This is a genomic window from Brevibacterium aurantiacum (assembly GCF_007558825.1).
Lineage (GTDB): Bacteria > Actinomycetota > Actinomycetes > Actinomycetales > Brevibacteriaceae > Brevibacterium > Brevibacterium aurantiacum_A.
In genome coordinates this window covers 173,015-230,269 of record NZ_VLTK01000007.1, presented here as the reverse complement: position 1 = coordinate 230,269, position 57,255 = coordinate 173,015, and the positions used below count along the sequence as shown (strand labels likewise).

The 57,255-nt window shown below is 63.6% G+C and carries 52 protein-coding genes (1 of these 52 running past the window's edge); 18 read left to right on the top strand and 34 right to left on the bottom strand.

All coding sequences use genetic code 11. The features are described 5' to 3' along the window. From FO013_RS13660 to fabG, 3 genes are all read left to right on the top strand, one after another. Positions 1–1,138 carry the 3' portion of a CaiB/BaiF CoA transferase family protein gene (locus tag FO013_RS13660; RefSeq protein ID WP_143923115.1) on the top strand. The gene continues 143 nt to the left of window position 1, outside the view, so the window shows 1,138 of its 1,281 coding nt (coding positions 144–1,281); the start codon falls outside the window, past its left edge; its stop codon occupies positions 1,136–1,138. Positions 1,139–1,235: 97 nt separating this feature from the next. Continuing rightward, positions 1,236–2,399, top strand: a complete 1,164-nt coding sequence (locus FO013_RS13655; RefSeq protein WP_143923114.1) for an acyl-CoA dehydrogenase family protein — start codon at positions 1,236–1,238, stop codon at positions 2,397–2,399. Between the two features lie 51 nt (positions 2,400–2,450). Continuing rightward, positions 2,451–3,248 (top strand): 3-oxoacyl-ACP reductase FabG, encoded by a 798-nt coding sequence (fabG, locus tag FO013_RS13650; protein WP_143923113.1) that lies wholly within the window; start codon positions 2,451–2,453, stop codon positions 3,246–3,248. 129 nt (positions 3,249–3,377) lie between these two features. Here the strand turns inward: fabG and FO013_RS13645 are convergent, their stop codons facing one another. Together FO013_RS13645 and FO013_RS13640 are read right to left on the bottom strand one after the other, a co-directional pair. After that, positions 3,378–4,691 (bottom strand): acyltransferase family protein, encoded by a 1,314-nt coding sequence (locus tag FO013_RS13645; protein ID WP_143923112.1) that lies wholly within the window; start codon positions 4,689–4,691, stop codon positions 3,378–3,380. A gap of 112 nt (positions 4,692–4,803) precedes the next feature. Further along, on the bottom strand, positions 4,804–6,720 hold the full coding sequence (locus tag FO013_RS13640) for an amidohydrolase (RefSeq protein ID WP_186293111.1): 1,917 nt from the start codon (positions 6,718–6,720) through the stop codon (positions 4,804–4,806). A 103-nt stretch (positions 6,721–6,823) separates the two neighbouring features. On the opposite strand from FO013_RS13640, the gene FO013_RS13635 reads away from it, so the two are divergent. Further along, positions 6,824–7,318, top strand: a complete 495-nt coding sequence (locus tag FO013_RS13635) for a hypothetical protein (RefSeq protein ID WP_143923111.1) — start codon at positions 6,824–6,826, stop codon at positions 7,316–7,318. Positions 7,319–7,356: 38 nt separating this feature from the next. On the opposite strand, the gene FO013_RS13630 is transcribed toward FO013_RS13635, so the two are convergent. From FO013_RS13630 to FO013_RS13555, 16 genes are all read right to left on the bottom strand, one after another. Beyond that, positions 7,357–7,950 (bottom strand): ATP-binding cassette domain-containing protein, encoded by a 594-nt coding sequence (locus FO013_RS13630; RefSeq protein WP_186293110.1) that lies wholly within the window; start codon positions 7,948–7,950, stop codon positions 7,357–7,359. Then, positions 7,937–9,070 (bottom strand): ATP-binding cassette domain-containing protein, encoded by a 1,134-nt coding sequence (locus tag FO013_RS13625; RefSeq protein WP_143923109.1) that lies wholly within the window; start codon positions 9,068–9,070, stop codon positions 7,937–7,939. The genes FO013_RS13630 and FO013_RS13625 overlap by 14 nt, the downstream gene beginning before the upstream one ends. Beyond that, a complete protein-coding gene (locus FO013_RS13620; protein ID WP_143923108.1) occupies positions 8,971–9,750 on the bottom strand; it encodes an ABC transporter permease in 780 nt (259 codons plus the stop codon). Before FO013_RS13620 ends, FO013_RS13625 begins: the two co-directional genes overlap by 100 nt. Beyond that, positions 9,747–10,706 (bottom strand): ABC transporter permease subunit, encoded by a 960-nt coding sequence (locus FO013_RS13615; RefSeq protein WP_143923107.1) that lies wholly within the window; start codon positions 10,704–10,706, stop codon positions 9,747–9,749. The genes FO013_RS13620 and FO013_RS13615 overlap by 4 nt, the downstream gene beginning before the upstream one ends. Further along, positions 10,673–12,265 carry an ABC transporter substrate-binding protein gene (locus FO013_RS13610; RefSeq protein WP_143923106.1) on the bottom strand — a complete coding sequence of 531 codons (1,593 nt, stop codon included), beginning with the start codon at positions 12,263–12,265 and terminating at the stop codon, positions 10,673–10,675. Before FO013_RS13610 ends, FO013_RS13615 begins: the two co-directional genes overlap by 34 nt. Positions 12,266–12,279: 14 nt before the next feature. Next, entirely contained in the window at positions 12,280–13,011 is a 732-nt protein-coding gene (gene ureG, locus FO013_RS13605; RefSeq protein ID WP_143923105.1) for an urease accessory protein UreG, read from the bottom strand. A gap of 61 nt (positions 13,012–13,072) precedes the next feature. Next, positions 13,073–13,966, bottom strand: coding sequence for an urease accessory protein UreD (locus FO013_RS13600; RefSeq protein WP_143923104.1), 894 nt, complete (start codon positions 13,964–13,966; stop codon positions 13,073–13,075). Continuing rightward, positions 13,944–14,675, bottom strand: a complete 732-nt coding sequence (locus FO013_RS13595; RefSeq protein WP_143923103.1) for an urease accessory protein UreF — start codon at positions 14,673–14,675, stop codon at positions 13,944–13,946. Before FO013_RS13595 ends, FO013_RS13600 begins: the two co-directional genes overlap by 23 nt. A gap of 8 nt (positions 14,676–14,683) precedes the next feature. Continuing rightward, the gene (locus tag FO013_RS13590) at positions 14,684–16,393 is read right to left on the bottom strand and encodes an urease subunit alpha (protein WP_143923102.1); all 1,710 of its coding nucleotides are present in this window, start codon (positions 16,391–16,393) and stop codon (positions 14,684–14,686) included. Further along, positions 16,386–17,003, bottom strand: a complete 618-nt coding sequence (locus tag FO013_RS23425) for an urease subunit beta (RefSeq protein ID WP_260848146.1) — start codon at positions 17,001–17,003, stop codon at positions 16,386–16,388. Before FO013_RS23425 ends, FO013_RS13590 begins: the two co-directional genes overlap by 8 nt. Next, positions 17,000–17,302, bottom strand: a complete 303-nt coding sequence (locus FO013_RS13580) for an urease subunit gamma (protein WP_092104410.1) — start codon at positions 17,300–17,302, stop codon at positions 17,000–17,002. The genes FO013_RS23425 and FO013_RS13580 overlap by 4 nt, the downstream gene beginning before the upstream one ends. Before the next feature lie 298 nt (positions 17,303–17,600). Beyond that, entirely contained in the window at positions 17,601–18,383 is a 783-nt protein-coding gene (locus tag FO013_RS13575) for a gamma-glutamyl-gamma-aminobutyrate hydrolase family protein (protein ID WP_260848145.1), read from the bottom strand. A gap of 98 nt (positions 18,384–18,481) precedes the next feature. Continuing rightward, positions 18,482–19,210 carry a gamma-glutamyl-gamma-aminobutyrate hydrolase family protein gene (locus tag FO013_RS13570; RefSeq protein WP_143923100.1) on the bottom strand — a complete coding sequence of 243 codons (729 nt, stop codon included), beginning with the start codon at positions 19,208–19,210 and terminating at the stop codon, positions 18,482–18,484. After that, the gene (locus FO013_RS13565) at positions 19,207–19,932 is read right to left on the bottom strand and encodes an ABC transporter substrate-binding protein (protein ID WP_143923099.1); all 726 of its coding nucleotides are present in this window, start codon (positions 19,930–19,932) and stop codon (positions 19,207–19,209) included. The genes FO013_RS13570 and FO013_RS13565 overlap by 4 nt, the downstream gene beginning before the upstream one ends. Beyond that, complete coding sequence (locus FO013_RS13560; RefSeq protein WP_143923098.1) at positions 19,929–21,419, bottom strand: glutamine synthetase family protein; 1,491 nt, start codon at positions 21,417–21,419, stop codon at positions 19,929–19,931. The genes FO013_RS13565 and FO013_RS13560 overlap by 4 nt, the downstream gene beginning before the upstream one ends. Positions 21,420–21,539: 120 nt before the next feature. Then, positions 21,540–22,748 carry a cytochrome P450 gene (locus FO013_RS13555; RefSeq protein WP_143923097.1) on the bottom strand — a complete coding sequence of 403 codons (1,209 nt, stop codon included), beginning with the start codon at positions 22,746–22,748 and terminating at the stop codon, positions 21,540–21,542. A gap of 303 nt (positions 22,749–23,051) precedes the next feature. Here FO013_RS13555 and FO013_RS13550 point away from each other — a divergent pair, with 303 nt between their 5' ends. From FO013_RS13550 to FO013_RS13535, 4 genes are all read left to right on the top strand, one after another. Continuing rightward, positions 23,052–24,335 carry an FAD-dependent oxidoreductase gene (locus FO013_RS13550; RefSeq protein ID WP_143923096.1) on the top strand — a complete coding sequence of 428 codons (1,284 nt, stop codon included), beginning with the start codon at positions 23,052–23,054 and terminating at the stop codon, positions 24,333–24,335. Positions 24,336–24,413: 78 nt separating this feature from the next. Next, on the top strand, positions 24,414–24,869 hold the full coding sequence (locus tag FO013_RS13545; RefSeq protein WP_143923095.1) for a flavodoxin domain-containing protein: 456 nt from the start codon (positions 24,414–24,416) through the stop codon (positions 24,867–24,869). 76 nt (positions 24,870–24,945) lie between these two features. Beyond that, a complete protein-coding gene (locus FO013_RS13540) occupies positions 24,946–25,710 on the top strand; it encodes a FadR/GntR family transcriptional regulator (RefSeq protein WP_186293109.1) in 765 nt (254 codons plus the stop codon). Positions 25,711–25,732: 22 nt separating this feature from the next. After that, positions 25,733–26,449, top strand: a complete 717-nt coding sequence (locus FO013_RS13535) for a cache domain-containing protein (protein ID WP_143923093.1) — start codon at positions 25,733–25,735, stop codon at positions 26,447–26,449. A gap of 93 nt (positions 26,450–26,542) precedes the next feature. On the opposite strand, the gene FO013_RS13530 is transcribed toward FO013_RS13535, so the two are convergent. The 7 genes from FO013_RS13530 to FO013_RS22395 all read right to left on the bottom strand — a co-directional run bounded on the left by FO013_RS13530 (position 26,543) and on the right by FO013_RS22395 (position 33,967). Beyond that, positions 26,543–28,051 (bottom strand): APC family permease, encoded by a 1,509-nt coding sequence (locus tag FO013_RS13530; protein WP_143923092.1) that lies wholly within the window; start codon positions 28,049–28,051, stop codon positions 26,543–26,545. 360 nt (positions 28,052–28,411) lie between these two features. After that, on the bottom strand, positions 28,412–29,167 hold the full coding sequence (locus FO013_RS13525; RefSeq protein ID WP_143923091.1) for an iron ABC transporter ATP-binding protein: 756 nt from the start codon (positions 29,165–29,167) through the stop codon (positions 28,412–28,414). Beyond that, complete coding sequence (locus tag FO013_RS13520; protein WP_143923090.1) at positions 29,164–30,228, bottom strand: iron chelate uptake ABC transporter family permease subunit; 1,065 nt, start codon at positions 30,226–30,228, stop codon at positions 29,164–29,166. The genes FO013_RS13525 and FO013_RS13520 overlap by 4 nt, the downstream gene beginning before the upstream one ends. A gap of 8 nt (positions 30,229–30,236) precedes the next feature. Beyond that, positions 30,237–31,250 (bottom strand): ABC transporter permease, encoded by a 1,014-nt coding sequence (locus FO013_RS13515; RefSeq protein WP_143923089.1) that lies wholly within the window; start codon positions 31,248–31,250, stop codon positions 30,237–30,239. Between the two features lie 30 nt (positions 31,251–31,280). Then, positions 31,281–32,273: a siderophore ABC transporter substrate-binding protein gene (locus FO013_RS13510; protein ID WP_143923088.1), complete on the bottom strand. Its 993-nt coding sequence runs from the start codon at positions 32,271–32,273 to the stop codon at positions 31,281–31,283. A gap of 132 nt (positions 32,274–32,405) precedes the next feature. Beyond that, the gene (locus tag FO013_RS13505) at positions 32,406–33,368 is read right to left on the bottom strand and encodes an inositol monophosphatase family protein (RefSeq protein WP_143923087.1); all 963 of its coding nucleotides are present in this window, start codon (positions 33,366–33,368) and stop codon (positions 32,406–32,408) included. A 443-nt stretch (positions 33,369–33,811) separates the two neighbouring features. After that, the gene (locus FO013_RS22395) at positions 33,812–33,967 is read right to left on the bottom strand and encodes a hypothetical protein (protein ID WP_186293108.1); all 156 of its coding nucleotides are present in this window, start codon (positions 33,965–33,967) and stop codon (positions 33,812–33,814) included. 415 nt (positions 33,968–34,382) lie between these two features. Here FO013_RS22395 and FO013_RS13500 point away from each other — a divergent pair, with 415 nt between their 5' ends. Then, positions 34,383–37,295, top strand: coding sequence for an FAD-binding and (Fe-S)-binding domain-containing protein (locus FO013_RS13500; protein WP_143923177.1), 2,913 nt, complete (start codon positions 34,383–34,385; stop codon positions 37,293–37,295). A 76-nt stretch (positions 37,296–37,371) separates the two neighbouring features. Here the strand turns inward: FO013_RS13500 and FO013_RS13495 are convergent, their stop codons facing one another. Together FO013_RS13495 and FO013_RS13490 are read right to left on the bottom strand one after the other, a co-directional pair. After that, positions 37,372–37,761: a universal stress protein gene (locus FO013_RS13495; protein WP_143923086.1), complete on the bottom strand. Its 390-nt coding sequence runs from the start codon at positions 37,759–37,761 to the stop codon at positions 37,372–37,374. 110 nt (positions 37,762–37,871) lie between these two features. Then, complete coding sequence (locus FO013_RS13490) at positions 37,872–38,846, bottom strand: helix-turn-helix transcriptional regulator (protein ID WP_143923085.1); 975 nt, start codon at positions 38,844–38,846, stop codon at positions 37,872–37,874. Between the two features lie 86 nt (positions 38,847–38,932). Here FO013_RS13490 and FO013_RS13485 point away from each other — a divergent pair, with 86 nt between their 5' ends. Continuing rightward, positions 38,933–39,529 carry a mycothiol transferase gene (locus FO013_RS13485; protein ID WP_143923084.1) on the top strand — a complete coding sequence of 199 codons (597 nt, stop codon included), beginning with the start codon at positions 38,933–38,935 and terminating at the stop codon, positions 39,527–39,529. 163 nt (positions 39,530–39,692) lie between these two features. On the opposite strand, the gene aceB is transcribed toward FO013_RS13485, so the two are convergent. After that, positions 39,693–41,297, bottom strand: a complete 1,605-nt coding sequence (aceB, locus tag FO013_RS13480) for a malate synthase A (protein WP_143923083.1) — start codon at positions 41,295–41,297, stop codon at positions 39,693–39,695. A gap of 274 nt (positions 41,298–41,571) precedes the next feature. After that, on the bottom strand, positions 41,572–42,882 hold the full coding sequence (gene aceA, locus FO013_RS13475) for an isocitrate lyase (RefSeq protein ID WP_143923082.1): 1,311 nt from the start codon (positions 42,880–42,882) through the stop codon (positions 41,572–41,574). Positions 42,883–43,059: 177 nt separating this feature from the next. On the opposite strand from aceA, the gene FO013_RS13470 reads away from it, so the two are divergent. Further along, a complete protein-coding gene (locus FO013_RS13470) occupies positions 43,060–44,511 on the top strand; it encodes a helix-turn-helix transcriptional regulator (protein WP_143923081.1) in 1,452 nt (483 codons plus the stop codon). 49 nt (positions 44,512–44,560) lie between these two features. Here the strand turns inward: FO013_RS13470 and FO013_RS13465 are convergent, their stop codons facing one another. Then, the gene (locus FO013_RS13465) at positions 44,561–46,156 is read right to left on the bottom strand and encodes an FAD-dependent oxidoreductase (RefSeq protein ID WP_260848143.1); all 1,596 of its coding nucleotides are present in this window, start codon (positions 46,154–46,156) and stop codon (positions 44,561–44,563) included. A 37-nt stretch (positions 46,157–46,193) separates the two neighbouring features. On the opposite strand from FO013_RS13465, the gene FO013_RS13460 reads away from it, so the two are divergent. From FO013_RS13460 to FO013_RS13450, 3 genes are all read left to right on the top strand, one after another. Continuing rightward, complete coding sequence (locus FO013_RS13460) at positions 46,194–47,414, top strand: site-specific DNA-methyltransferase (protein ID WP_143923080.1); 1,221 nt, start codon at positions 46,194–46,196, stop codon at positions 47,412–47,414. A 92-nt stretch (positions 47,415–47,506) separates the two neighbouring features. Beyond that, the gene (locus FO013_RS13455) at positions 47,507–47,713 is read left to right on the top strand and encodes an FmdB family zinc ribbon protein (protein ID WP_143923079.1); all 207 of its coding nucleotides are present in this window, start codon (positions 47,507–47,509) and stop codon (positions 47,711–47,713) included. A gap of 146 nt (positions 47,714–47,859) precedes the next feature. After that, positions 47,860–48,156, top strand: coding sequence for an antibiotic biosynthesis monooxygenase family protein (locus tag FO013_RS13450; protein ID WP_143923078.1), 297 nt, complete (start codon positions 47,860–47,862; stop codon positions 48,154–48,156). Between the two features lie 32 nt (positions 48,157–48,188). On the opposite strand, the gene FO013_RS13445 is transcribed toward FO013_RS13450, so the two are convergent. Together FO013_RS13445 and FO013_RS13440 are read right to left on the bottom strand one after the other, a co-directional pair. Next, entirely contained in the window at positions 48,189–48,923 is a 735-nt protein-coding gene (locus FO013_RS13445; RefSeq protein WP_143923077.1) for a potassium channel family protein, read from the bottom strand. A 40-nt stretch (positions 48,924–48,963) separates the two neighbouring features. After that, the gene (locus tag FO013_RS13440) at positions 48,964–50,298 is read right to left on the bottom strand and encodes a TrkH family potassium uptake protein (protein ID WP_143923076.1); all 1,335 of its coding nucleotides are present in this window, start codon (positions 50,296–50,298) and stop codon (positions 48,964–48,966) included. A gap of 253 nt (positions 50,299–50,551) precedes the next feature. On the opposite strand from FO013_RS13440, the gene FO013_RS13435 reads away from it, so the two are divergent. Next, positions 50,552–52,006 carry an APC family permease gene (locus tag FO013_RS13435; protein ID WP_143923075.1) on the top strand — a complete coding sequence of 485 codons (1,455 nt, stop codon included), beginning with the start codon at positions 50,552–50,554 and terminating at the stop codon, positions 52,004–52,006. Positions 52,007–52,470: 464 nt separating this feature from the next. On the opposite strand, the gene FO013_RS13430 is transcribed toward FO013_RS13435, so the two are convergent. Then, entirely contained in the window at positions 52,471–53,775 is a 1,305-nt protein-coding gene (locus tag FO013_RS13430; RefSeq protein ID WP_186293107.1) for an aminomethyl transferase family protein, read from the bottom strand. 156 nt (positions 53,776–53,931) lie between these two features. Between FO013_RS13430 and FO013_RS13425 the strand changes: the two genes are divergently transcribed. From FO013_RS13425 to FO013_RS13415, 3 genes are all read left to right on the top strand, one after another. Further along, positions 53,932–54,792: a methylenetetrahydrofolate reductase gene (locus FO013_RS13425; RefSeq protein ID WP_143923074.1), complete on the top strand. Its 861-nt coding sequence runs from the start codon at positions 53,932–53,934 to the stop codon at positions 54,790–54,792. A 145-nt stretch (positions 54,793–54,937) separates the two neighbouring features. After that, the gene (locus FO013_RS13420; RefSeq protein WP_143923073.1) at positions 54,938–55,438 is read left to right on the top strand and encodes a carboxymuconolactone decarboxylase family protein; all 501 of its coding nucleotides are present in this window, start codon (positions 54,938–54,940) and stop codon (positions 55,436–55,438) included. Between the two features lie 14 nt (positions 55,439–55,452). After that, the gene (locus tag FO013_RS13415) at positions 55,453–56,358 is read left to right on the top strand and encodes a sigma-70 family RNA polymerase sigma factor (protein ID WP_260848142.1); all 906 of its coding nucleotides are present in this window, start codon (positions 55,453–55,455) and stop codon (positions 56,356–56,358) included. Positions 56,359–56,463: 105 nt separating this feature from the next. On the opposite strand, the gene FO013_RS13410 is transcribed toward FO013_RS13415, so the two are convergent. Next, entirely contained in the window at positions 56,464–57,213 is a 750-nt protein-coding gene (locus FO013_RS13410) for an IclR family transcriptional regulator (protein WP_143923072.1), read from the bottom strand. Positions 57,214–57,255: the final 42 nt, after the last annotated feature.

Sequence of the window (57,255 nt, the reverse complement as noted above, 5' to 3'; positions counted from 1 at the left end):
CGCTGGCAACGGTCCTCTCTCGGGCCAAATCGTCGTTGATTTCTCCCGTGTCCTCGCCGGCCCCTATTCCACGATGATGCTCGCCGACCTCGGCGCCACGGTCATCAAGGTCGAAGGCCCGGGCGGTGACGACACGAGGAACTGGAGCCCACCGGTCCGCGATGACGATGCCACCTACTATCTGTCGATCAATCGGAACAAGTTCGACATCGTGCTCGACTTCTCCGATGCCGATGACCTCGAGATCGCCCAGAAGCTCGCTGCCAGAGCCGACATCGTCGTCGAGAACTTCAAACCGGGCGGCTTGAAGAAGTTCGGCCTCGACTACGACTCGGTCAAGGACGCCAACGCTGAAGTCATCTATGCCTCTGTCACGGGCTTCGGCGCGCACAATGCGCTGCCCGGCTACGATCTGCTCGTCCAGGCCATGTCCGGGTTCATGAGCGTCACCGGCAGTCCCGACGGTTCCCCCTACCGTGCCGGCGTCGCGGTCTTCGACGTCATCACCGGTCTGCACACAACGATCGGGATCATGGCCGCAATCCAGCACAAGAACCTCACCGGTGAGGGTCAGCTGGTCGAAACCAACCTCATGTCCTCAGCGATGTCGGGCCTGGCGAACCAGTCCGGAGCCTATGCCGCCGCAGGGGTGACACCGACGCGCATGGGCAACGCCCACCCCAGCCTCTACCCGTACCAGCCGATGGCCACGAAGGACGGCGAACTCATCGTTGCCGCGGCCAACGACGGTCAGTTCGCCGCCCTCGCCAAGGCCCTCGGGCGGCCAGACTGGGCCGAGGACGAACGCTTCGCAAAGGCCAAGACCCGCAACGCCAACCGCGACGAGCTCGAACCCGAACTACTCGTTGCCCTGCAGCAACATACGGCTCAGGAATGGTTTGAGAAGCTCACGGCCGTGGGTCTGCCCTGCGCCCCGATCAACTCGATCTCCCAGGGTGTCGAGCGCGCCCGGGACCTCGGCCTCGACCCGATCGTCGAGACCGGTCAAGGCGAGCGCATCATTCCCACGATCCGCAACCCGATCCGACTGGCGAAGTCCGAGGTCTCCTACGACCTTGCACCACCGGAACTCGGGGCCGACTCCGATCAGGTCCGCGCCTGGATCGACAGCCTCTAGCCCCATCTCGGCGACAAAGGGCACCGCTCCCACCTCGGCGACAGCAACACCACCGACAACTTCACAGCACCACCTCACCACACAAGGAGAGCGAAGCATGGATACTTCGGAACTGGATGACGTCCTCTCGATCGTGCGCGAATTCGTCCGCGAGAAGGTCGTCCCCATCGAACTCGATATCGAGGCAGACGACGCCATCCCGGAGGCGATCATCAAGAAATCCGCCGACATGGGGCTCTTCGGCTGGGCGCTGCCCGAGGAGTACGGCGGGCTGGGCATGAATGCCGAACAGGATGCGCAGTTGGCAATGGAGCTCGGCTATACGACACCGGCGTTCCGGTCCGTCTTCGGCACGAACAACGGCATCGCCGGGCAGGTTCTGGTCAACTACGGCACCGACGAGCAGAAGAGCGAATGGCTGCCGCGGCTGACCTCGGGCGATGTCGTCGCCTCCTTCGCTCTGACCGAATCCGAGGCCGGATCCGACCCCTCGGGCATGCGCACCAGAGCCGTGCGCGAGGGCGAGGACTACATCATCAACGGCAGCAAGCGCTTCATCACCAATGCCGAGTCCTCCGACGTGCTCATGGTATTCGCCCGCACCGACCCGAACGCGCGGGGATCGAAGGGCATCTCCGTCTTCCTCGTCCCGACGAAGACGCCCGGCGTCACGGTCGGAACCCATGACAACAAGATGGGCCAGGCCGGCGCCTGGACCTCGGAGATCTTCTTCGACGACGTCCGTGTGCCCGCCGCCAACCTCATCGGCGGTGAGGAAGAGAAGGGCTTCTACGCCGCGATGGCCTCGCTGAACAAGGGCCGCCTGCACATCGCCGCGATCTGCGTCGGCCAGGCCACCCGCATCCTCGACGAGTCCGTGAATTATGCCGCCGAGGCGAAACAGGGTGGAGAGTCCATCGCCCGGTTCCAGCTGGTCCAGGCCATGCTCGCCGATATCTACACCGAGGTCGCCGCCGCCAAGGCTCTCGTACTCGCCGCTGCGAAACGCTGGGATGCCGATGAGGATCGGAAGCTCGGTCCCAGCTCTGCAAAGCTCTTCGCCTCAGAGGCTCTGGGTCGCATCGCCGACAAGGGCGTGCAGATCCAAGGCGGAACGGGCTACATGCGTGAGTCCGCCGTCGAACGCTTCTACCGCCATGCTCGCCTGTTCCGCATCTATGAGGGCACCTCGGAAGTCCAGCGCGTCGTCGTTGCCCGGCAGCTGCTCAAGGGCGCCCACAAACCACAGTTCAACCTGTAGCTCGCCTGCACACTGAGAAGACACATCCACACGCAAAGAAAGTAGGACCTGATGACCGACGCACCAGCCACCGCTGCCCCCACTGCCCAAGGCATCTCCGAGATCCCCGGCCTGCTCACCGGCAAGGTCGCCGTGGTCACCGGCGGCGCCCAGGGACTCGGCCTGGCAATGGCCCGAAGCCTCGTCAACTCCGGAGCCAAGGTCGTCCTCGGCGATATGAACGAGGAGAGCCTGCAGTCGGCCGTCGCTGAACTCGGCGGACCCGACTCTGCCGCCGGGGTAGTGTGCAATGTGGCCTCTCTGGAGAACACACAGAAGCTCGCCGATGCGGCAACGACGACCTTCGGCGGCGTCGATATCTGGGTCAACAATGCCGGAATCACCCGCGACGCGACGATTCGCAAGATGAGCGAGAAGGAGTTCGACGACGTCATCTCCGTCCACCTGCGCGGCACCTGGAACGGACTCAAGGTCGCCACCGGTGTCATGCGCGAACAGGACCGCGGAGGGGCGATCGTCAACGTCTCCTCCATCAGCGGCAAGGTCGGCATGCTCGGTCAATCGAACTACTCGGCGGCGAAGGCCGGCATCGTCGGCATGACCAAAGCCGTGGCCAAGGAGGTCGCATTCAAGGGCATCCGCATCAATGCGATCCAGCCCGGCTTCATCAACACCGCGATGACCGCGGCAATGCCCCAGCACGCGATCGATTCGAAGCTCGCCGAGATCCCGCTGGGCCGTCCCGGAGAACCCGAAGAGGTTGCTTCAGTGGTGCTGTTCCTCGCCTCCGGCCTGTCCAGCTACCTCACCGGCACAGTCACCGAGATCTCCGGCGGACGCCACATCTGATCTCGCCGACGCCGCCCGTTCTCACCTGAGGCAGAATGCTGCCTGCACCTTCGCCGAGGTGACCCGACGTCCCCGCGGGGACGTCGGGTCTTCTTGTTGTGGAGTCAGCTTCGGCGAGGATCTGCGTGGTCAGTCTCGGTAGGAGCGCCTACGCGGGAGTTTGACCACGCCGAAGACGATCATGCCCACCAGCGGCAGCAGCGGCCAGATCCAGGTCACCCCGGATGCATTGACCATACCCACATCGGCCATGATCGCCAGTCCCGCGCAGATCGCTGCCGCGGCGAGGATCGGCATCCACACCGGCGGTGCAGGGCGATCGTCGGACTGCGCAGATTCGAATCGGCCGAAGATCACTACGAGGATGCCGGTGATCGCGAGCAGCGCCAGGCACCACAGGGGGCGGGTCAGCCACCACACACCGGTCAGCGGGGTGGGCAGCAGCGCCTCGGCATCGAGTGCGAGGAGCACATGGGCCAGCGCCGTCAGAGCGGTGAGATGCCACAGGAACCAGGTCATGATCCTCTGGTTCACAAGGACGGTGAGCATCCACAGTCCCGGGCTTCGCAACAGCGCCGCCAGCGGTCGCTGAAGCATGAGCACGATTCCCGCTTGGGCCATTCCGAGGAAGGCCATGGTCACCCGGGTCGGGGCCGAGTTGGAGATCGCATCGGTGCCTGCGGTGATCATCGAGACCGGGTACGGGCCGAGGCCGACGAGGAGTCCGAGCTCGAGGGCGCCGATGGCGAAGAGCAGCAGGCAGCGCTTCAGGCTCGAGAGCCTGCCGTCGAGCCACGCATAGCCGAACTGGTGGAAGCTGGCCCACACGAGCAGGTAGTTGGGGTAGCCGGCCAGGATGTTCCCGGTGGTGATGCTGATGACGTCGATGATCCCTGCCGCGGCGATGCCGAGGACGATCGACCACCAGCCCCAGTTCTCCCACAGCACCAAGCAGGGCGGAGCGACGATCGCGACCAACAGGTAGGCGGCGAGGAACCAGGTGGGCACCAGGGCCATCTGCGATGCCAGCTGCACCGCGGCCGGTTCGGCGCCGAAGCTCAACGCGATGATGCAGGTGAGCAGCCAGACGAGCAGAAGCGGTATGAGGGGCAGTCCCAGGCGGCGCAGGCGAGCGCGCAGCCATTCGGCGTAGCCGACGTTCTTCCGTCTCGCCGAACGCCAGGACAGAGCGTTGGAATAGCCGCCGACGAGGAAGAAGATCGGCATCACTTGGAACACCCAACTCAGCGGGTGCGTCCATCGAGCCTCGTCAAGCAGGCCGTGCGGCTCGATGCCTCCGGTGGAGCTCACCGCGATGATCGTCCAATGTCCCAGCACGACGACGGTGATCGCTGCCGCGCGGAGGAAGTCGACTTCTCGGTTGCGGGAGTCGGGGGTGGCGGCATCGATCTTCCGTGCCTGGGCCATGTACGAGCGAAGCATATGTGAGGATCCTTTTCGGCAGGATGGGACTTCAGGTATGTGGCAGGACGGCGACGGCAGGACTTCGTGGCAGGACAGCGGTGATTGAGCCGCGAGTTAGCGGTGGTGCCGGTCAGGCTTGGTATTTCACCTGTCCGCCGACCACAGTCAGCGCGACCGTGGTGTCACGGATCGCCTCGGCGTGGGCGAAGAGCGCCTCTTCGGATTCATAGCCGAGCAGACCATCATGATCGAGCGGCCCCTCCTGCACACTCGCGGCCGAAGCGCCGTGCCCACCGGTGCCGCCTGTATCCGCAGGCACGGTCAACCCCTCTGCCACATACGGATCGGTGTCGACGACGATGAAGTCGGCGTCCATGCCCGGGGCCAGATAACCTCGTCGATCGTCAAGTCCTGCCGCATAGGCCGGGCCTTGGGTGTGCTGCCGAATTGCCTCAGCGGCAGAGAGCCGCCGTCGAGGTTGGAAGCTCGTGGCCGCGTCTCCGGAGATGTGAGCCCTGGTCATCGCCGCATAGATCGCCGCGAAGGGATTCGCGGGCTCCACCGGCCCGTCGGAGCCGAAGGCCACGTGTGCCCCGGCGGCCAACAGGTCCGGCCAGGCGTAGGCGGCAAGTTGCGCGGATTCGTCGATGAGGTGAAGCAGGTGCAGGTCAGAGATGCAGTGACGAGGCTGCATGGAGGCGATGACGTCGAGTTCGGCGAATCGGGCGACGTCGGCAGGCTGAATGAACTGTGCGTGTTCGACCCGATGGCGCAGAGGGCGTTCGAAGCGCTCCTGCGCCTCCTTCGTGGTCTGGCGCAGACGTTCGAAGACGTTGAGCACATGGTGGTTGGCCTGGTCGCCGATGGCATGGATGGCAACGGAGATACCGGCCTCGGTGGCCCGGCGTGCGTTCTCGAACAGGTCGTCCTCTGACATCTGGGCGATCCCGTAGTTGGCGTCCTCCGGCGCACTGCTCAAGGCGTCCTCGGGCACGGTGCCGGGGTAGGTGTAGGACTCCTGCTCGGCGCCTGCCTCGTCGGGGGTCACAGTCTCTTCGTGAACGTGCGGCTCGGGAAACGGTGAGGACATGTGGCAGGTGTGCGAGCCCAGGGCTCCATCGGAGAACAGCTTCAGGCCACCTCGGCGCAGCCAGTCATCGCCGTCGCCGGTATGCCACCCGGTCTCGATGGCCCAGGGCACCTCTGGGCCGCGCAGGTACTTCGTCACACGGATGTGCTGTCGGTCGGCTTCGCGCAGGTCGTACCACCCCAACGTCGAGGCGATGGAGTCGAAGTCGTGGATCCCGGTCAGCCCCTGGGAGAGGAACAGCTTCTGGGTGCGATCGAGTCGCTCGACCTGTTCTGCGCGGGTGGGTTCGGGAATGAATCTGGCCACCAGGTCGGTGGCATCCTCACGGACCAGCCCGGTCAGCGAGCCCTCGTCATCGCGAACGAATTCTCCGCCGAAGGGGTCCGCGGTGAGATCATCGATGCCGGCGATCTCCAGGCCGTGGCCATTCGTCCAGAGGGTGTGGAGATCGACCGACCACATCGCCACCGGGTGGTCGGGCACGGCTTGGTCGAGGAGTTCGCGATCGGGGTAGCGCGGGTCATCCCACTTGTTGATGTCCCACCCGGAACCGACCACCCATTCGCCGAACGGCATCTGGCTGGCGCGTTCTCGGATGGCGTCGACCGCCTCGGTCAAGGATCGGACATCGGAGAGATCGAGGTCGGTCAGGGAGTCCGCGTAGTGGATCGAGTGCATGTGCGCGTCTACGAGGCCGGGCAGGATGACCTGGCCGGCGCAGTCGATCTCTTCGATTTCGAGGCCCGGAATCACCGTGGTGGCTCCGATTCCTCCCGCCGAGGCCAGCGCTGCCGTCGTCGAGGATTCGGAGGCTGCGATGTCGAGAAGTTCGACTCTGGTGCCCACGGCTACGATCGTCTCCCCGTCGACGAGGATCGAGTCGGGTGCGACCGCTGAGGTGGCATCAGGGGCGGCAGGTGCAAAACTTCGCACGACGGCATTGGAGAACAGACGCATGAGCACCAGTCTAGAGCGCAAGTGCACGCGTTCCGGGCTGGGGTGCGGGGTGGTTTCTGAGCGACTATACCGCAGCTCTTCTACCGGGAGTAGAATCCGAGGCATGGCCCATGCCTTCAGTTCTCAGGACACCCGTCTCGCCGCGGGTGCTCGCATCGTTCTTCCTGCTATCTGGCTCGGCCTCATCATCGGCATCTCCCTCATCGAGGCGCCGCTGAAGTTCATCGCTCCGGGCATCACGATCCCGCTGGGGCTGGGCATCGGCCGTCTGGTCTTCACCGCCATGAACTGGGTCGAGATCGTCATTGCCGTGCTCCTGCTGTGGTCGGTGTTCAAGTCAGCCGTCGGAGCCGGGTACCGGCAGCTGACATCTGCGGTGACGGTCGTCCTCATCGCCAAGGTCGCCGTGATCCGACCCCTGCTCAACAAACGCACCGATGCCGTGCTCGCCGGTGTCGACGACGGCGGGTCGAGCCTGCACCTGTTCTATATCGCCGCCGACGGTCTGCTCATCGTCGGACTCACCACCATGCTCATCGTCGCGGCCCGCCGCTGGGTCACAGTGCAACCTGCGATCAAGGGCGCCCCGCGGAGCTGACCTCAGCGGATGTGGCGCTCACCGCGTGCGGCTGAGGCTCAACGCCACCGGTCCAGGGACACGATTCTGCTGTTCGCGTTGGTCGCCATGACCAGTGGCAGATCGTGTGTGGCCCAGATGATCGTGTGCCCTGCCTCTGCCAAGGCGCTGAGCAGACGGGCGAACCTTGCTGCGTTCGATGCATCGAGTGCCGCAGTCGGCTCGTCGCAGACGATCGTGTCGACTCCGCTGGCCAAGGCCCGGGCCAGGCACACCCTGGCTGCCTGACCTCCGGAGAGCTCACCGCACTTGTGCTCGAGCAGTTCCTGTCCCAGCAGTGCGCGGGCCACGATGTCGGTTCGCTCTTCGGCCTCCAGCTTGCGTCCGAGGATGCGAGCGGTCCGGTCGATCACCTCGGCGACGGTGTGCCTGGGGTTGAGCCATTCGCGTGGGTTCTGCGGCACCAGCACGCCCGGCTCACCGCGGATGCGCCCGCTGGTGGGGGTGAGGAATCCGGTCATGGCCAGGCACAAGGTGGTCTTGCCCCTGCCCGAACCGCCTCGCAGAACGGTGACCTTCCCGGCGGGGAAATCGGCACTGACCGGGCCGATCAGGGTGGTCCCGTAGTCGATCTCGAGCTCATGCAGCTCCATCGGCGTCACCCCGAATCTGCTGTGCCCGATCATCGCTGGCATGAATGACGTCGCCGCCGGGGATGATGTCGCTGCCGGGGATGATGTCGCTGCCGGGGATGGGTGCCCCGTCCAAGCGGCGCAGTTCATCGCCGACACGATATTCCCGTCCGCCGAGGTGGCCCGGAGTCAGCGGCAGCGGGTGGGCTCCCGCGTCCGGTGCGGCTGCGGCAAGGGCCCGACTGTAGGCATTGTCGGCGTCTCTTGCCAAGAAGTTCTCGACGGTGCAGGTGTCGACGATGTGTCCGTTGAAGAGGACGGCGACAGGGTCATCACCTCGGGCGTTCCTGGCCATGCCGGAGAGGTCGTGGGTGACGGCGAGTACGGCGGCTCCATTGGTACGGGCGCAGTCGTCGAGTATGGCGACCATGGAATCGGCCTGCCGGGGATCGAGTCCGGCGGTGGGTTCGTCACAGACGAGCAGCCTCGGCGTGTGTGACAGGGCCGCGGCCAGGGAGACTCGGGAGATCTGTCCTCCCGAGAGCTCGTGGGGGTATCGCTGCAGCAGCGTGTTCTCCAGACCGAAGGGGCGAAGGTCCGGATCATCGATTCCCGCGCGGTGGAACCACTGCCGCAGACGCAGTCGCGGTGGGAACGTATCCATCGCGTTCTGCGGGGCCCACGCGAGTTCGCCGCGCCCGCGCAGCTCAGCGAGCAGCTTCCTACCCCGCCGGGTGCCCAGGTCGATCCGCTGGGTGCCCGATCCGGTACGGCGGGCTCCCGTATCGATCCGGCGGGCACCCGGGGCGATCCGATCACTGTCCAAGTCACCATGCTCGGCACCGAAGTCGAGATGACCGGTGACATCGGCACGGGCAGGAATCAGCCCGGCCAACAGATTGCAGAGTGTGGATTTCCCGGCCCCGGACTCCCCTACCAGCCAGGTGATGTGCCCCAGCGGCAGAGTCACAGACAGATCGGAGAGGATGTGGGCTCTTGCCGACGGCAGTCGCAGAGAACACCGGCTCAGGGCAATGGCATTCACAGTGATCGCGGCCTTTCTCCGAGTCGGCGGGACATGATCGTCGGCGGCAGGAGCAGCAGCATGAGTGCCAGCGTCGGGACGAGCAGTGTCCACCATGCTCCCACGGTCATGTCGTTGCGACCCCAGGCGATGAGCGGACCCAGGGACACCGCGGCAGGGTCGACTCCGATGCCCAGAAACGAGGTGGTGGCCTCGTGGACGACGGCTGAGGGGAAGGTGATCGCCATGGCCGCGGCCACTCGCCCCCAGACGGCCGGGAGCAGATGCCAGGTCAGGATCTGACGGCGGGTGGCGCCGAGGCGGCGGTCGAAGCGCACCCACCCGGAGTTCCATTCTTCGCTGAGCTTCGGCCCGATGAGCTGGGCCGCGATCGGCCAGTGCGTGAGTGCCACCGTGACCATGATCGCTTCTCGTCCCCCGCCGAGGATGCCCACGACGATGAAGGTCAGCAGCATCGAGGGCACGGTGACGGTGGCGATGAGCAGGGCGGTCGACATCTTCGACAATGCCCGCGACAGGGTGGACACGACTCCGATGGCGGCCCCGATGAGAGTTGTCGCCGAGGCTGTGATGAGTGCGGCAAGAGCCGATCCCCCGGCCGCGGTCCAGGTGGTTCGGAAGACGCTGCGCCCGTAATGATCGGTTCCAGCCAGTCCACCGTCTCCGGGTGGCAGCAGGGAGTTCGCGAAATCAGTGGTCTGCGTCGGCAGGAAGCGGCCGAAGATGAGCGCCACCAGAACAACTGCGATGGCGACGATCGGCAGTCGAGTTCTCATGACCGATCACCACGGGCCGTCGCGGTGTGCACCAGCAGCACGAGTCCTGTCGTCATTCCCGCCGCGATCGAGGTGACGGTGGCCAGCAGCGGAAGATCGGCTCCGGCGGCGGCTTGGACGAGTGCGTTGCCCAGCCCCGGATAGGCCAGCACCGCTTCGACGGCGGCCTCGCCGAGGACGATGGTGGGCAGATAGACCAGTGCTGGGCTGCGCACGGCGCCGAGCACGGTGGGCAGAACCGTGCGGATCCGGGCGCTGTGGCCAAATCCCCGGCCGATCAGTGCACGGGCCCACGGCGTCGACCACACCTCGGCGGCAGCAGAACGGGCCGCGGCGATGAGCGGGGCGGCCCAGGCGAGCGCGATCGTGATCGCCACCCCGGGGGTCAGGGTGATCGGGGCACTGGTGGCGGGGTTGGGCAGTGAAGCGCCCCACACCACGACGATGATCAACGCGATGAGGAACGAGGGCACTGCCAGCCAGGCGCCGAGGACGCCCGAGGCGCTCGAACTCTGTGCCAGTCCCGGGAAGCGGGCCAGCGCGATCGCCACCGCACCCACCACGATCACAGTGATGGCGGCGGCGCAGACGCTGGCGGCGATGGTGTTGAGTCCGCGGGAAGCCACGATCTCTGCGACCGGAGCGTGGAGGATCCGGGAATAGCCCAGGTCACCCGTGGTCACCGCCGTGATCAGCCACTGCCACCAAGCGGAGAGCCACCCACCGGAGTGGTAGGCGGCTTCGAGGTCGGCTCGTGCCTGCTCGGAGGCGAACTCCCAGCTGCCGACGGTGTGGGCCAGAGGGTTCGTCGGTGAGGCCGCGGCCAAAGCGAACACGCCCGCACCAGCGGCCAGGACTGCAAGGAGCATCCCGCCGCAGATGATCGCGCAGCGACGCACGACGCGCCTGGCCACGGCGCCCCTCAGCTCTTCGTCCAGTCCGCCAGATTCCACCATGGACCCCAGTCGGAGCCGTGGACGTGGGGTTCGAACGTGGCATCCGGAACGTCCCAGCCGTCGGTGTCGGCGACATAGGTGTGTTCGAGGAAGGCGACGATGAGGTAGCTGGGGTCGTCCATGTAGAGGTCCTGGACCCGGCGGTAGTCCGCGTTCGCCTTCGCCTCATCGGTCTCCTCGGCGGCACGGTCGAGGAGTTCATCAGCTCCGGGAATTTCCACGTCGGAGGGATTGTCAAAGACCCCGGAGGTGCTTGTGTGGGTATGCAGCGCCGCCCTGATCTGGTGATCGATGTTGTAGGGCTGTTCCCCACCGGCGTAGACGATCGCCTGCCTGGTCATGGACTTCTCGATCTCGTCCCATTCGCCGGCTTCGACCTCGACGGTGATACCCAAGGGTTTGAGCTGGGCGGCGACCTCGGCGGCGATGTCCCCGCGCACGGAGTCACCGGCGGGATAGGTGAACGGGATGTTCGCGCTCTGACCGTTCTTGGAACGAAGGCCGTCGTCACCCTTCTTCCATCCGGCTTCGTCGAGCATTCTCTGCGCTGCCTTGACGTCGAGTTCGAAGTTGGCCGAGGGTTCGTAGGCATCGCCGTAGAACTCTCCGACCGGGGTCGAGGCCGGTGTGCCGTGGCCGGCGAGGACCTCATCGACGATCTTGTTCCGGTCGATGGCGATGTTGAGTGCCTTGCGCACGGTCGTCGAAGCGGTGAACGGGTTGTCGGAGGGCAGGGTCAGTCCGCGCCAGTCGGCGGTTCTCGCGGTGACGATCTCATGGTCCTCCCCCGCGATCTTGTCGACCGAGCGCGGTGGCACGGCTGCCCCGGAGACCTTGCCGTCTGAGACTGCTGCCGCCAGCGCGGAGGAATCCGCGAAAGCCTGGATCGTCACCGATTTCAGTTCAGGAGTGGTGCGCCAATAGTCGTCCCTGGCCTTGAGCACGGCGGTGTCCGAGGTCAGGGATTCCAGGACGTAGGCACCGGTGCCGACGGGTTCGCTGTTGACGCTCCAGTCGGCGGCCGGCGTGCCCTTCTCGATGGCCTCGCTGGGCAGGATCCCAAGGGTCAGCCGTGAGACGAACGTGGGCGTCGGCTCACTCAATCGGAAGACGACGGTGGACTCATCCGGTGTCTCGATGTCCTCGATCGTCCGGAAGGCATCGACGACTTCCGAGGCGGAATCTGGGTCGATGATGGCCCGATAGGTGGCGGCCACGTCCTGCGCATCGAAAGCGGAGCCATCGGAGAACGTCACGCCCTCACGCAGTTTCACCGTCCATGCGCTCGAGTCCTCATTCGCCTTCGGTTCCGCGGCTGCCAGCGCCGGTGTCAGGTCCGGCATCTGTCCAGTTCCCGGGTCCTCCTGCAGGCGCAGCAGGCCGTCGTAGAAGGGGGAGTTTCCGTCGACGGAATAGCCGTTGACGGGGTTGTATCCGCCGAGGTCCTCGGTGCCGATGACCAGCTGCGAGTCGCCGCCGTCGGGAGCCTCGCATGCAGAGAGTGCGAGTGCGAGCGCCCCCACAGAGGCCACCAGCGCCGAGGCGGTCCTTCGTTTCATATGGTCGACTCAGTTCAGTGCTGGTGGGCTTCTCCACCTTCGGCATGGGTGTGCATATAGCCTTCGCCTTCTTCCTCGGCGTGGAAGTGCGGGGCCATCGGACCAGGGTCGATCGGGGTGTGATCGCCCTTGTCGAAACGGGCGTGGACCTCGCGGACCCAGTCGGCCAGTGCGTCAACGGTTTCGGGGACCTTGCGAGAGACTCCGAGCACCGGCCCGCCCTCGCGAGCCTTCTTCGCGTCCTCGAGCATGAGGTCGACGTCGACATCGACGTGCGGGCCGAGGTCGATCTTGTTGATGATCAGGAGGTCGGCGCGACCGATTCCCGGTCCGCCCTTGCGTGCCACGTCACCGCCGCCGGCGACATCGAGGACGAAGAGCTGGGCGTCGACGAGTGCTGGTGAGAATGTGGCGGTGAGGTTGTCGCCGCCGGATTCGATGAGGACGATGTCGAGGGGGTCGAAGTCCTCTTCGAGGGCCTCGACGGCCAGCAGGTTCATGCTCACGTCGTCACGGATGGCGGTGTGCGGGCAGGCGCCGGTCTCGACGGCGCGGATGCGTTCTTCGGGCAGGACTCCTGCGGCCTTGAGGAAGCGTGCGTCCTCATCGGTGTAGATGTCATTCGTGATGACGCCGATGCGGAACTCCTGCGCGAGCGCGGTGCAGATATTGGCGATCGAGGAGCTCTTGCCGGTGCCGACAGGCCCGGCGATGCCCAAGCGAAGTGCTCGTTTTCCAGTGGTCATTGTCTCTCCTTCTCTTCGTGATGGCTCTTGTAGGTTGTGGATGTCAGGTCAGTCGTGGGGGTCATCGTGGAACTGCGGACCAGGTCTGTTCGCGGCCCCAGGGTTCGCCGATGTGCGTGAGTGCGGCGTCGAGGCGTTTGCGCAGCGCCAGACCGTCAGACCCGACCGCAGTGATCTGCACGCAGGTGTCGTCGACGGGCAGGATCGCGGTCTGCGGGTCGATGACCACGGTCTCTTTCGGCAGTCCGCCCTCGGGGTCGACGATGACGATGGAACCGACGCCCAGTCCTCGTCCTGCCACGGCGGGTGAGTCGAAGCCGGGGCTGTTCGGTCCCAGGTCGAAGCGTTGAACGCTCAGCGGAGCACCGCCTCGGCGGACGGTCAAGGCGGAGCTGAGGTCTCCAGGGTCTTCGCCGTGACGGCCGAGGACGAGCTCTTCGCGGTAGAAGAGTCGCGCGTCGGCCGCGAGGTCGATGTCGACGGTGTGCGTGTGGCGGCACCCCTTCGCCGCGATCACCGGCTCCGGCACCCACACCAGGGTCGCTGCCTCGCCGACGTGGGCGCGTGATTCCAACAATGAGGGGTGACCGTGGACGCCAGGAAGCACGAGGGTGGCCGAGACTTCACGGATGAGCAGGCTCGAACCCTCGCCGACGCTTACGTCGAAACGGTAGTGGTCCCCGCCGAGTGGCCCGGCTGCTCCCGAGGTCAGGGCGATGCGGGCGGCATTCGGATCTCGATCGATATAGGGTTCGTGGCCGCTGGCGCCGGTGGGTCGCGGCACCAGTGGGGCTTGGGCGCGCAGGCCCGACACGCGTGTTCCCGGCCGGCCGGGCTCGCTCAGCTCGGTCGCCACAGAGGCCCGGCACGTCATGCCGCTGGGGCCATTGGGTTTCACCTCGGCAGAGTACACGGTGCCGGGAGTCCTGCTCTCAGGATGCGAATAGTCGAACATGGTCCTTCACGTGCATCTCGGCGGCGAAATCTGACAGGGGCGAACTCAGTGCGGGCAGGTCCCGGGCCGGGGTGAGTTCGTAGTCGGCGGCTGCTTCCGCGGCGACGTCGAGCTCCTCGCCCAGGGACAGGATTGCTCCGTGGGCTTGGAAGGGGTCGATGCTCATGAGCTTGACCGCAGCGGTGGCCGGTCCTGTGACTGCTTCGTGGAGCACGACGGCCGCCGTCTCCGCAGCCCCCAGCTCCAAGGCTCGACCGACTGCCCCGTACACGAGCGGCTGCTGCAGTCCCTTCGGCAGGTACTCAAGCAGCGGATGCGGATGGATTCGCTGCATCGACCGCAGCATCAGCGTCCCCAACCACTCCCCCGTCGTGCGCAGGGCCGGGGCGGGTGTGCGGGCACAGAACTCCGCATCGAGAATGGCGAGCGACTCCGCAGTCTCGTCCACGGTCGTATCCGCGGGACGGTCCCCCGCCTCGGAGAGGGACCGGTGATCACCGACGATATGTCGAGCCGAAACCGCGAAGGCGGCGTTCATCAGCCCGGTCGTGTGCAGGCGTCCGCGCAGGAAGTCCTTCAGGTCGGACACATCGGTGACCCAACCTTGCCGGATGGCCTGTTCGAGCCCACCGGAGTGCGCGTACCCGCCCGAGGGAAGTCGCCCGTCGCCGAGCATCAGGAGGGTCGCGCGTGAGGTGCTTCGTGTCATTCCTGTTCTCAGAACAGGAAATAGCGTTGGGCCATGGGCACGAACTTCGCGGGTTCGTGTTCGATGAGTTCATCATCGATGGTGACCGCGTAGGTGTCGGAGTCGACCTCGATCTTCGGGCGGGCCGAGTTGTGGATCATGTCGTCCTTCGTGACTCCGCGTGTCGAGGTGATCGGCACGAAGGGCCTGTCGACGTTGACCTTGTCCGCGATGCCGTCAGCGATCGCGTGTTCCGATACGAACGCCATGCTCGTCGCTGCCGCCGCGGACGACCGGAAGTTGAAGCCCATCCGCTCGGACACAGACTGCGGGGTCGGAATCGAGGCGTTCGGGTCGCCCAAGGCGGCCACGGCCGCCATGCCGCCCTTGAACACGGTGTGCGGACGAACCGCGAACATCGAGGGTTGCCAGAGCACGAAGTCAGCGAGCTTGCCGACCTCGATCGAGCCGACGTGGGCGTCGATGCCGTGAGCGATGGCCGGGTTGATCGTGTACTTCGCGACATAGCGCATGGCGCGGTTGTTATCGGCTCGATCATCGCCTGCCAATGGTCCGCGCAGGCGTTTCATCTGGTGAGCGGTCTGCCAGGTGCGCATGGCGACCTCACCGATGCGACCCATGGCCTGAGCGTCGGAGGACATGATCGACAGTGCTCCCATGTCCTGGAGAACATCCTCGGCGGCAATGGTTCCCGCCCGCACTCGGCTCTCGGCGAACGCAAGGTCATTGGGCACCTGCGGGTTGAGGTGGTGGGCGACCATGACCATGTCGAGGTGTTCGTCGACGGTGTTGGTCGTAAACGGCCGCGTCGGGTTGGTCGAGGCCGGGAGAACATTGAGCTCCGAGGCGATCGTGATGATGTCGGGTGCGTGGCCGCCGCCGGCACCCTCGGTGTGGAAGGCGTGGAAGGTGCGCCCCTTGACCGCGGCGAGCATGTCTTCGACGAAGCCGGCCTCGTTGAGGGTGTCGGAGTGGATGGCGACCTGGACTCCGGTGTCATCGGCCACGCGCAGGGCGTTGTCGATGACGGCGGGTGTTGCGCCCCAGTCCTCGTGGATCTTGAAGCCGCCGGCACCGCCGCGCACCTGTTCGAGCAGGGCTTCGTCGTTCATGGTGTTGCCGCGCCCCAGGAACAGGACGTTGACCGGCCAGGGGTCCATGCTTTCGAACATGCGAGCCAGCCACCAGGGGCCGGGGGTGGCCAGTGTGGCCTTCGAGCCTTCCGTTGGCCCCGTTCCGCCGCCGACCATTGTCGTAGTTCCGGCCATGAGTCCGACCTGGAACATGTCGGGTCCGACGAAGTGGACGTGCGTGTCGACGGTGCCGGCGGTCATGATGAGTCCGTTGCCGCTGGCGATCTCCGTGTTCGGGCCGATGACCAGATTGGGGTCGACGCCGTTCATGGTGTCGGGGTTGCCTGAGCGTCCGATGCCGACGAACCGGCCGTCGCGGATGCCCACATCGGCCTTGATGACTCCCCAGTGGTCGAGGATGATCACGCCGGTGATGACGAGGTCGGGAGTGCCTTCGGCGCGGGTCCGTGATGATTGGGCCATGGATTCGCGAGCGGACTTTCCGCCGCCGAAGACGACCTCGTTGCCGCCGACGCAGTAGTCTTTGTCGATCTCGATGACGATGTCCGTGTCGGCCAGTCGGACTCGGTCACCGACGGTGGGGCCGAACGATGCCACGTATTCGGACCTCGATATGTCAACCATCCAACTCTCCTCTGCATTCGCCTCGGAACCCGAGCGCGATGCGTGCGCCCTGTATGGGAACGAGTTCGACTTCTTCATCGGCCCCCGGCTCGAAGCGCATCGCGCCGCCGGAGAGCACATTCAGTCTCTTGCCCCAGGACCGTCCGCGGTCGAATTCCAAGCCGGGATTGACCTCAGCGAAGTGGAAGTGCGAACCGACCTGGATCGGACGATCGGAGACGTTGGCGACGCGCAGGGTCGTCACGGCCAAGCCGACGTTGATCTCGACGGGTTCATCGCGGAGGAAGATCTGGCCGGGGATGACCTTATCTGCAGCCGTGACCGGTGCTGCGGACTCCTCGCGTGGGCCCTGGCGGGATCCCGCTCCGGGCCGCCTCGGCTCGCTGGGGCCGCTGGGGCCCGATGAGGGGTGCCGCTCACGTTCGTCGATGCCCGGTTCCTGGATCACGGTGGCTTCGACGTCGTCGTAGTCACGGCCCGGATCATCGCTGGGATGCTCGGCATCGATGTCGCGATGCTCGGGCTTGAGTTCTTCGTTCTCGAACGGGTTGGTGCCCTGCTTCTCGTCGTCGGGTCCCGTTCCTGCCGGTCCGTGTTCGTTGCTCATCATTGGAGCGGTCCTGTCACAGTCACGAGCTTGGTCCCATCGGCGAACGTCGCCTCGACCTGAACCTGGGTGAGCATTTCCGGTACCCCTTCCATGACGTCATCTCTGCTGAGCACGTGTCGGCCCGATTCCATCAGGTCGGCAACGCTGTTTCCGTCTCTGGCACCTTCCAGGAGATAGGAGGTGATGACGGCTGTCGCTTCGGGCAGGTTGAGTTTGAGGCCGCGGTCTTTGCGCTCCAGGGCCAATTTTCCGGCCGTGTAGATCATCAGACGCTCTTGCTCATACAAACTGAGAAACACTTTTCCCCCGGTGCGCTCGAAAGGTATGTATCAATTCGCAAAGGTGATGCGGAGGCTGCTTGTCACTCCGGGTGCTCGAGTCCCGGGCAGGGCACGTCGAATGACACCCTGAAGCAGCGTCTCACCCGCGAGAATACGCTCATAGATGCAACCTTACCCATCGCTTTTGGGCAGTCAAGTCCACGACGGAGGTCGTCTGCGGCGGGTGGCGGAGGTCGTCTGCGGACGGGGTGCCGCGCGGGGTCAGCGCGGGGTCAGCGCGGGGTCAGGGCAGCGTCGGCTTAGGGTCAGCTTCGGGTCAGTCCTGCGCAATCGCCGTTTCTCGGGAGCGGGTCCGAGCCCGCGCTTGCTCTAGAAAGGCAGAGAAGAGAATGTCCCTGTCGGCCTTGCTCGCACCAGCTTCCTCCGGGTGCCACTGCACACCGAGGATCCAGGTGTTGTCCACGCGTTCCGTTGCTTCGACGATTCCGTCGGCGGCACGAGCGGCCACGGACAGACCAGTGCCGACCCGACCGACGGCCTGATGATGTCCGTTGCGGACAGTGAACTTCTCGACCTGATAGAGCTCGTGGATGATATGCCCTGGTTCGAGTCGAACCTCTTCGTCGAGGAAGAGCGGCTCCCCTGGGGCCCCTTTGTGGAGGTGGTAGGGGTCGAGATCGGGGATCAAGGTGCCCCCGCAGACCACATTGAGCAGCTGGGATCCACGACACAGGTGCAGCATGATCGAATCCTCACCGATCCCGCGGGCGATGATCTCGATCTCACGCTCATCGGCTCGCCGGTCCTTGCCATATTCGTTGGGCACGATCTCGGTGTGACCGTATATCGTCGCGTCAACGTCTCCCCCACCGAGGACGAGGATCCCGTCAGCGGCTGCGATCGCCTCATAGTCCGGTTCGCCGGCATCGCTCACATCGTGGATGACGGCCCTTCCGCCGAGCTCATGGATCGAATCGACCGCGGTGATCGTCAGCTGTTTCTGCAGCGCGGTCGAGGCTGAGGTCTGCCCCGGCGTATTCAGCCCCACGATCACCGCGATCTCGACGACCGCTTCGGCGGTGGGAGATGTTGTGAGCACATCTGCTGGAACAAGGTCATGCACGGTCACTGCGATTCGCTTTCGTTGGCTGTGGTTGTTCGGCTGCGCACTGGTCGCACGAGGTCGGCGTCGGCTGTTCAGCTGCGGTTCTGGCGGTGTTCTGCCGCCCGGGTGACGATCCATTCGAACAGCGCCCGGTCCACGGGCTCTGAATCCGCCCGGTCCTCGGGGTGCCACTGCACCGCAAGGATCGTGTGTTCGTCGTCTTCGACGGCCTCGACACAGCCATCGGCTCCTCGCGAAGTCACCCGCAGTCCCCGACCGAGCTCGTCGATCGCCTGATGATGATAGCTCGACACCTGGACATCCTCACTGGTCTCCAAGGCCCGAGCTAAGAGCGAACCCGTTTCAACGCTGACCGGATGGACCTGGCCGACATGGTCGACGTCGCCGGCCGGCCAGTGCTGGAACAGGGTCCCCCCACGTTCCACATTCCACAGCTGCAGGCCGCGGCAGATGAAGAGAGCGGGGATGCCGAGGTTTTCAGCCGCGGAGATGGCCGCAGCGTCAGCGTCATCCTGAGACGGCAGGTCGGTGCCGGCATAGGACTCGTCAGGCTCTTGCCCATAGCGCTTCGGATCGATGTCCGACCCTCCGGGCAGGACGACGCCGTCGACACGAGAGTACAGGCCGCTGTCGATCACCGGGGGTACGATGACCGGTTCCCCGCCGGCGGCGGCGATCGACCTGAGCACAGCATCTGCGACGACGCTGCCCGAGTGCCGCAGCCCCTGCACCTGCCCGGACGACATGGCGGGGACGGCGATGAGCGGCCGCGATGAGGCGGTGCCCGAAGCAGTGGTCATGAGGGTCGTCCCGCGGACAGGGTTTCGGCGGGGAAGGGCAGATGCGGCATCCACCGCGCCCACACCTCGGCGAGCCGACCATCGGTGATGACCTGCGCCAAGGCAGTGTCTAGGAGATCGAGCATCGGAGCGTTGTCCTTCGCCACTCCCACTCCCCACGGGTTGCGGGTCTGAGCCGTGAAAGCGAGATCGAACTCGGGTTCATCACCGAGCGGAACGGTGACGACATCGTCGTCGACCATGGCGTCGACACTGCCATCACGGACCGCCTGGATCATGTCGGCGAAGACATCGTCTGTGGGGCCGAAGGACACAAGCTGTGCACCGGGGAACGTCTCTGCCAGGACCATGTTGGCACTGCCCTCGATAGCCGCAACCTTGTACCCGCCGAGGTGGTCCGGTGAGGTGGCCGGATCACCGGCACGGACGAGGACGGATTCGTTGAAGACCGCGTAGGGGCGGGTGAAGTCCACCTGCGCCCGCCGCGAGGGAATGATCCCCTGTCCACACCACACAGCGTCGGCGTCACCACGGAGCACCGCCGGAATCATGTCGTCCCAGGCCACGATGACCCACTCGAGCTCACGGCCGAGGACCTCGGCGACGAGCTGAGCAGCTTCGGGTTCGTACCCGGTTCGGGTGATGCCGCCGTCTTTCGACTTGTCGAACAGCGGCGCGGCCTCTGAGTCGATGCAGGCGAAGCGGATGCTCGTTTCGGTCATGGGATCGCCTGCCAGTACTGGTCGAACTCCCACTGGGTGAGCACACCGCAGTACTGTGCCCATTCGTTCTCCTTCATCTCCATGAAGGTATCGGCGAGTTCGGGTGGAAGTGCTGTCCGAACGAATTCGTCATTGCGGAAGGCTTCGACGGCTTCGCCGAGGGTTCGAGGCAGCTCGATGCCCTGGCTTCCGGCTTCCGGGGGTTCGACCTGATTGCCGATCCCGTCGGCCACGGCCGCAGTGAGCAGCGCATGGGACAGATACGGGTTGACGGATGCGTCGGGGACGCGCACCTCGGCGCGTCCGTTCGAGGAGATCCGGATCATCGAAGCGCGGTCGTCGAGTCCCCAGTCGGCACGAGCCGGGGCGAACTGGCCCGGATCCCAGAACCGCTTATAGGAGTTCACGGTCGAGGCGAAGATGAGCATCATCGCCGGAGAGTTCTTGATGATTCCGCCAACTGCCCAGCGTCCCAGCTGGGACAGGTGCAGCTCCTTGACGCCTTCGTCTTCGAAGGTGTTGACTCCGGATTCGTCCCACAGTGAGATGTTGTGATGGCAGCCGGCGCCCATCTCTCCGATGAAGGGCTTGGGCATGAAGGAGGCTTCGACTCCGAACTCGCGAGCGACCTGGGAGCAGATCTGACGGTAGGTGACCAGCCGGTCGGTGGTGTTCTCGATGTCGTCGAAGTTCCAGTTGAGCTCGATCTGCCCGCGGTCCTCATAATCGCCTTCGATCATGTCGAAACCGAGTGCATCGGCGTATTCATGGATGCGCTTGTAGATGGGACGCATTCCTTCGAGGTATTCCACCTGATAGGCAGGGTTGTAACCGGGAATGGTCTTCGGCGTGATGGACTCGCCGACCCACACCATCTCGGGCTCTGTGCCGGACTTCATCGTCAGTCCGAAGACGTCCTTGAGCAGCGAATGCGTCCGCTTCATGTGCGCACGAGAGTCATGGACGTTGGGTCGTCCGGCAATGCCGCCGAGGTGGTCTGGCTCGTAGGTCGAGCAGAAGATCCGTCCGACTTCCCCGTCCCAGGGCAGCGGGTTGAAGGAATCGGCCTCCGGCATCGCCACGAACTCCTTTGAGTTGATGTTGGCACCGATGGGGTTGCCGTGGACATCGTTCTGGAAGTCCATGAGGGCGTTGCGGGTGAAGTTCACGCCCTTCTCGAGGTTGCGCACGAAGTGCTTGGCCGGGACCACTTTGGCCACTGTGCGCGAGCGCAGGGTGGGCACCATGTAGTACATGTATTCCACGCCCGAGCGTTCGATCTTCTCTTTGAGCGCTTCAACGGTGTCGTTGTCGGTGTTCGCTTCCCGGTGACGCTCGAGGGCGCTGTTGTCTTCGAGTTCTGAGGCGATGCACGAGCGGAACACCTCGGCGAGGTTGGTTCCGTGGGAGGCGGTCCGGCGGCGAATCGCCTCGACAGCGGGATCGGCCTGCGCAGCCTGGGCGGTGAGCGGGTCAGTGATCGTCATTGTTCATTTTCCTCTGTTCGCGGTCCAGCAGCTCTGCCGAACGGTCGATCCGGGAATACCCGGAAGTGATGCGGTCAGTTGTGGGAGTGAATGGCCGGTCGTGGGTGTCAGCCGTCGGTCTCAGCTGCGAGAGTCGAAGGTCAACGGCAGTCCGATGGGGCCGGTGTTCCCGGAGTCGGGTAGCCAGGTGTCGCCGCCCGGGCAGTCGAGGTTCGTGATGCGGGAGGCGAGGATCGGCAGGGCCTGGCTCATGTCTGCCCGCGCAATGTAATGACCGAGGCAATGGTGGATGCCGCCGCCGAATGTGAAGTGCGGTTTGCGATCGTCGAGGGTGATGTCGACCTCGGGGTTCGGGAAGGCACGCTCGTCCGAGCCCGAGGTGTGGGTGAACAGGTGCACCGTGGTGCCGGCGGTGAATTCGATACCGCCATACTCGAAGTCCTCGATGACCTCTCGTGTCACCCAGCGAGTCGTGGGATTGACGCGCAGCACCTCTTCGAGAGCAGACTTCGCCAACTCCGGGCGCTGCGCGAGGATCTCCCACTGTTCCGGGTTCCGGATGAAGGTCTGAATTGCCAGGCCGAGCTGGTTGCGGGTCGTGTCCATGCCGCCGAAGAGCATGAGCACCAGCGCATTGCGCAGCTCCTCGGCATCGAGCTTATCCCCGGACTCGCTGAAATGAACAAGGCGGGAGACCACGTCCTGACCGGGATCTGCCCGTCGTTCCTCGATGAGACCTTCGACGAATTCGTAGAGTTCGCGGACCGCTTCGTCGACCTCGTCGATCTTCTCCTGGATCGACACCGACAGCGCATAGCCGACGGTGTTGGCGCGGGAGGCGATGAATGGCCAGTGCTTGTGGTCGAGGCCCATCATGGCGCACAGTGCGCGGGTGGCGAACGGTTCGGCGAAGTCGCGCACGAAATCGCATTCCCCTTTGTCCGCGAAGGAGTCGAGGAGTTCAGTGGCGATCTCTGCGAACTCGGGTTCGAGCTTGCGCGCCATCGACGGGGAGAATGCCGGATTGAGCAGCCGCCTGATCCGATGGTGTTCATCGGATTCGAGCACCAGGAGGTTCTTTCGCCACCATTCGTGGAACGCTCCGGAGTGGACTCCATGGTGGTCTGGCCAACGAGCGCTGCCCTGGGAGAGGCTCTGGTTCTTCAGCAGTGCTGCAACCTCGTCGTATCTGAGGACGGCGTATCCGTAGTTGGTCCGGGCGATCCAGGATCGCTCGCGGGCATCGCGAACCTCTTCGGATGCCATGGCGAAACCCGGCGCAGAGATGTCGAGATAGGGAAGTTCTGTCGTGTCGATGGTTGTGCTCATCAGCGTCACTCTCCAGCCAATCGTCTTTGATCAACGCTTACAGTGAATCAAACATTCACTTATGCATGAATCAAACCATATGTGACTCATGGCACGCAAGCCCCTTCCTGCCGGCAATTTATCGGTTCGATGAGCAAGAACGCAGGATTCCCCTCGCAGCACTTGCCGAAGTGTTCGCGATCCGCAATGATTGAGAAACAGATGTTATGGTCGTGAGGCTGCCAGTTCCTCGGCGATCATTGCGACCGGCGGGCCTCGGCTCGGAGTTCAACGGAGAATTCGTCGACAGATGGAGGTCGAACCATGAATGCTCGTACACCCAGACATATTGCGGTCATCGGCAGCGGTCCTGCCGGCTGCTTCACGGGGCAGGCCCTGCGCCGTCACTGGAAAGATGCAGAGATCACTATCTTCGATCGCCTCGCTGCCCCCTACGGACTCATCAGGTACGGTGTCGCGGCTGACCATCAGCATACGAAGGCTGTGACTCGACAGTTCGACCGCAACTTCTCCTCCGGCGACTTCAGATTCGCCGGCAATGTCGAAGTCGGCACCGACATCGACCTCGATTCCATCCGCGCAGAGTTCGACATCGTCGTCCTGGCCACGGGACGGTGGCGTGATCGGACATTGACGGTTCCGGGAGCCCACCTCGACGGAGTGCTCGTCTCCGGCGACATCGTCAACGCGCTCAATACCGTGCCTCGCCCCAACATCCCGATGCCCGCGATCGGCCAAAACGTCGTCGTCATCGGAGCGGGCAATGTCGCCCTCGACATGGTGCGCTTCCTCATCAAGACGGCCGCCGACTACATGGACAGCGATGTGAGCCCGGAAGCACTCGACTCCTATCTCAGCTCTCCGGCCACACACGTCACCGTCCTCAGCCGATCCCCCATCGCCTCGGCGAAGGCTGATGTGGCGATGATCCGAGAGCTGGGCAAGGTTCCCGGAGTCCGCATCACCGTTGCGAACTCGAGCCCTGCCACCGAGGACAACACCCTTGGACGCAAGCGCGAAGCCGCCTTTGCAGAGCTCGCCTCGCAAGAGGTCGTTGAGGCGCGCGCGCACGTCCACTTCGTCTTCGGTGCAACTCCTTCGCGGATCGGCGGTACCCAACACGTGGAGACCGTCCACCTGTCTGCGGCTCCGGCAGGAGAGGCGAGCGTGATCCCTGCTGACACCGTCATCTCTGCGATCGGCTTCGACGTCAACGCACAGGGGCACTGGCATTACGCCGAAGAATACGACTTCACCCCTTCGGACGACCTCGGTCGCATCGGCCCCGGACTCTACCGCTCGGGGTGGCTCAAACGCGGGCCGGTGGGCGCAATACCTGCAAACCGCTCCGATGCCCACCAGGTCGCCAAGGAGATCATCGCCGATTTCGAGTCGGCTGACTCTCCGTCGACGACAACCGGCGGCTACGAGGCTCTCCCCCGAGCACTGAGAAACCAAGCGGTGGACTTCGCCGACTGGAGGCGCATCGATGCCGCGGAGCTCGCGAACGCAGACGAGTCACGGATCCGGCGAAAGTTCCATGACCACGAGGACATGCTCGCCGCCGCACAGTCGCAGAATCCATGAATCGCAGCACCGAAGACGTGAATGACACAGCAGAATGCAAGTCCCGCACAACTGAGAACATCGAACGAAAGAGATGAAATGAATACCGTCGTCCTCTACGGAACAGAATCCGGCAACTCGGAGCTCATCGCTCAGGACCTCGCCGACAAGCTGAACGCGGACGGTCACTCCGCCGAGGTCATCGATCTCCAGGACTTCGAACCTGAGAGCCTCACTCCTGAGAACTTCTACCTCGTTGTCTGCTCCACTCACGGCGACGGCGAACTCCCCAATACCGCAATCGAGTTCCATGAGAAGTTCACTGCGTTCTCCGGCGACCTCACCGGCGTGAAGTACGCGATGTTCGGCCTCGGCGATTCGTTCTACGAAGAGACATACAGCCAAGGCAGTGAACATCTCGATCGCCGTTTCACCGAACTCGGCGCCACTCGCGTCGGTGAATACGGCAGGCATGATGCCTCGTCCTGGGACCTGCCCAGTGATGTCGCACTGGAGTGGCTGCCCACTGTCATCGGTGCCGCCGAGGCGGCCTGAACCTGAGGTTGTGCAGGTTAAGATTCCGGCAGAGGCTAGGATCTGAAGAAACGTGAAGTCAGGAGGGGTGGGGCCGTTGGCGAATTCGTTTGCGTTCGTACCGGCGTCCCAGGGACCCCATGGCCCTTTCGGCTACGGCGATGCCCTGGCCGATAGGATCGTCACTGCGATCTCGCTGGGATCCATCTCAGTGGGAGAACGCCTGCCGGCAGAGATCGAACTCGCCGCAGAGTTCAATGTCGCAGTAGCCACCCTGCGCAAGAGTTTGGCGGTTCTGCGGGAGAACGGCATCGTCGAGACCCACCGTGGCCGCAGCGGCGGCACCTTCATCGTCTCGGTGCCTTTCCCCACCGATGAACAGATCCGGAACTATCTTTCAAGCCTCTCCATCGTCCAGTACCGTGACTACGGCGATGAGCACACCGCAGTATCGACCGGCGTAGTCCGGTTGGCCTGCCAGCGAGCTCACACCCAGGCCGTGGCAGAGCTCGACCATGCCGCTGCCCGGATGAAGAATGCGAGCACCCCAGCCGAATGCTCGGCTGCCGACAGCAGATTCAATATGCAGCTGGCCATCGTGTCGCAGTCTCCACGGCTGCTGCGGGCAGAGATGCGCCTGCAGAGCGAGATCCTCGCCCTCAAATGGTCCCCGGCAGGAGCGGCAGCTCAGATCTCCGACGTCATCGCCGATCATCGTGAAGTCCTGGAAGCCGTCAGCGATCGCGATTCCGACCGGGCGGAACGAGCGGTCGAGGCGAACATCCGAAAGACCGTCTACAGTCTCATCGATGTGAAGCTCACTCTCGACTCGAACGGCGCCGATACCACGCCGGCACGGTGAAACAGCCACAGGAAGGGGCGGCATGGCCCACTCACAGGTAGAAGAAGTCGCACACGGATTGGCAGTCTGGGTCGAAGACCTCCTCGTCGATCTCGAGCGCCTGGAATCATCCCTCAGCCCGCGGCTCGTCTCGGACTTCGCCGGCGACCCACCTCATGAAGTGAGCTCGAAGACCCGCAGGGCCCTCGGCAGAGACGTCGCCGACTTCCTCGAAGAGCACCCTGGCCTCGACGGCGCCGGTCTCATCTTCCAGCTCTCGCAGCTCAAACCCGAGACCGCCAGAATCGAGTGGTGGGTGCGGGACGAGGAGAAGATCAATCGTCGCGATTTCATCCTCGACCCCGACTCCGACCGATTCTATGACTATGAGTACCTCGAGTGGTTCAAAGGCGCGTTCCATGCCGGCACCCGCACCGTGGCTGGACCGTACATCGACCATCTGGGCGTCGACGACTACCTGTTGACGATGGCAGTGCCCTGTTCCGTCGACGGCGTCAAGGTCGGGGTCGCCGGCATCGATATTCTCATGAATGACGTCGAGGCAGAGCTGCTGCGGATCCTCTCACCACTCTCGGGGTGTGCAGTGCTCAGTCGCCACAATCAGGTACTCGTCGGCAACTCAGCACAGCTGAGCACCGGAGTGCGCATCGCAGTGATGCCTCCGGGCTATTCCAGAATTCCGATCGCCGTCGACAACGTCGACCTCAGCCTCCTCTACCCGGATCCTCAACTCGGCTGAGTCAGCGTCACAGCAGGCAGCCTCCCACGCGACGACGAAGCCCCCATCTCATCGGCAGGTGCCGATGAGATGGGGGCTCGGCTCGTCTCTGACTCAGCTGCCTTGAGGCCGAGACTCGGCGCTGGGCACTGCCGACTGCACAGCGTCCCCGGCTGCGCCCCTGATCCCACTGCGACGCTCCGGATGAGCACCGAACAGATAGAGTGCCCCGACCAGGACCACACCCAGCGTCATGAGGGCGACGATCCAGGAGTCGTACCAGGGCACTCCGGCCACCGGCCAGGCGACGATGATCATCGCAAAGACCTGATAGACGAAGGCGGAGATCGAAATCAGCCAACCCCATCTGCCCATGGTGAACTCTCCGCTGGGCTTCCAGCCCTTCATACGAGCTCTCAGCGAGGCGAAGACCACCGACGAGAATGCCAGGTAGATGCCGAAGGAAGCGAAGGAGATGATCGCCAGCAGTGCATTCTCGCTCAGCAATGAGATGAGAATGACGACGGCGGGGATGGCGCCGGACACGATGAGCGCGTAAGGAGGCACAGCACGGGTCGGGCTGAATTTGCGCAGGAACTTCGAGAACGGAAGCTGATCGTCCCGTCCCATCGAGTACATCAGGCGCGAGGCCGCGGCCTGCAGCGAGATCGTGCACGACAGGAAAGAGATGAGGACGATCGCCATGACGAACTTGAATCCGATCGGCCCGAACGCCTCCATGAAGATCGTCGTGATCGGATCGGGGATCGTTCCGTTGATGATGTCCTCAAAGCTGCCGACTGCCAGAATCAGCCCCAGGGCGATGAACATCGAGGCGAGGCCGCCCACGTAGATCGTCATCCGCATGGCCTTGGGAATGACCCGACCAGGGTTGCGGACCTCCTCGGCGACGTCGCCGTTGGCTTCAAAGCCGTAGTAGAGATAGATTCCCATGATCGCCGCACCGACGAAGGCGACGACGAACGGCGTCTGGTCCTGCATGTCCCCCGGGCGGAAGTCCTGGAACAACACAGTGAGATCATGCTTGCGCACCGTGAGAAGGAGCCAGACGCCTATGGCGGCCGTTGCGAAGATCTCGACGACGAAACCGACGAACGCGACATTGGCGAGGAACTTCGTTCCGCACAGGTTGGCAAGGGTGGCGAGGAAGATGATCAGCAGCGCCAGAAGCACATTGGCGATGGGTGACATCTCGATGCCCAGCAGAGCTCCCAGGAACGGGCCCGCACCATAGGCGACTGAGGCGATGGTGACGTTGATGGCGATCATGTAGACCCAACCGCTCATCCACCCCCACTTCTTGCCCCATAGGTGTTTGTTCCACGGATAGATGCCACCGGCGATCGGGTACTGCGAGACCACTTCGCCGAAGACCGTGGCCACGAGCAGCTGACCGGCACCGGCGACGATGAGCATCCAGAAAGCCGGAGGTCCGGCCAGCGCCATAGAGGCCGCGAACGTGGCGTAGACGCCCACGACCGGAGAAAGATAGGTGAATCCGAGGGCGAGGTTGCCCCAGAATCCCATATCGCGTTTGAAGTCCCCGTCTGAGTGATGGCCGTCATTGGCCGTGCTGGGGACTGAAGTCGATTGAATATCCATGCTCCCGATTCCTTCGTTGGAGTCGAAGCTTGTCGGACCAGCATTCGTCCGCGCTGCGAGTCGCGGAACGCCGTCTCGACAAAATTCGCCGAACTAAACCTTTACTACTGAGTCTTTAAAGCATTCATGGCACCGAATAGATTTGGTATCGGATGACGCCATAGTCCCCAGAGCCCGCAACTGCCAGCTTTCCCCCTTGAAATACTAGGGCTCTGAGTTTCACTGTCGAGATAGGTCGACACCGACCCATCGTGATAACCAGTTGGAATACTATCAACTCTAGATGTTTAAGCCAATAGGCTCAGCCGAACTCCTCGTCGGCAGTTTCGCTGCACTTCAAGGCGAGTTGCCGACAGAGTTTCAGTAGTACACGGCCAGCCTGCCGCGCGGGCCGTCGATGACTTCGACAGGGGTGTCGAAGACGCGGGTGAGCACCTCGGCGGTCATGATCTCCGCAGGTGTCCCGAACTCGACGACCCTGCCGGTCTTCACGGCGCAGATGTGATCGGCATAGTGTCCGGCGAAGTTGATGTCGTGGAGGACGATGACGATGGTCCGCCCCATCTGCGTAGCGGCCCGACGCAGGTGCTGCATCATCTGCACGGAGTGCTTCATGTCCAGGTTGTTCAGGGGTTCGTCCAGCAGGACGTAGTCGGTGTCCTGAGCCAGCACCATGGCCACGTAGGCGCGCTGCCGCTGCCCGCCGGAGAGTTCGTCGATGAACCGGTCCTCGAGGTCGCTGAGTTCGAGGAAGTCGATGGCCTGGGAGATGATCTCCTCGTCGGCAGGCGTCAGGCGTCCCTTCGAATAGGGGAAACGGCCGAAGCCCACCAGCTGGCGGATCGTCAACCTGGTGATGAAGTGGTTCTCCTGGCGCAGGATGGACACGATCTTCGCCAGGTCCTTCGACTTCGTTGACGACACGTCATAACCGGCGACCTCGATCGCCCCCTCGTCGATGCCCAGCAGACGGCCGACCATCGTCAGCAGCGTTGACTTCCCGGCGCCGTTGGGTCCGACCAGCGCGGTGACTCCCCCTGCGGGGATCTGCAGGTCGACAGGACCGATCTCGACGTCGCTGCTGTAGGACTTACGGACATCGTGCAGTGTGATCACAGGCGTCCCTTTCTCATGATGACGAAGAGGAATGCGCCTCCGCCGATGACCTCGATGATGATGGAGACGACGCCCTCGGCGTAGAACAGGTTCTTCATGATGAAGTACGCCCCGCCCAGGACGACGAACCCGAGGAGGCCGGCCATCGGCAGCACGTATCTGTGGTCGTAGGTGTCGGAGAACTGGTAGGCGAGCATCGCGACGAGGAAGCCGAGGAAGATCATCGGTCCGATCATCGACACGGACACTGCCATGAGGATCGAGACGAAGAACAGGATCTTCATCATCTCGACCTTGTGGTTGAGTCCCAGGTTGCTGGTCGTGTCCCTGCCGAGTGCGAGGACGTTGAGCCGGGAGGAGCTCAGGTAGATCGCAGCGCAGGCGAGGAGACACAACGGGATGGAGACAGGGAGATAGCTGGAGTCCGAGTTCGAGATCGAACCGAAGAGCCGTGCCGCGAGCACGTCGAATTCACTCGGCGTCAGGGTCCGCTGCATGAACGTCGCGATCGAGCCGAGTCCGCCGCCGATGACGACGCCGATGAGCAGCATGATCGCGATATTGCCGTAGCGGCCTGAGAGCAGCCAGCCGTAGAGCGCGAGCGATAACCCCACCATGAGCAGCAGCTGCACGGTGAAAGGCACCAGCCCCTTGAGATCGACGATCGCTGTGACCCCGAAGAAGTACATGGCCCCGGTTTGGATGGCAACGTACAGCGATTCGAAGCCCATGATCGACGGCGTGATGATCCGGTTGTTCGTCACCGTCTGGAACGCCACGGTCGCGAACGCCTGGCACAGTGCGACGACCGCGATGACGACGAGGTTCTTCATCCGCAGCTGCGCAATGAGCCAGAATCCCTCATCGGTGATCGGCATCGGGTTGTCCCAGGCCAGGAGGCCAAGAGCGATGGCCGCCGAGGCGACGATGAGCCCGGCCATGAGCGACCAGTACCGCCACTTGGATGTGGGCATGGCCAAGGACCCGGAGGAGCGCCGAGGCGGTCCCGGGGTCCGCTGTATCCTCGCCGAGGTCGAGTGCTCTGTCGTCTCAGCAGACATGGCGCGCCTCATCCCCGCTTCCGCTGCCGCAGGAGGAGCCCGACGAACACCGCGGCGCCGACGACTCCGAGGATGACGGAGACCGGCAGTTCGAAGGGCATGATGATGACTCGGCCGATGAGGTCGCAGATCGTGACGATCGCAATGCCCGACAAGCAGACCCAGGGCAGATTGCTGCGCAGGTCATCGCCGCGGATCATCGAGACGATATTGGGCACGATGAGGCCGAGGAACGGCAGGCTGCCGACCACCACCGTGACGACCCCAGTGGCGATGGCCACGAGGATGGTGCCGATGAGAATGACCTGGTTGTAGTTGAGACCGACATTCGTCGCGACCTCTTTGCCCAGACCGGCGACGGTGAAGCGGTCAGCGGTGATGAAGACCGCGACGACGACGATGACAACGACCCACAGGATCTCGTACTGGCCGCGCAGGATCGAAGTGAAGCTGCCGGCGAACCAGATGCCCAGGCTCTGGAGCATGTCAGTCTGGACCGCGATGAAGGTCGAGATCGCGCCCACCACCGCGCCGAGCATGATGCCGATGATGGGCACGATGAGCGATGACTTGAGGGAGACCCGGCGCAGGAACATGAAGAAGACCAGCGTGCCGATGAACGCGGCGATGATGGCCCCGATCATCCGCGCCAGGATCGAAGCGTCCGGGTAGACGATGACGGTGAGCATCAGCCCCAGCCCGGCCCATTCCGTGGTGCCGGTGGTCGTCGGTTCGACGAATCGGTTCTGCGTCAGCAGCTGCATGACCAGGCCGCACATGGCCATCGCCGCACCCGAGAGAACGAGGGCGATGGTGCGCGGCACGCGGGTGATCTGGAACATCTCGGCTCCCCTATCCCTGCCGAAGATGTCGTAGACGCCGGTGACGAGGGAAAGTACGAGAAGGAGCAGGACGCCGAGGACGCCCACTGCCAACTTCCAGCTCAGCAGCTGCCCCTTTGCCCCGGCAAGGCTCTTCCTCGCCGAGGTGACCTCGGCGAGACTATCGCGTGTACTCGTCATTCTCTCGATCTCAATTGCTGCTGGGAGGCGCTACTTCTGCTCTTCGAGCTTGTCGGCGAATGAGTTGAAGAACTCGGTGTAGGTCTGGATGCCTTCGTTGAGATAGGTGTCCTGCGGGAAGTACACGATCTTGTCGTCCTTGACCGCGGGCACATCCTTGAGCGCCTCTGACTTCTCGAGCACCTCGGCGGCGGGAGCCGATCCCTCATCGCGCTCTTCGGGGGCGAAGGAGGCGTCTCGGTCCAAGACGATCATGAGCTCGGGTTCGGAGTCGGCGATCGCCTCGACGGAGATGTCGTCTCCCTGGTGGTCCTCGCTGCTCGAGTCCACTTCGAGGGCAGGATCCAGACCGAGGATGTCGAAGACCGGCCCGACGGTGCGCCCGACGGAAGGAGCCGAGTAGCCGATGTCACCCGCCGAGGTGATGAGGCCCATGGCCTTGTCATTGCTGTCATAGGCGGCCTTGGCTCGCTTCACCGAGGCATCGTAGTCATCGACGATCTTCTTCGCTTCGTCCTGTTTGCCGAAGACCTCTCCCAAGGTTGTCGTCTGGCGTTTGAGTTCGGAGCCGAAGTCTTCGCCATCGCGCGGATCGAGTTCGAGCACGGTGGCCTCGGGTGCCAGCTTCGCAAGGTCGTCATGGAACTGCGCGAACCGCTGGCCATTGATGATGAGGTCCGGCTTGGCCTCGACGACCTTCTCAAGGTCAGGCTCGCGGTGGGATCCGAGATCGAGGACGGAGTCGTCCTTCGTGTAGCTGAGGCCCTCGGGCATCAGAGAGACCGCGCCGGCACTGAGTTCGATGCCCCAGGTGTCAAGAGTCTCGAAAGTGCGGTTGTCTGTGGCCACCACAGAGGAAGGAGGGCTCGCCACGCTCTGCGCTCCGTTGTTGTCCTCGATGTCGATGGTGCTGCCGGAAGCGGCATCGGCACCGGTGTCATCGGCGGCAGCTTGACCGCAGCCGGTCAGAGCAAGTGCAACGACGCCGGCCAGAGCGGTGAAACGAAGGCGAGACGAACCCATGGTGATCTACTTCCTGCAAAAGTCATTGATGTCAGATGAACACGAACCGTGAATTAGCTTAGCCTAAGCTTCACGCAATACGTGAGCGTAATCTATCGTTATTCATCTCACATTGACAGCGGAAGTAGTCAGTCAGATCGAGGCGATGAGGCGTCGCACTTCGTCTTCGGACTCCGCAGCGGCAGTGGGACCACCCGATCCACCGCGGTACACAAAGGCACCGGACTCGGCGGCAATGACGCCGCCGCCTGCATAGTCATAGATTCCGAGTCCCCGTTCGGCATAGCCGTTGACCTTGCCCTCTGCGAGCATGCACAGGTCGATAGCCGCCGATCCGCAGCGCCGGATATCGTCGTAGCCGTCCATAAGGGTGAACAGCTTCGCCAGCTGCGGCCCGCGATTGTCGCCGGTGTAGGCGAAGCCGGTTGCCAGCAGCCTGCCGGAGAGCCCGAGGGGCGTGCCTCGCAGCCGTCGAGCAGGGAGACGCTCAGGCCCTCGACCCCCGGATAGCTGCCCCTCGACGCGATAGGCCCCGCGGCCCTTCGCGCCCACCCAGGTGGCATTCAACCCCGGCGATGCGACGAGGCCGATGAGCCACCGCTCCTCGCCCAGGCCCCGCCCGTGGACCTCGCCTGCCTCACAGACCCCGACCGAGAAGGCATAGTGCTCGATGTTGCGCACGTAGTTCACGGTTCCGTCGATGGGGTCGACATGCCACTCCAACGGCGGACCGTCGTCGCTCATGTCGAGGAGGTCACCGCCACCAGGGTCGAATCCGTTGAGTCTGGCCACGAACCGCGCATCGAAGAAGTCGATGGGATCCAGTGCCGGCGCACCTTCCTCACCGACCATGGTGTCCGAGGGTCGAACCTTCGCCAGGTATCCGCGGACGAGTGATTCGATCTGCGCGTCTGCGAGAGTCACGAGGTCGTTGGGCGAAGTCTTCGTGTCCACCACGGAAGCGTCGAGCCGCGCCCCGAGGGAGCTGCGCCAGGCCTCCATCTGCTCCCACGCAATCATGGATAGGTCCGAGGCGATGCGAATCAATGGCAGATCGTTGACAGCACTGGGCAGAAGGTCGGTCTCTGAGCTCATGGTTCAACTCTAGTCGGCCCCGGCGGGGCCTCTCCTGTAACAACACTGCAATACAGGCCCGAGTGTGTACTTCTTGTATCTAAGCGTGATTGTGGCCGAGCACCAGGGGATTCGTGACTGACGAATTCGACCAACCGGGCTTCACTGCGGGGAACAGAAATCGATACTCAGGAACCGGACTTCCCGATCACAAGAGCACTCAGCCGGAACGCCTCTTCCCTGCCCCCGGCCAGCCGTTCATTTAATGCCGCGTGCATGGTTTTCACATGATTTCCACAATAAAGAAATCTTGTTATCAAACAGTGATAAAACGAATGACTGAGGTCACGATTGAGCAAGCGAAGTGCCCCTCGGGTGCGATTCACGTCACTGTGATGCGCAGTCCCGACGAGCACCTCGATCCACCGTCAGTCAGCGAACGCTTCTACAGCGCCGCCTTGGCCCTATTTCGCGGGGGCTGGAATCGATCTCACAGACTCGTTGCGCTGAACCTGACCATGCCTGCGCACGATCTCCTGCACCGCCTGCGAGGAGGTGCCTGCCGCCTCGGCGATGGACCCGAAGGTGGCCCCTTCTTCACGAGCGCGAAGAATCGCCATCACATAATCGGTATTGATTTTGGCTCGTTGACGAGAAACCTTTCGAACTGCACCAACTAAGGCTGTCTGGTCAACTGTTAATTCACGGGCTCGACGCGACATGGTTTCTTCCCCTACTTATGGCTATGGCTCGATGCCAGCTAGATGTGTAGTTCCATTAAATACCACGTATATGAGAATAAGCCAATAATTCCCGAATCAAAGAAGCTCAGACGCTTTCTGGCTCATTTTATGTAACGGTTCGATAACGACCGCGGCGTTTCGCGCTCTTTGCATTCGGGTAATCGCGTCCGCAGTCGGCACCATCCCACCCGTTGTTGAGCGAGTACCTCACTGACAACTGAAGTGGCAGAATGCGAACATGACCACATTGGCTCACAGCTCCAGTGCACCACGGAAGTCTGCGGAGACAGAGATGTCTCTCGCCGATGTCCTCGCGACCGAGCTCCGCGCCGCAGGGGTCCGGGACTTCAGCGTCGACGACACCGATCGTGCTGCCTACACCACCGATGCCTCCCTGTTCCGCCTGGTTCCGCAGGCGATCGTGTTCCCGCATGATGAGGCCGATGTCTCGCACACACTCGCGATCGCGCGCCGGCTGGGAGTACCCATCACCAGCCGCGGCGCCGGAACCTCGATCGCCGGCAATGCGATCGGCACGGGCATCATCCTCGACTTCTCCCGCCATATGAACGAGGTCCTCGCCGTCGACCCCGAGGCGCAGTCCGCATGGGTCCAGGCCGGATGCATCCACGCTCACCTTCAGGCACAGGCGCGGCCGCACGGACTGCGCTTCGGCCCAGATCCCTCTACTCATACTCGCTGCACGATCGGCGGGATGATCGGCAACAACGCATGTGGGCCACGCGCTCTGGGCTACGGGCGCACCGGCGACAACATCCTCGCGCTGATCGTCATGCTCGTCGACGGCACAGTCGTCACCCTCGACGACACCGACTCCTCAGAGATGTTCCCGCGTCTGAATGAACTCGTCGGCAGGGAACTGGGCACCATCCGGACGAATCTGGGCACCTTCTCTCGGCAGGTCTCCGGGTATGGGCTGGAATCCCTGCTGCCGGAGAACGACTTCGACCTGCGCCGGGCCTTCGCCGGGACCGAGGGCACATGGGGCATCGTCCTCGCCGCAAAGATGCGCCTGGTCAAAGACCCCACCCACACCTCGGCGGTGGTGCTCGGGTACGAGGATATGGTGGCGGCCGCACATGATGCTCCCCTGCTCAAGGGGTTCCCAGTAGCGGCCTGCGAGGGCCTTGACTCGCGCATGCTCGATCGGGTCATCGAGACCAAAGGCGCCGATGCTGTCCCTCACCTGCCCGAGGGCGGCGGCTGGCTTGTCGTCGAGCTCACCGGCGAGGACGAAGCCGAACTGGTCGATGAGACGAAGCGCCTGATCAGAGAGTCGGGTGCTCTGGATTCTGCGGTGCTCGGCGCCCAGGCCGCAGCCGAGGTGTGGGGAATTCGCGCCGATGGGGCCGGTCTGGTCTCCCGCACACCCGATGGACGTGACGCCCACGCCGGGTGGGAGGATTCCGCGGTTCCGGTGGAGCACCTCGGCGACTATCTGCGTGATCTCATGGATCTGCTCAATGAGCATGGACTGTGGGGAATTCCCTACGGGCACTTCGGTGATGGTTGTCTGCACATGCGCGTCGACTTCCCGCTTGAGGATCCCGACGGACCCGAGGTGATGCGGACGTTCATGGTCGCAGCGACGAAGCTCGTGGCGCGTTATGGCGGGTCCGTCTCCGGTGAGCATGGCGACGGCCGCGCCAGGTCCGAGCTGCTGCGTCTCATCTATCCCCCAGCTGTGTTGGACCTGTTCAAGGAGGTCAAGGAGCTCTTCGACCCCCAGTACCTGCTCAACCCGGGTGTCATCGTCGACCCGGATGCCCTCAGCGAGTCCCTGCGGCTGACCCAGCTGCCGCTGCGGGAGGAGCTGCCCGGAACCTTGGCCATGGCCTACGAGGGAGAGTCGGCGGGCTTCGCCTCCGCCGTCCATCGCTGCACCGGCGTCGGCAAATGCCGCGCCGACTCCGCCGACAGCGGTGGCGTCATGTGCCCGTCCTACCAGGCCACCCGCGATGAACGGCACTCCACGCGCGGTCGCGCCCGAGTCCTGCAGGAGATGGTCTCCGGGGATCTCCTCGACTCATCGTGGCAGTCCCCCGAAGTCGCCGATGCACTCGACCTCTGCCTGTCCTGCAAGGCATGCGGCACCGAATGCCCGACCGGCACTGACATGGCCACCTACAAGGCCGAGGTCCTCCACCAGTCCTACAAGGGCAGGTTGCGCCCGATGAAGCACTATTCGCTCGGTTTCCTGCCGCAGCTGGCACGCGTCATCACACCCCTGGCCCCCGTGGTCAACCGCGTCTCGGGCCTGCCGGGGCTCACGACCGTGGCCAAGAAGTTGGCCGGGATCGACGTTCGCAGATCCATCCCGCAGTTCACGTCGACGACGTTTCGGAGATGGTGGACGAAGACGGACAGCACCGCCGAGGTGGGGCGCCGAACGAAGACCCGCGAGGTGATTCTGTTCGCCGATTCGTGGTCGAATCATTTCGCACCGCGCATCCTCGCCGCCGCCGTTGCCGTGCTCGAACACGCTGGCGTCACGGTGCGCGTCATCGACCAGACCGTGTGCTGTGGTCTGCCCCTGATATCGACCGGTCAGCTCGACGCGGCGAAGGCGAATCTGGGAGCGACGATCAGTGCGCTCGATGCCGCCGGGGATGTGCCCATCGTCGGGGTTGAACCCTCATGTCTGGCGACCCTCAAGGACGATTCGCAGAAGCTCTTGGCCGATGAGGCCTCGGCACGAGTCGCCTCACGTGTGCAGACCTTCGCGCAGTACCTGCTCAGCGTGGGCACCGAACTGCCGAAGTTGGACAGCGTCGAAGCGCTCGTGCAGCCGCACTGCCATCAGTCGGCGATCTTCGGCACTGCCGCGGACAAGGAGCTGCTGGCCAGAACTGGCGCCGCAAGCCGATTCCTGGGCGGCTGCTGCGGTCTGGCCGGAAACTTCGGCGTCGAGGAAGGACATTACGAGACCTCGGTCGCCGTGGCCGAGGTGGCTCTGCTGCCGGCCCTGCGCGAGCAGGAAGCACTGCGCAATCGGGCGCCGAACGCGGTCGGAGCTGGAGGAGCGGCGGGGGCACAAGGACAAGCCGGCGACGGTGAGCGAACACGGGTCGTCTTAGCCGATGGATATTCCTGCCGCACACAGATCGCCGACCTCAGCGATGCACAGGGTGTGTCGCTGCCGGAGCTGCTCGCCTGGGGCTGGGGACTCGAACCCACCCGCTAGTACAACTGGGTGACGGGTTCAGACACGCGGAGCCTGAGGTCAGGCTGCCAACTCCCGGGCTCGGGCCGTGGCGAGCTCAGGCCTTGGCGGTGAGGACTGGGACCTCTGCTTCGAGCAGGATCCGCTGGGCCTGCGAGCCGAGTATGAACTTACCGATCGCCGAGCGTTTGCGCAGGCCGATGACGATGAGCTGGGCGTCGTGTTCTTCCACGAGGTCGTTCAGCGTTCCCGGCAGATCGTCTTCGTGATCGGGCTGGAGAACCTCGACCGCGACGTCTGAGTCCTTGCCCAGTGCGACGATGCGGTCGATGACGTCTTGGTCGATCTCGGTCGGTGTGCCACTGGCTCCGCGTCGTTGGGAGTTGATCACGACAGCATTGCTCGACCGAAGTTTGGCTTCTGCGAAACCCGCACGCAGAGCCGCCTCACCCTCAGGAGCAGGAAGATAGCCAATGAGAATCGTCATATCGAGAAGTATATTAGCTCAGCCCTGATTCGTTCATTCCCGTATCACCGCGAGGACACCCCACGGTCATCGCAACCGGACCCCCTGGGGCTCGGCGTGTGCATCGCAGCTCAGACGATGCCGCTTGCACCGGTCCTGCTCACCTGGGCCGCCCGCTCGCCGAGATCGCGCAGCGCACCCAAGAGTTCCGGTGGCTCGACGACTCGGAAATCCACGGGAGTCGCTGCGGTGATCACGGCCGCCCAAGCAAGGTCCTGGACACCGTACTCGACACGGGCGCCGTCGGCGGTCTTCGTGATCGTCGCTGTCCTCGTCGGGAACCACGATTTGGTCTCGGCCACGGTTGCGTCGACATCGATGATCACAGTGTGGCGGTACGCGTCGGTGGTGACGGCGGAACTCACGGCTGCCTCGGCGTCGGGATGGTCCCTGGGTGCGAAGGCGAAGGTCGTTTCGTGGACCTGACTCATCCGATCGAGTCGGAAGACCCGCCAGTCATTGCGGGCGAGATCCCAGGCGTAGAGATACCAATGCGCGCCGAGGACGACCATCCGCACCGGCTCCACCCGGCGCTCCATCGACTTCGCGCCCGAGCTCTCTGCGCTCATCCGTTTCGCGTGGGCGAAGGTCAGGACGCTCCGGGACGCGATCGCCGAGGCGGTCGTCATGACCGCTGCCATGTCGACTCCCGGTTCGTGACCAGCAACAACAGAGACTGCCATGCTGATGTCCCCGATCGTCTCGCGCATTCCGGCAGGAAGCATCCCGCGCAGCTTCGCGGTGGCCGAATCGGCGTTCGAGGTGCCTAAGCCGGCTCCGTTGAGCAGCGCCAGGCCGAGTGCTGTGGCCAGCGCCTCGCCGGTCTCGAGCTGCAGCGGGGGCAGAACAGTGCGCGAATGAGCACGGTATCCGCCGGCCGCGCCCGGGACGGATTCGATGACATAGCCGAGCTGGCGCAGATTCGCGATGTCGCGGCGAATGGAGCGAGGCGTGACACGAAAGTGCGCGGCCAGCTCGGTCGCGGAGTAGGTCCGTCCCGAGGCGATCATCCCCAGCATGGACAACAGACGAGAATCGGCGGTCATAGCGGACAGTATATGTCCGCAAAGGCTTGGACACTGGTGTCACAGACCCGGACAACCGGTTCTGCACCAGACGATCAGGAGAGATCATGCCGTTCTTCGCCCCATCCGTCACGACCGAGGCCGATGCCCAGTTCTCGTTCCTCGAACAGCAGTGCTCGCAGCTCAAGATCACCGCTCTCGGCCTCACCGACGATCAGGCTCGCAGCGCGCCGACGGTGAGCGCACTGAGCATCTCCGGCCTCTTGACTCACGCCGCCCAGGTGCTGTTCTCCTGGATCCAGCAGGTCCGCGATCCTTCGCTTGAGGTCACAGCGGACGATTATGCCGACTACAACCGACGCTTGGGCCTCGACGGAATGTTCGATGGCTCCGCTCTTCCCGATCTCGACATTGCCGATGTGGTCGCCGCTTTCGAGACGGCCATGACCGAGATCGACGTGGCCCGCAGGGCGGTCGAGGAGAACGGGACCGATCTGTCCACGGTCGTCCCGATGCCTCACAATCCGTGGATGCCCAAGGACTTCGTCATGAACGTCCGGTGGATCCTGGGCCACCTCAACACCGAGATCGCCCGCCATGTCGGTCATGCCGACATCATCCGCGAGTCCATCGATGGCGCGATCGCCTATCAGCTCAATGCCCAGGCCGAAGGTCAGCCCTGGCCGCCGGCGGAATGGAGCTGAGCTGCGGCGCAGCCGAATCCCCTGCGGGAGCAGCCGAATCAGCCTGGCGCCTGCAGCACGCAAAAACTACCCGATTCTGCATCAGCACGGTGAGTGCGACGTGCTGATGCAGAATCGGGTAGTTGGTCTTGCCAGCAATGCCGACAGCGTCGGCGCCTGAGATTCAGGCCGCGAACACGGCGCCCTTCGACACCCTGTCGACCAGGTGGTCGGTGTAGGCGGGCATGGTGAGGAATTCGGGGAAGTCCTCACCCAGTGCGCTCTTGCGGAAGATCTCAACGGCCTCGGTGTAGTGGTCTGCGGGGTGGCGCTCGATGACGGCGAGCTCCTCGCCCATGTACCGTTCCACCAGGTCGCGTGTGACCTGCTTCCCGTTGTCCAGCGTCACCGAATGGCGGATCCACTGCCAGATCTGGGACCTGGAGATCTCAGCGGTCGACGCGTCTTCGAGCAGGTTCTCGAGTGCGACGTTGCCGTTGCCGCCCAGCCATTCGTTCATGTAGCCGATGGCCACACGGATGTTCAGGCGAACACCTTCCTCGGTGACCGTGGTGTCCAGACCAGACACGTCGAGCATGTGCTCGGCGCAGGCGTGGGCATCGACCCGGCGGTTGTCGAGCTGATTCGGCTTGTTGCCGAGTGCGGCATCGAAGACCTCCAGCGCGTCATCCACCAGTCCCGGCTCAGCCACCCAGGTGCCGTCGAAGCCGCGCGAGGCTTCACGAGCCTTGTCTTCACGCATCTTCACCAGCTCCGAGGCAACGAATTCCTTGTCCGGGTGAGTGGTCATGAGGTTGCCCATGGTCCCGATCGCGTGTGCTCCGCGGCGGTGGCAGGTCGAGACGAGGCGGTCTGCGAACGCCTGCAGCAGCGGCAGTCCCATTGTCAGGTGCTCGCGATCCGGCAGCACCCACTTCGGGGAGTTGCGGAAGTTCTTCACGAGTGAGAACAGGTAGTCCCAGCCTGCGGCGTTGAGGCCGGCGCAGTGATCGCGCAGCTCCCACAGGATCTCCTCCATCTGGAACACAGCGGTGATCGTCTCGATGTGAGCTGTCGCCCGGATGGTTCCCTGCGGAATGCCCATGTAGTCCTGTGCGAAGACGAAGATCTCGTTCCACAGGCGTGCTTCGCGGAAGGACTCGAGCTTCGGCAGGTAGAAGTATGGTCCCGAGCCGTTGTCGACGAGTCGGCGGGCATTGTGGAAGAAGTAGAGACCGAAGTCGACCATGGCGCCTGAGGTCTCTGACTGGCTGCCCTTGTCATCGACGTGGATCAGGTGCTTCTCCGGCAGGTGCCAGCCGCGGGGACGCAGGCCGATGGTGGGCTGCTCACGGTTGTTCACGCCCGGCAGGTTGCCGCGGATGGCGTTGAACAGGTTGAGCTGTCCGCCGATGATGTTGGACCAGGTCGGGCTGGTGGCGTCTTCGAGGTCAGCGAGCCAGACCTTCGCACGGGAGTTCAGCGCCGCAACTACTTCAGGTTCGGAGACGGGGCCGGTCAGTTCGACGCGGCGGTCTTCGAGACCAGGGGCTCCGGTCGCGCCGGCGACCTTCCAGGTGGTGTCGGCCCGGATTCCCGCAGTGTCGGGGGTGAACCTCGGGAACGTGCCGTTCCGGATGCTCTGCGCCTGACGTCCGCGGACTCCCAGCAGCTTGCCCAGACGGTCGCTGAAACGATCGTGGAGCGCCGCGATGAAGTTGAGGGCGGACTCCGAGAGGATCCTGTCGAAGCCTGGTTCGATGGGGGCGTTGATTTTGATGTGAGACATGGGGCTTCTCCTCACCCGTCGGAATGTGTGCTGCTGATGTGCGTTGCGGTGGCTGTGCTGCGGTGGTGCTGCGGTGCTGGTGGTGCGGTTCTGCGGTGGTGCTGGTGGTGTTGGTGTCGCCGAGGTTGTGGTTGAAGCTGTGATGTCTGGTGTGCCGGCGCGGACCAACAGTGCAAACCCCGTGAAAACACTGTCGATCCGCGCCGAGTACTAAGTGACCGGTTCCGGCGAGTCCGGTGTCCGTCGTCGCGTGACCGGTCGGGTCACCGAAGGCTCAGCTGAACTGAGCGGATTCGGTCGAACCGGCCAGAGCTGTCGTCGAGGACTCTGGGTTCAGCGCGGTCGAGACCAAATCGAAGTATCCGGTTCCGACCTCACGCTGGTGCTTGGTTGCGGTGTAGCCGCGGTCCTCGGCAGCGAACTCGCGTTCCTGCAGCTCGACGTACGAGGTCATCTGGTTGCGGGCGTAGCCGTGAGCCAGATCGAACATCGAGTAGTTGAGCGCGTGGAAGCCGGCCAGGGTGATGAACTGGAACTTGTAGCCCATGGCTCCCAGCTCACGCTGGAACTTCGCGATGGTGGCATCGTCGAGGTGCTTGCGCCAGTTGAACGACGGCGAGCAGTTGTAGGCCAGCATCTGGTCCGGGTATTCCGCGTGGATGGCGTCCGCGAACTGCTTGGCAGCTTCGAGGTCCGGTGTGGAGGTCTCCATCCACAGCATGTCCGCATAGGGAGCGAAGGACAGTCCGCGGGCGATGCCTGCTTCGATGCCGTTCGTGATCTTGTAGAAACCTTCAGAGGTGCGCTCGCCGGTGACGAAGCGCTGATCACGCTCGTCGATGTCCGAGGTCATGAGCGTTGCCGCTTCTGCGTCGGTACGGGCGATGACGAGGCTGGGCACGTTCTCGACGTCGGCTGCGAGGCGAGCCGCGTTGAGAGTGCGGATGTGCTGCGAGGTCGGGACGAGGACCTTGCCGCCGAGGTGGCCGCACTTCTTCTCAGAACCGAGCTGATCCTCGAAGTGCACACCGGCTGCGCCGGAGGAGATCATCGAGCGCATGAGCTCGTAGACGTTGATCGAACCGCCGAAGCCTGCCTCTGCGTCGGCCACGATCGGTGCGAACCAATCGTCGACGTTCTTCTTGCCTTCCGAGGTCTCGATCTGGTCGGCGCGCATCAGAGCGTTGTTGATGCGACGCACGACCTGTGGCACCGAGTTCGCCGGGTAGATCGACTGATCGGGGTAGGTCTGTCCGGCATTGTTCGCATCGGCGGCGACCTGCCAGCCGGAGAGGTAGATGGCGTTGAGGCCGGCCTTGACCTGCTCCACTGCCTGGTTGCCGGTCAGCGCACCGAGTGCGTTGACGTAGTCGCCGGACTTGATGTCGGTGGAGGCCACCTGGCTCCAGAGGCGCTCGGCACCGTGGCGAGCCAGTGTGTGCTCTTCGATCAGCGAACCGCGCAGTTTGACGACATCCTCGGGCTCGTAGTCACGAGCAACTCCCGACCAGCGGGCATTGGTGGCCCAATCGCGGCGGATGGCCTCAGCATCGTGCAAGTTGCTCTGCGTGGTGTTCTCAGTCATTCTCATTCACTCCTAGTCGTTCGGGGTTGGTGAGATCAGTCTGCCGTGACCGCAAGGGGGTCGATAGAGATTTCTCCGATGAATAATCGACTGTTTTCCGGTTTTAGAATTTCCGACGTTCTGTCATACTGATTCTCAGCACATGTGAACCACGCCACGATGTCGACTGGAGCCGCAATGACAAGCAACCAGACCGATCTGCGGGATGCCGAAGCAGAAGCGGACACCCTGAGCATCGGCAGAAGAATTCGGTTTTTTCGCAAACAGCGCGGCCTGACCCTCACCGAGTTGGGCGAGAAGGTGGGGCGTGCAGCCTCCCAGATCTCGACGATTGAGAACGGCAAGCGAGAAACTTCTGTCACCCTGCTCAGTGCCATAGCTAAAGCCCTGCAGACCGAGGTCGCCGAGCTCATCGATCCCACACCCGTCGATGGCAGACAGGCTCTTGAGCTTGAAGCCGAGCGCAATCAGGCCTCACCCATGTACTCCTCCTTGGGTCTGCCGCAGGTGCGGATCAAGTCGCTGCCCCATGATGCCCTCGAAGCGATCGTGGGTCTGCAGAGACAGCTCGGCCAGGTTCTCGAACGCCGTGCCGCGACTCCGGAGGAGGCTCGTCGGGCCAACCGGGAACTGCGCGAGCGGATGCGCGAGAAGAACAACTACTTCGCCGATCTGGAGACCCAGGCCGCGGAACTCCTGCGCCTGGCAGGATACGAATCGGGCACAGTCTCCCAGCGGCAGACGGCGACGATCGCTGAGAAGCTGGGATTCAGCCTCCACTACGTCTCTGACCTGCCCTCATCCACCAGATCGATTTCCGACACTGCGAACAATCGCCTCTACCTGCCCAATACCGATGCGGCCTTCGACCCGCGCTCACATCTGCTCACGAGCCTGGCCGCGCACGTGCTCGGCCATGATGCTCCGAAGGATTTCAGCGAGTTCCTCCAGCAGCGGGTGGAGGCGAACTATCTGGCCGCCGCTGTTCTGCTGCCGCAGAGTTCGGCGGTGCCGATGCTCATCGAGGAGAAGAAGAAGCGCGAGCTCTCCGTCGAGCATCTGCGCGATATGTTCGGTGTCGGCTATGAGATGGCCGCCCACCGCTTCACGAACCTGGCCACCGAGCACCTGGGTCTGCCCGTGCATTTCATGAAGGTCCACCGCTCGGGCACGATCCACAAGGCGTACTCGAACGACGGCCTGCCCTACCCCACCGACCCGCTCGGCGCGATCGAGGGCCAGTTCGCCTGCAAACGATTCACTTCTCGCACAGTGTTCCGCGTCGCTGACAGGTTCAGCCCGTACTACCAGTACACGGACACCCCTGAGGGCTCCTTCTGGTGCACCGCACGCGTACTGCCCGGCGGTGACTTCGCCATCAGTGTAGGTGTCCCCTTCGCCCACGTGAAGTGGTTCGAGGGACGAGAATCCCAGATCCGCTCCAAGTCAGCCTGTCCGGATCCCGCGTGCTGTCGCCAGGCGCCCGATGATCTGGCCGAGAAGTGGGAGAACCAGGCTCTGCCCTCGGCGCAGATGCATGCGTCTCTGCTGGCAGCGGTTCCCCCCGGTGCCGTTCCGGGCGTCGATGATACCGAGGTCTACGAATTCCTCGAACGCCACTCCGGCTGATTCGGACGGATCAGCCGTGTGTGCCGTCTGACGTCACCGAGAGCTCGCCTCAGCCGTCCGCGACGGCGGGGCCGTCGAGAACTTGGTTCGCAACACGTTCGGCCGTGGCCAGCGCCGAGGCGGCCCCTGACCTGGGGAGGCTTCTGACCATGGTGAGCCTGCCTCGCGTGGTCACCCGCAGCTCGTCCACGAGCGTGCCATCGGCGTCGATTGCCTGCGCGCGGATTCCGCGCGAGTCGGCCCGGACGGCCGAAGCGTCGATGGCAGGAACGAACTTCCGGATCTCCTCGACGAAGGCGGAGGTGCTCACGGCCGGCTTGGCTCCACGAGCAGCAGTCTTCGCTGTCTGCGCCGCGAACTTCCAGAATCCTTTGAAGCCGACGGTCGACCCCATATCGCCGAGGTCGAAGCCGTGCCTGTCATAGCGTTCGCGCCCCAGAGACACGATGGTGTTCGGGCCTAGGACCAGCCCACCTCTGATGCCTCTGACCACAGATCTCTCGGAGAACGGGGAGCTCGGATCGGGAACCGTGCTGATGATGCCCCGGACCACCTCGGCGGGGTCGTCGATGGCGGGGTCGTCGATGGCGTAGTAGTCGCTGGTGAACGGGACGATGCGAGGCGCCTCGTCGAAGCCCGCCGCCGCTGCCAGACGGTCGGCTTGGAGGCCGGCGCAGACGATGACGAGGTCGAACACCTCTGTGTCCTCTGGCCGGACCGTACGTTCGCGCGGGCGTCCGGCAGGTTCCCGGTGCTCGTCTGCACCGGTGTGCCGGGGCTCTCCCCCACCCGAGTGTCCAGAACGTCCGGAAGCGGGATTGGTGAACCGGTCGCTGAGGCTGCCGATCGTGTCTTCGACCTGTTTGAACCAGTCCTGAGAGCCGAAGCGGCTGCGCAGCTCGTCGCGGAAGTCGATGACCGGTCCTGTGGTGTTATCGCCGCGATAGGTCCGCGGAGCCTCGTACACCTGATCGTCCATATCCCTGTCGGAGCCGATATCGCCGTCGGAGCCTGAAGCGGAGTCATCGTCGGAGCTATCGGGGCCGACAGCGGGCTCGCTCTGCTCGGGCGCTGCCGTGCGCATGCGCAGGCGAACCTCGTTGCTCATCACGTCGAAGCCGGTGACCTCTGTGCCGAAGCGGAACGTGCCGCCGGCAGCGCTGACATCGGAGGCGAGCGCCTCGGTCAGGGCCGTGTAATCGGTGACGGCCGTGTGCGGTGCGTAGAGTGCGAGGACGCCCCTGGCGTTGGGTTCGACGTCCAACATCTCCTTACGGTCAAGCAGCCGGACTCCCGGAATCGAGTTCGCTTCGGCCCGGGCGAGGATCTCCTCGAGCCGATCGGCCTCGTCCGTATTCTGCGCAACGAGCAGCTGCCCGCACTCGCGGTAGGGGATGCCGCGTTCGGACACGAACGGGACCAGCAGCTCCACACCTCGGCGAGCGAGCTTCGACTCCTCCGAACCCGGCTGCGCAGCGAGGGCGGGATCCACGACTCCCGATGTGTGCCCGCTCTGATGCGCGGCGAGGCGGTCTGCCTTGTCGAAGACGGTGACTTCGGCGGCGGGGAGCCTGCCGGTGATCTCACGGGCGATCGCCACTCCGACGATACCGGCACCGACCACGGCCACTCGTGAAATACTCATACAGCAATCTTGGCACCGATCGCAGAGAAGGAGAAGGATGTCGACGGCCCTGAACTGGACTGGCAAGGACGCCGCCTTCGCCCTCGGTCGACGGCTGATCTCCGCGGATGCTTCCGGCCGCCTCGGCAAGGGACCGCACTTCCTTCGCGACGGCGACACCTACGTCCCCACCGTCGATGAGAACATGCTCGTCGTCGGGGACAATCTGCCGGCGCTGACCGCGCTGCTTGCCACGCACCGGGGACGGATCAAGGTCATCTACATCGATCCGCCGTACAACACGGGCAACGCGCTGGCGTATAAGGATCACGGGCATGATCACGCGAGCTGGCTGAACTTCATGACGCCGCGGCTGTTGCTGGCCCGCGAACTCATGCGCGAGGACGGGGTGATCTTCATCCACCTCGACGATGGTGAGAGTGCCTGGGCGCAGCTGTTGGGGCATGAGGTCTTCGGCGAGGCCAATTCGCTGGGCACCCTGATCCATCAGCGCGCGAAGGGCGGCGGCAACTCCCCTTCCTTCGTCCGCGGTCATGATTACGTCCACGTGTGGGCGAAGGTTGCTGATCAGGCGGGTGCGTTCCTGACAGAGAAGAAGGCGCCGGCGAAGCTCGAGATCATCGACGGCAAACGCATGCTCGTCGAAACCGATGTGCTCCGCGCCGGATTCGGCCGCTACGCTCGCGGCCAGGAACGTCGGCTCATGTACGAGGACATCCTCGAGGTCAAGGGCGCGAAGAAGCTCGCCGAGGTGGACGCGAAGTTGGGCACGGGAGAATATGTTCTGCGCGCCTGGGGCCCAGCGGGCAAACATGCTGTGGTGCGGGTGACGCCGGCGGAGAAGGCGAGCTCCAAGCTCTACTCGATCATCAAGGCCCTAGGAGGGCAGAACGACCTCGAGGATCTCGGGCTGGGTGGGATCTTCAGCTATCCGAAGCCCGTCGAACTGGTCAAGACGCTCGTGGCCTCCCAGACCTTCTTCGACCCCGAAGCAATCGTCCTCGACTTCTTCGCCGGCTCGGGCACAACCGCGCAGGCGGTGATGGCTGCCAATCAACGCGACGCAGGCTCACGCACGTTCATCCTCATCCAGACCCCGGAACCGCTGCAGACGAAGAATGCGCGCAGCCTGGTGGGCGCGGATTCCGAGGACGGCTTCCCCGAGATCAGCCGACTCACCGCTGAGCGGATCCGTCGTGCCGCGAAACGCCATCACCCCGAGCTTCGCTTCACCGAAATCGCCGTGGCCGAGCAGTGAATTCTCATCAGCATCCTTGAGTCTCTACTGGCGACAGTGTAGGAATGCATCAAGGCTGATCCGTCGGAAATGATTTCGAGAAGAGTGATCTTGTGCCCACCTACGTCTACCGATGCACCACCTGCGGCGACACCGAACGAGACTTTCCGATGAGCAGGAAACCCGAATCCGTCGCGTGCCCCGACTGCCACGGCACGGCCGAATCTGCTTTCACCTCCCCTCACCTCGGCGCCGGTTCCGGGACTGCCTTCGGCGTCATCGACGCAAAGAAGAAGACCGCAGACCAAGCGACCCGGTGAGAACTTCAGCGGAGATCCAGAATCGGATCGTAGGCTGAAGAACGACCGGTTTTCGCCGCTGGCTGCCGGTCGAATCAGCAGCTCGGCGTCGAACCCGGTCCCCGGATTCACCTCGGCGCCGCGAACCCTCTTCACAAGGAGCAATCTTGTCAGTCGTCGCCATCAACACCCTCGCCGTTCCCGAAGCCGCACGCGGTGAACTCGAGAAGCGCTTCGCGGCACGCAAACACTCCGTCGACGGTTCACCCGGCTTCGAAGGCTTCCAGCTGCTGCGACCGGTCTCCGGCGGTGACCAGTACTTCGTCTACACTCAGTGGGCCACCCGTGAGGACTTCGAGAATTGGCGCCAGGCTCGCAGGCCCTCCCACGAAACCAGCGGCGAAGAACCTGTCTCGGAACAAGCCAACCTCCTCGAGTTCGAGGTCGTCGACCTCGGCGACTGAGATTTGCCGTCGACGGGGCAGCGGAAAGCGCTCTAGCTGTCGTTGTCCTTGTCGAGTTCGCTGAAGGTCTCCACGTGCCGCGGTGTGCCGGCGATGAGGATCTCATCGTTGGCATAGAGCGTGACGTCGCGGTCGGCGATGTCCCAGGAACCGCCTCCACCGCGTTTGAAGGCGACGATCGTGACTCCGTATTCCGTACGCAGACCCAGCGACGCCAGCGGCACGTCGGCGACTCGCACCGGCGGTGTGGTTCTGGCGAGGACGAAATCCTCATCGATGGGCAGGAAGTCCGAGATGTGTCCCTTGATGAGGTGTGCCAGGCGCCGACCCATGTCGTTCTCCGGACTGACCACGTTCTTGACCCCCAGCTGATGCAGGATCTCGGCGTGGGGTTCGGTGATGGCCTTGGCCCAGATGTGCCGATTGCCCATTTTGAGGATGCGTGAGGTGATGAGGATACTCGCTTCGAGGTCGCTGCCCACTGCGATGACGACACGGTCGACCTCCACGATGCCGATCTGACGCAGAACCGTCTCATCGGTGGCATCACCGCGGGAGACGTATGTCAGCACCTCGGCGTGGTCCGACACGACCTCCTCGGAGATGTCGATGCCGATGACCTCGACTCCGTGCTTGACGAGCTCCCTCGCCAAGGAGCCGCCGAACCGGCCCAGACCGATCACGGCCACCGCGCCATGCCGGGCAGCAGGTTTCGGATTGCCGGCGAAGAACACCGCAGGCTTAGCCAACCAGGATTTCTCATTCATTTCGACGTCCTCTCTGAACTCTCAACGGTACTGTCATCCATCAGCCGATCAGCGGCCTTTCCTTCGGCAGTTCGAATCGCTGTGGGCGCACCCGCAGGGCCAGCACCGAGGCGACCGTCACCGGACCGAGTCGCCCCAGGGCCATCGTGATGATGATGACCACTTGGCTGAGTCCCGGCAGATCTGCTGTGATTCCCGTCGACAGACCGACGGTGCCGAAGCCTGAGATGACTTCGAAGAGGATCCGATCGAAACCGAGCGACGGAGCATCGAGCATGATGACCGTGGTTGCCACAACGATGAGTCCCGAGGACAACACGATGACCGTCGTCGCCTGTCTGTGCACGGACCGGGACACTCGCCGGCCGAGCAGATTCACCGCCCGTCCACCGGTGATCTCTGTCCATGTCATGGCCCCGAGCACGAGGAACGTCGTGATCTTCACACCGCCGGCGGTACCGGCGGGGCCTCCTCCGATGAACATCAGAATGTCCATTCCGAGCCAGGTCGCAGGATGCATCTGCGAGATGTCGACCGAGTTGAACCCGGCTGTACGGGTGATCGTGGACTGGAACGCCGACGCCTGGATCTTTCCCCACACGTCGAGAGTTCCCATAGTGTTCGGGTTGTTCCATTCGATCACCGCAATGTAGATCATTCCGGCCACGAGCAGCACCGGCGTCATGACGACGACGGCACGGGTGGTCAGACTCCATCTCAACGGTGACCGGTAGCGTCTCGCCAGTTCGATGACCACCGGATACCCGAGACCACCGAGGATGACGGCGCAGCTGATCGGGCCGCAGATGAATGGGTCCGCCACGTAGTCCATGAGGCTGGTGCTGTGCAGACCGAAGCCTGCGTTGTTGAAGGCTGAGACCGCGTGGAAGACCGCGCTCCATACCGCTTCGCCCAGCGGCTCGTCGTAGAAGAGGCGCAGACGCAGGAAGAGCGCCACAGCGACGACGAACTCTGCTCCCACGGCAAGGACGACGATGCGCCGCACCATGGGTGCGATTCCTCCGATCGCAGAGCTCTTGGTCTCCGTGGCCACGGACTGGCGAAGTCTCAGACCCGTCTTGCCCGCCACCACGATCGCCAAGAGAGCGGTGAAGAGCAGGACACCGAAGCCTCCGATCTGGATGAGGGCGAGGATCACCGCCTGCCCGAAGAAGGTGAAATCTCCTCCGGTGTCGAGAACCGCCAATCCGGTCACGCTCAGCGCCGAGGTGGCGGTGAAGAGTCCGGACAGCAGCGAGATACCGCCCGGTGCCACCGTAGCGGCAGGCATCATCAGCAGTCCCGTACCGATGACGAGAGCTGTGAGGTATCCGATCACCACACGGGCGATGGCATCACGATGAGTGCTGTGCACAGCGAGAAATCTAGCACCATGTCACCCGCCGAACTCGAGACACGGCGAACTCACAGGTCGGGTCCTTGCAGCCGCCAGCACAACAGCCACCGGGTTGCCCGCTCCGCGACCCATAGGCTCTGGCTGACAGCACTCATTTGCTGAGTGATCGCACCCGTGTCCCTTTCGGAGATGGCGTTGACATTACCGGCCGGAAACTCTCAGAATCCTGCTACTGTGCACAACAGCACAGTCGGGTGAAAAGAGGGATGCGATGTCGCAACAGCAGACAGAGGTCGGAGACCGGGGCCACGGTTTCGTCAAGGCGCTCGGCACGGTCGATGCACTTTTCATCGGATTCGGGGCGATGATCGGCTTCGGCTGGGTCGTCCTCACCGGAGAATGGCTCAGCGGTGCCGGCACAATGGGCGCAATCCTCGCATTCGTCGTCGGCGGCATCATCATGTGCTTCGTCGGCACGGTGTACTCCGAGATGGTCGCTGCCATGCCGCACGCTGGAGGTGAGCACAACTATCTCATCCGGGCGATGGGTCCCAAGGTCTCACTCTTCGGGTCCTGGGCGATCACCGGCGGATACATCAGCGTTGTCATGTTCGAAGCAGTCGCAGTGCCGAAGACCGCCTTGTACCTGTTCCCGAACCTCGAACACATCAAACTGTGGACCATCGCCGATTTCGATGTGCATCTGACCTGGGCGCTTATCGGCACCGTGACTGCGATCATCATCGCTTGGATCAATATCCGCGGAGTCAAGCTTGCTTCGCTCGTGCAGACGTTCGTGGTCTCGTTCCTCATCCTCGTCGCCCTGATGCTTCTGACCGGCGGTCTGGTCGGCGGTGAAGCCGTCAATGCCGAACCGCTCTTCACCGGTGGTGCCGCAGGCTTCATTGCAGTAGTCGCCGTCGTACCCTTCCTCTTCGTCGGTTTCGATGTCATCCCGCAGTCGGCAGAGGAGATCAAGCTCCCGCCAGCAAAGATCGGCAAGCTCGTCGTCATCTCGGTCCTCATGGCGATTACGTTCTACATCATCATCATCGCGATGACATCGCTGGCAATGCCTGCATCCGAGCTCGCCAACCATGACCTCGTCACCGCGGATGCGCTGGCCACGATGTTCAATTCCGCCTTCTGGGGCAAGCTCGTCATCGCCGGTGGACTCGCCGGCATCATCACCTCGTGGAACGCATTCCTCATGGGGTCGTCCCGCCTGATGTGGGCCATGGCCGTGGCCGGCATGCTTCCCGCCTGGTTCGGCAAGCTGCACCCCAAGTACCGCACCCCCATCAACTCGATCATCTTCATCGGAATCCTCTCCGCCCTGGCTCCGTTCCTCGGCTCAGCGGCCCTGGGCTGGATCGTCGACGCGGGTTCACCGGCAATCGTCATCGCCTACTTCCTCGTCAGCGTCGGGTTCATCATTCTGCGCAAGCGCGAACCTGCGATGGGTCGCCCCCTGCGCATCGGCGGCAAGGGCAACGGCGGCATGGTCATCGGCACCATCTCGGCCGTGCTCACCCTGGCGCTCTTCATCCTCTACCTGCCCATCACTCCGTTCTCCGCGCAGCTGGCGTGGCAGTCGTGGGCGATGTTCGGACTCTGGCTCGCCGTCGGCATCTTCTTCATGTTCCGCCTGCCCACCGGGATCAAAGCAGGGCCCAACGCCGAAGACGAACTCCTGGCCAAGGTGAAGTCGCTGCGCAAGAAGTGACTCGGTGAGAATCAGCCGCAGTGAGAAGCGGCCTGCGACACGGAAGCTGAATCTCAGCAGCAGTCACTTCACCGCTTCGTGAGAGCGCAGCCAAGACCATAGTGCGGCCATCGGAGACATCTCCGATGGCCGCACTTCGTTGCACGCGTGTTGGTGGGCTCCACCTCACCGCAAGCCGCAAATCACCCCGCCGCAGATGTATGAATCGGCACGACCAGTGCCTCAGGTGAAACCAGCGGTTGCTATCGGCACCGCGGGGAGGCAGCAGCCGTGCGGGGAGGCAGCAGCCGCGCGGGGAGTCTTTGGCTCTGCGGGGAGCAGGATGCCCAACTGTGGTGAGCGAGATACCCAGCTGGGGGCACAAGCGAGCGCGGCCACCGGCATAGTGCACGGTGACCGCGCTCGGATCAGGGGAGCGGGACTCAGAGGCAGAGACCTCCCACTATCCGGTCACTCGCCGCCGATCAGACGGCGGCGTCGAGGCCGTTCATCTTCAGGCGTTCACGCTGGTTGGGGTTGACGCTTGGTCGGAACGGCATCTCCACCACCTCGGCGCGGACGGGCTCTCCCGGTGTGTCGGCGAAGGGCTCGGGCAGATGCACCCAGTATTCGGTACCCAGCTCACTGGCGTCGACCGGCACATGGGCCATTGCGATATTGGCTTCGAGCTCCGGCGAATACCACGGTGACGTCACGTAGCCGACAGCCTCGCCTCCAGCGGTGGCGCTGACCAGCCAGAAGTCGGGGGCGTAGTCCGTGATCGGATTGCCGCCGACCAACAGCCCCACGAGCTGGGTCCGAAACGGTGGGGTTCCGGCTGCGATCTGCTCACGAACAGCTTCGAGCTTCGCCTTGCCGATATAGTCGGCCTCCTTCTTCCGCGGCACCTGATAGGCGAGGTTGACCTGGAACGGGTAGGTCTCGAAGTCCATGTCCTGACCCCACGAGAGGATGCCTGCCGCGATCCGGCGGTGATGGCTGGGGGCGACGACCTTGAGGTTGTAGGGAACGCCGGCTGCGAGCACCGCGTTCCACATGTCCTCGGCATACTTCGTCGAGTCCTTGAGGTAGATCTCGTAGCCCTTCTCCCCCGTGAACCCGGTCTGGGAGATGATGACATCGTGCCCGCCGACCTGAGCCTCCATGAGCCCGTAGCTGGGCAGGGTACGTCCCTCCTCACCGACGAGGTCGGCGATGACGTCGACGGACTTGGGTCCCTGGACCTGCACCGGCGAGACATCGATCTCCGCAATGGTGACATCGAATCCCTTGCCGACATTGACGCCCTGCAGCCAGAGCATGAGATCGGTATCGGAGAGGCTGAACCAGAATTCGTCGATCGCCACCCGCAGCAGGATCGGGTCGTTGAGGATGCCGCCGGCCTCATTGCACAGGATCACATAGCGAGCGCGCATGACTGGGATCTTGGTCGCGTCACGGGTGATGACATAGTTCACGAACGCCTCGGCGTCGGGACCCTTGACCTGGATCTGTCGTTCAACGGCGACGTTCCACAAGGTCACGTCGTTGACGAGGGACTGGTACTCGACCATCATCCCGCCGTCTTCGCGGGGCACATAGCCGCGCGGGTGGTACATCCGGTTATAGATCGAGGCCCGCCAGCAGCCTTCCTGCATGGACAGCTCCCAGTACGGAGACTTCCGCACTCGGGTGTCGATGAGCATCTCGACCGGCGTGGGGCCTGATTGGCGTAGGTTGATTGGGACTTGTCTGTCGCTTTGGTCCACTGATGGAACGTTGTTGTCCATGATGTTCCCTGCCTCAAACAGTTCTATAATATGGAACTGGATTCCCATATTATGGGTATATTTAGTGTAGGATCGAAGCATCGGCGGACGCAAGGGTTTCCGAAGTAAATCATCATCCGCCGACCACTTCCCAGGAGTCTCTCAAGGGAGTCGAGGATGTCACAGGAAGTTCTGGCCTCACTGCTGAAGTCCGCGCGGTACGAAATCCTCCCCACCGCGGGCGTGGTCGACCGTGTCCACGAATATGTCGTGCCCGGCCGCGTGATCACCGTGACCGCCTCGACCGGTCTGACTCTTGAGGCGACTCTGTCCACGGCAGAGCAGCTGCAGGCGCTCGGATTCCATGCGGTGCCCCACATCGCGGCACGAATGGTCCAAGGCAGAACCGAACTCGAGGAGATCGTCGACCGCCTGACGCAGGCCGGCATCGATCGGATCTTCGTCCCGGCCGGCGACGCCACCCCTCCTGCGGGTGGCTATGCGGGAGCACTCGACCTCATCACCGACCTCGCAAGCATGGCGGCACCGATCCAGCACCTCGGCGTCAGCGCCTATCCGGAGACCCATCCGCTCATCCCCGACGATGTCACCGTCCAAGCGATGTGGGACAAACGCGACTACGCCACCCACCTCGTGTCGAACCTGTGCTTCGACCCTGGGACCATAGTCACCTGGCTGGCCAGGGTACGAGCACGCGGCATCGATCTGCCACTCATCCTCGGCATCGCGGGCAAGGTGGAATTGACGAAGCTGGCCCGAGTCGCATCGAAGATCGGGGTCGGCGAATCGACGCGGTTCCTGCGCAAGAACACCGTCACGTTCACCAAGATGGCCAAACCCGGCGGCTACAACCCCCGGAAGTTCCTCGACAAGCTCGCACCTGTGCTGGACAACCCGACCATGGGCGTGGCCGGCCTCCACATCTATACCTTCAACCAGATCAAGGACACGGAGATCTGGCGGCGCAGGCAGCTTGCGGCTCTCGGCCACAACGACGAGGTCCCAAGCACATCCTGAGGCAGCAGACGTGCCTGAGCGACAACAGATTCGTGTGACCATGTCACACTTCGAGCCTGCCATCCGACAAACTTGGTGACAGGCGAAATACGTCTGTAGCAGCGTTCACACCGGAACGTGCCGTTCCTGTCAGGAAAGGACACTCATGGCTCGCATCAGCCTCGACAAAGTCAGCAAGAAGGGGTACTCCCATGTCGCTCGGCTCGACACCTACTGCCGCACTGCACTCGGCGACGAACTCTACGATCTCATCAAGCTCCGCGCCTCAATCGTCAACGGCTGCGGCTTCTGCGTCGACATGCACTCCACCGATTTGGAACGGCTCGGCGTCCCGTCCCGAAAGCTCTTCGCTGTCTCCGCCTGGCAGCACGCAGGTGCCCTGTTCGATGAGAGTGAGCGCAGCGTATTCGCCCTCACGGATGCGGTGACGAAGCTCGGCCCGGAGACCGTGACGGACGAGATCTGGGACGAGGCGGCCAAGCACTTCAACGCCGAGCAGCTCGGCGACCTGCTTCTGGCCATCTCCACGATCAACATCTGGAATCGCCTGGCGATCGCCACCGAGACCACTCCACCGGTCGACGACGAGTCTGCAGCGCCCGCCGAGGTGACCGCTGCCTCGGGCGCGGAATCATCGGCCGACTGATCTACATTGGATGGGTGGACGAGATCGAACTCGGCAACGCCGAAGACACAGACACCAGCACCGAGGCGACCCGAGCCTGGGACGTTGAGAAGGGTCGTCTGTTCGGAATCGCCTACCGCATCCTCGGCGATGCCGGCCATGCTGAAGATGTGGTCTCAGAAGTCGGCATTGCCGCAGTCGTCCACGAACGCAAGACCGGCGAGGCCATTGCTTCCTGGCCGGCCTGGCTGACGACGGTGGGCGTACGACGTGCGATCGACCGCTCCCGGCAGCTCTCACACATCAAGGAGGACTATCCTGGCCCGTGGCTGCCGGAGCCGGTCGCGACCGATCAGCTGCCTGAGGACGCGGTCGCGAACCGGGAGCTGTTGTCGCTGACTCTTCTCCACCTTGCCGAGCAGCTGAGCCCAGAGGCTCGAGCGGCCTTCGTCCTGACTCGGGCATTCGATATGAGCGCCGAGGAGGTCGCCCGGATTCTCGCGAAGAAGCCGGCCGCTGTGCGGCAGATGGTCTCACGGGCGGCGCGCCGTCTCGACGTTGACCAGCCGGTGACTCGCGCAGCGGACAGGACGGTGCTGACTCGCCTCATCGACGCCATCCACAGTGGGGATCTGTCCACTGCACTTTCGCTGCTGCTGGCCGAGGACGCCGTGTTCTGGGCAGATGGCGGAGGAAAGATCTCCTCCGCGCTCAATCCGATCTTCGGTGCCGAACGGATTACACGGTTCTTCAGCTCCGTCATCACACCCGGCGACTCCAGCGGCCTGGACTTCAAGGGGATCGTCGAAGTCAACGGCGGAGTGGTCGTCGCTGTGGTTCGTGGCGATCACGACCATGTCCTTGAGGCGCAAGTCGATGCCGCCGGCCGCATCTGCAGCCTGCGGCTGGTGAGTAATCCGGACAAGCTGGGTCGGATCTGAACTCGCAGGAGAACTTCTCATTCCTCACCGGGTTGAGGTCGATCAGACGTGAGAGAGATGCTGCCACCACCGCGAGAATGTCGATGACATGAGTCGGGAGCGTGCCTACCGGTGGGTGACCTTGCGCTTGAGGCTGCGGGAGAGCAGGCCTGCCTCGTCGACGAGGAGTTTGCCGACGGTCTCGTGGTGGTCAGCGATGCGCATGGTCGGGCCCGAGATGCCAACGGCTGCGACGACGCTGCCGTCAACGCCGTACACGGGTGCAGCAAGGGCATCGAGTCCCTCTTCGAATTCCTCGTGCACGAGCGCATATCCGCGTTCGCGCACCTCGGCGAGGTTGTCCATGAGTTCCTTCCGGGACCCCAGGGTGTACGGGGTGCGCCGCTCCAGCCGGCCGGAGGGGACCGGAATGATTTCGAAGGCGTACATGATCTTGCCCAGCGCCGAACAGTGCGCCGGCACCTCCACGTCGACCCAGTTGGTGGCGCCGAGGACGAAGGTCGAATCGACCTGCGCGACCTGCACGACGCCCGTGGAGCTCGGAACGGCGAGGTTGACCGTCTCCCCGGTCTCCTCACTCAGCCGCTGCAGCGTGGGATCGGCCGCCGTGACCAGCGTTTCGACGCGATCGAAGCGCGAAGCGTAGGTCGCGAACAGAGAACCTCCGCGATAGAGCCCCTCGCCGTCACGTTCGACCAGCCCGTTGCGCTCGAGGGCGGAGAGCAGGCGTGAGACCGTCGAGCGAGCCAGCTCCGTCGACTCCACCACCTCGGTGTAGGAGATCGGGTCATCCGACTTCACCACCAGCGACAATATCTCTGCCGCGCGATCGATCGACTGGGTCCCATTGCTCATAGCGCTCAACTCCGTCGGGGAAAGATATGCCGCGGCACCATT

Coding starts and splice junctions, on each gene's coding strand:
- FO013_RS13655 (WP_143923114.1), top strand. CDS start 1,236: ATGGATACTTCGGAACTGGATGACGTCCTCTCGATCGTGCGCGAATTC.
- fabG (WP_143923113.1), top strand. CDS start 2,451: ATGACCGACGCACCAGCCACCGCTGCCCCCACTGCCCAAGGCATCTCC.
- FO013_RS13645 (WP_143923112.1), bottom strand. CDS start 4,691: ATGCTTCGCTCGTACATGGCCCAGGCACGGAAGATCGATGCCGCCACC.
- FO013_RS13640 (WP_186293111.1), bottom strand. CDS start 6,720: ATGCGTCTGTTCTCCAATGCCGTCGTGCGAAGTTTTGCACCTGCCGCC.
- FO013_RS13635 (WP_143923111.1), top strand. CDS start 6,824: ATGGCCCATGCCTTCAGTTCTCAGGACACCCGTCTCGCCGCGGGTGCT.
- FO013_RS13630 (WP_186293110.1), bottom strand. CDS start 7,950: ATGGAGCTGCATGAGCTCGAGATCGACTACGGGACCACCCTGATCGGC.
- FO013_RS13625 (WP_143923109.1), bottom strand. CDS start 9,070: ATGGTGGACACTGCTCGTCCCGACGCTGGCACTCATGCTGCTGCTCCT.
- FO013_RS13620 (WP_143923108.1), bottom strand. CDS start 9,750: ATGAGAACTCGACTGCCGATCGTCGCCATCGCAGTTGTTCTGGTGGCG.
- FO013_RS13615 (WP_143923107.1), bottom strand. CDS start 10,706: ATGGTGGAATCTGGCGGACTGGACGAAGAGCTGAGGGGCGCCGTGGCC.
- FO013_RS13610 (WP_143923106.1), bottom strand. CDS start 12,265: ATGAAACGAAGGACCGCCTCGGCGCTGGTGGCCTCTGTGGGGGCGCTC.
- ureG (WP_143923105.1), bottom strand. CDS start 13,011: ATGACCACTGGAAAACGAGCACTTCGCTTGGGCATCGCCGGGCCTGTC.
- FO013_RS13600 (WP_143923104.1), bottom strand. CDS start 13,966: ATGTTCGACTATTCGCATCCTGAGAGCAGGACTCCCGGCACCGTGTAC.
- FO013_RS13595 (WP_143923103.1), bottom strand. CDS start 14,675: ATGACACGAAGCACCTCACGCGCGACCCTCCTGATGCTCGGCGACGGG.
- FO013_RS13590 (WP_143923102.1), bottom strand. CDS start 16,393: ATGGTTGACATATCGAGGTCCGAATACGTGGCATCGTTCGGCCCCACC.
- FO013_RS23425 (WP_260848146.1), bottom strand. CDS start 17,003: ATGATGAGCAACGAACACGGACCGGCAGGAACGGGACCCGACGACGAG.
- FO013_RS13570 (WP_143923100.1), bottom strand. CDS start 19,210: ATGACCACTGCTTCGGGCACCGCCTCATCGCGGCCGCTCATCGCCGTC.
- FO013_RS13565 (WP_143923099.1), bottom strand. CDS start 19,932: ATGACCGAAACGAGCATCCGCTTCGCCTGCATCGACTCAGAGGCCGCG.
- FO013_RS13560 (WP_143923098.1), bottom strand. CDS start 21,419: ATGACGATCACTGACCCGCTCACCGCCCAGGCTGCGCAGGCCGATCCC.
- FO013_RS13555 (WP_143923097.1), bottom strand. CDS start 22,748: ATGAGCACAACCATCGACACGACAGAACTTCCCTATCTCGACATCTCT.
- FO013_RS13550 (WP_143923096.1), top strand. CDS start 23,052: ATGAATGCTCGTACACCCAGACATATTGCGGTCATCGGCAGCGGTCCT.
- FO013_RS13545 (WP_143923095.1), top strand. CDS start 24,414: ATGAATACCGTCGTCCTCTACGGAACAGAATCCGGCAACTCGGAGCTC.
- FO013_RS13535 (WP_143923093.1), top strand. CDS start 25,733: ATGGCCCACTCACAGGTAGAAGAAGTCGCACACGGATTGGCAGTCTGG.
- FO013_RS13530 (WP_143923092.1), bottom strand. CDS start 28,051: ATGGATATTCAATCGACTTCAGTCCCCAGCACGGCCAATGACGGCCAT.
- FO013_RS13520 (WP_143923090.1), bottom strand. CDS start 30,228: ATGTCTGCTGAGACGACAGAGCACTCGACCTCGGCGAGGATACAGCGG.
- FO013_RS13515 (WP_143923089.1), bottom strand. CDS start 31,250: ATGACGAGTACACGCGATAGTCTCGCCGAGGTCACCTCGGCGAGGAAG.
- FO013_RS13510 (WP_143923088.1), bottom strand. CDS start 32,273: ATGGGTTCGTCTCGCCTTCGTTTCACCGCTCTGGCCGGCGTCGTTGCA.
- FO013_RS13505 (WP_143923087.1), bottom strand. CDS start 33,368: ATGAGCTCAGAGACCGACCTTCTGCCCAGTGCTGTCAACGATCTGCCA.
- FO013_RS22395 (WP_186293108.1), bottom strand. CDS start 33,967: ATGGCGATTCTTCGCGCTCGTGAAGAAGGGGCCACCTTCGGGTCCATC.
- FO013_RS13500 (WP_143923177.1), top strand. CDS start 34,383: ATGTCTCTCGCCGATGTCCTCGCGACCGAGCTCCGCGCCGCAGGGGTC.
- FO013_RS13495 (WP_143923086.1), bottom strand. CDS start 37,761: ATGACGATTCTCATTGGCTATCTTCCTGCTCCTGAGGGTGAGGCGGCT.
- FO013_RS13490 (WP_143923085.1), bottom strand. CDS start 38,846: ATGACCGCCGATTCTCGTCTGTTGTCCATGCTGGGGATGATCGCCTCG.
- FO013_RS13485 (WP_143923084.1), top strand. CDS start 38,933: ATGCCGTTCTTCGCCCCATCCGTCACGACCGAGGCCGATGCCCAGTTC.
- aceB (WP_143923083.1), bottom strand. CDS start 41,297: ATGTCTCACATCAAAATCAACGCCCCCATCGAACCAGGCTTCGACAGG.
- aceA (WP_143923082.1), bottom strand. CDS start 42,882: ATGACTGAGAACACCACGCAGAGCAACTTGCACGATGCTGAGGCCATC.
- FO013_RS13470 (WP_143923081.1), top strand. CDS start 43,060: ATGACAAGCAACCAGACCGATCTGCGGGATGCCGAAGCAGAAGCGGAC.
- FO013_RS13465 (WP_260848143.1), bottom strand. CDS start 46,156: ATGAGTATTTCACGAGTGGCCGTGGTCGGTGCCGGTATCGTCGGAGTG.
- FO013_RS13460 (WP_143923080.1), top strand. CDS start 46,194: ATGTCGACGGCCCTGAACTGGACTGGCAAGGACGCCGCCTTCGCCCTC.
- FO013_RS13445 (WP_143923077.1), bottom strand. CDS start 48,923: ATGAATGAGAAATCCTGGTTGGCTAAGCCTGCGGTGTTCTTCGCCGGC.
- FO013_RS13435 (WP_143923075.1), top strand. CDS start 50,552: ATGTCGCAACAGCAGACAGAGGTCGGAGACCGGGGCCACGGTTTCGTC.
- FO013_RS13430 (WP_186293107.1), bottom strand. CDS start 53,775: ATGGACAACAACGTTCCATCAGTGGACCAAAGCGACAGACAAGTCCCA.
- FO013_RS13425 (WP_143923074.1), top strand. CDS start 53,932: ATGTCACAGGAAGTTCTGGCCTCACTGCTGAAGTCCGCGCGGTACGAA.
- FO013_RS13420 (WP_143923073.1), top strand. CDS start 54,938: ATGGCTCGCATCAGCCTCGACAAAGTCAGCAAGAAGGGGTACTCCCAT.
- FO013_RS13410 (WP_143923072.1), bottom strand. CDS start 57,213: ATGAGCAATGGGACCCAGTCGATCGATCGCGCGGCAGAGATATTGTCG.